41 protein-coding genes and 3 pseudogenes (1 of these 44 running past the window's edge) are annotated in these 57,671 nt (G+C 58.6%); 25 read left to right on the plus strand and 19 right to left on the minus strand.

The window, feature by feature from the left end:
* Positions 1-280 precede the first annotated feature (280 nt).
* From ACSOSP_RS00005 to ACSOSP_RS00030, 6 genes are all read left to right on the plus strand, one after another.
* On the plus strand, positions 281-1,630 hold the full coding sequence (locus ACSOSP_RS00005) for a Vgb family protein (protein ID WP_455308861.1): 1,350 nt from the start codon (positions 281-283) through the stop codon (positions 1,628-1,630).
* Between the two features lie 528 nt (positions 1,631-2,158).
* Positions 2,159-2,677 (plus strand): hypothetical protein, encoded by a 519-nt coding sequence (locus tag ACSOSP_RS00010; protein ID WP_455308862.1) that lies wholly within the window; start codon positions 2,159-2,161, stop codon positions 2,675-2,677.
* A complete protein-coding gene (locus ACSOSP_RS00015; RefSeq protein WP_455308863.1) occupies positions 2,674-3,021 on the plus strand; it encodes a hypothetical protein in 348 nt (115 codons plus the stop codon). Before ACSOSP_RS00010 ends, ACSOSP_RS00015 begins: the two co-directional genes overlap by 4 nt.
* Positions 3,022-3,036: 15 nt before the next feature.
* Entirely contained in the window at positions 3,037-3,444 is a 408-nt protein-coding gene (locus ACSOSP_RS00020; protein ID WP_455308864.1) for a hypothetical protein, read from the plus strand.
* Between the two features lie 664 nt (positions 3,445-4,108).
* A complete protein-coding gene (locus ACSOSP_RS00025; protein WP_455308865.1) occupies positions 4,109-4,342 on the plus strand; it encodes a hypothetical protein in 234 nt (77 codons plus the stop codon).
* A 2,929-nt stretch (positions 4,343-7,271) separates the two neighbouring features.
* Entirely contained in the window at positions 7,272-7,874 is a 603-nt protein-coding gene (locus tag ACSOSP_RS00030; RefSeq protein WP_455308866.1) for a cupin domain-containing protein, read from the plus strand.
* A gap of 1,368 nt (positions 7,875-9,242) precedes the next feature.
* On the opposite strand, the gene ACSOSP_RS00035 is transcribed toward ACSOSP_RS00030, so the two are convergent.
* The 3 genes from ACSOSP_RS00035 to ACSOSP_RS00045 all read right to left on the minus strand — a co-directional run bounded on the left by ACSOSP_RS00035 (position 9,243) and on the right by ACSOSP_RS00045 (position 12,410).
* Entirely contained in the window at positions 9,243-9,692 is a 450-nt protein-coding gene (locus tag ACSOSP_RS00035; RefSeq protein WP_455308867.1) for a hypothetical protein, read from the minus strand.
* A 1,222-nt stretch (positions 9,693-10,914) separates the two neighbouring features.
* Positions 10,915-11,703 carry a hypothetical protein gene (locus ACSOSP_RS00040; RefSeq protein ID WP_455308868.1) on the minus strand — a complete coding sequence of 263 codons (789 nt, stop codon included), beginning with the start codon at positions 11,701-11,703 and terminating at the stop codon, positions 10,915-10,917.
* A gap of 134 nt (positions 11,704-11,837) precedes the next feature.
* On the minus strand, positions 11,838-12,410 hold the full coding sequence (locus tag ACSOSP_RS00045) for a hypothetical protein (protein WP_455308869.1): 573 nt from the start codon (positions 12,408-12,410) through the stop codon (positions 11,838-11,840).
* Between the two features lie 861 nt (positions 12,411-13,271).
* On the opposite strand from ACSOSP_RS00045, the gene ACSOSP_RS00050 reads away from it, so the two are divergent.
* Positions 13,272-14,231 carry an SOS response-associated peptidase family protein gene (locus ACSOSP_RS00050; protein ID WP_455308870.1) on the plus strand — a complete coding sequence of 320 codons (960 nt, stop codon included), beginning with the start codon at positions 13,272-13,274 and terminating at the stop codon, positions 14,229-14,231.
* 679 nt (positions 14,232-14,910) lie between these two features.
* Positions 14,911-15,465: a hypothetical protein gene (locus tag ACSOSP_RS00055; protein ID WP_455308871.1), complete on the plus strand. Its 555-nt coding sequence runs from the start codon at positions 14,911-14,913 to the stop codon at positions 15,463-15,465.
* A gap of 422 nt (positions 15,466-15,887) precedes the next feature.
* Here ACSOSP_RS00055 and ACSOSP_RS00060 read toward each other — a convergent pair.
* A pseudogene (locus ACSOSP_RS00060) lies at positions 15,888-16,624 on the minus strand (IS30 family transposase); the annotation flags it as partial.
* 187 nt (positions 16,625-16,811) lie between these two features.
* Here ACSOSP_RS00060 and ACSOSP_RS00065 point away from each other — a divergent pair.
* Positions 16,812-17,510 carry a hypothetical protein gene (locus ACSOSP_RS00065; protein WP_455308872.1) on the plus strand — a complete coding sequence of 233 codons (699 nt, stop codon included), beginning with the start codon at positions 16,812-16,814 and terminating at the stop codon, positions 17,508-17,510.
* A gap of 105 nt (positions 17,511-17,615) precedes the next feature.
* Here ACSOSP_RS00065 and ACSOSP_RS00070 read toward each other — a convergent pair whose 3' ends face one another.
* The 3 genes from ACSOSP_RS00070 to ACSOSP_RS00080 all read right to left on the minus strand — a co-directional run bounded on the left by ACSOSP_RS00070 (position 17,616) and on the right by ACSOSP_RS00080 (position 21,910).
* Positions 17,616-19,538 (minus strand): PAS domain S-box protein, encoded by a 1,923-nt coding sequence (locus ACSOSP_RS00070; RefSeq protein WP_455308873.1) that lies wholly within the window; start codon positions 19,536-19,538, stop codon positions 17,616-17,618.
* A 443-nt stretch (positions 19,539-19,981) separates the two neighbouring features.
* Positions 19,982-21,181, minus strand: a complete 1,200-nt coding sequence (locus tag ACSOSP_RS00075; protein ID WP_455308874.1) for a GGDEF domain-containing protein — start codon at positions 21,179-21,181, stop codon at positions 19,982-19,984.
* A 444-nt stretch (positions 21,182-21,625) separates the two neighbouring features.
* A complete protein-coding gene (locus ACSOSP_RS00080) occupies positions 21,626-21,910 on the minus strand; it encodes a hypothetical protein (RefSeq protein ID WP_455308875.1) in 285 nt (94 codons plus the stop codon).
* A gap of 169 nt (positions 21,911-22,079) precedes the next feature.
* Between ACSOSP_RS00080 and ACSOSP_RS00085 the strand changes: the two genes are divergently transcribed.
* Together ACSOSP_RS00085 and ACSOSP_RS00090 are read left to right on the plus strand one after the other, a co-directional pair.
* Entirely contained in the window at positions 22,080-22,883 is an 804-nt protein-coding gene (locus ACSOSP_RS00085; protein WP_455308876.1) for a bestrophin-like domain, read from the plus strand.
* Between the two features lie 28 nt (positions 22,884-22,911).
* Complete coding sequence (locus tag ACSOSP_RS00090) at positions 22,912-23,646, plus strand: class I SAM-dependent methyltransferase (protein ID WP_455308877.1); 735 nt, start codon at positions 22,912-22,914, stop codon at positions 23,644-23,646.
* Between the two features lie 43 nt (positions 23,647-23,689).
* Here ACSOSP_RS00090 and ACSOSP_RS00095 read toward each other — a convergent pair whose 3' ends face one another.
* The gene (locus ACSOSP_RS00095; protein ID WP_455311040.1) at positions 23,690-23,872 is read right to left on the minus strand and encodes a rubredoxin; all 183 of its coding nucleotides are present in this window, start codon (positions 23,870-23,872) and stop codon (positions 23,690-23,692) included.
* 372 nt (positions 23,873-24,244) lie between these two features.
* Here ACSOSP_RS00095 and ACSOSP_RS00100 point away from each other — a divergent pair, with 372 nt between their 5' ends.
* The 6 genes from ACSOSP_RS00100 (at position 24,245) to ACSOSP_RS00125 (ending at position 36,327) form a co-directional block, all read left to right on the plus strand.
* Positions 24,245-24,652 carry a DUF4399 domain-containing protein gene (locus ACSOSP_RS00100; protein ID WP_455308878.1) on the plus strand — a complete coding sequence of 136 codons (408 nt, stop codon included), beginning with the start codon at positions 24,245-24,247 and terminating at the stop codon, positions 24,650-24,652.
* Positions 24,653-24,874: 222 nt separating this feature from the next.
* The gene (locus ACSOSP_RS00105; protein WP_455308879.1) at positions 24,875-26,809 is read left to right on the plus strand and encodes an ATP-binding cassette domain-containing protein; all 1,935 of its coding nucleotides are present in this window, start codon (positions 24,875-24,877) and stop codon (positions 26,807-26,809) included.
* 369 nt (positions 26,810-27,178) lie between these two features.
* Positions 27,179-29,194 carry a DNA topoisomerase IV subunit B gene (locus ACSOSP_RS00110; protein ID WP_455308880.1) on the plus strand — a complete coding sequence of 672 codons (2,016 nt, stop codon included), beginning with the start codon at positions 27,179-27,181 and terminating at the stop codon, positions 29,192-29,194.
* Between the two features lie 92 nt (positions 29,195-29,286).
* Positions 29,287-31,599: a DNA topoisomerase IV subunit A gene (gene parC / locus ACSOSP_RS00115; protein ID WP_455308881.1), complete on the plus strand. Its 2,313-nt coding sequence runs from the start codon at positions 29,287-29,289 to the stop codon at positions 31,597-31,599.
* Between the two features lie 242 nt (positions 31,600-31,841).
* Positions 31,842-32,300, plus strand: a complete 459-nt coding sequence (locus ACSOSP_RS00120) for a CopD family protein (protein ID WP_031361286.1) — start codon at positions 31,842-31,844, stop codon at positions 32,298-32,300.
* A 163-nt stretch (positions 32,301-32,463) separates the two neighbouring features.
* Entirely contained in the window at positions 32,464-36,327 is a 3,864-nt protein-coding gene (locus ACSOSP_RS00125; RefSeq protein ID WP_455308882.1) for an autotransporter domain-containing protein, read from the plus strand.
* 84 nt (positions 36,328-36,411) lie between these two features.
* Here the strand turns inward: ACSOSP_RS00125 and ACSOSP_RS00130 are convergent, their stop codons facing one another.
* From ACSOSP_RS00130 to ACSOSP_RS00145, 4 genes and pseudogenes are all read right to left on the minus strand, one after another.
* On the minus strand, positions 36,412-38,832 hold the full coding sequence (locus ACSOSP_RS00130) for a bifunctional diguanylate cyclase/phosphodiesterase (RefSeq protein WP_455308883.1): 2,421 nt from the start codon (positions 38,830-38,832) through the stop codon (positions 36,412-36,414).
* Positions 38,833-39,441: 609 nt separating this feature from the next.
* Positions 39,442-39,906 (minus strand): RidA family protein, encoded by a 465-nt coding sequence (locus tag ACSOSP_RS00135; protein ID WP_031361289.1) that lies wholly within the window; start codon positions 39,904-39,906, stop codon positions 39,442-39,444.
* An 85-nt stretch (positions 39,907-39,991) separates the two neighbouring features.
* Complete coding sequence (locus ACSOSP_RS00140; protein WP_455308884.1) at positions 39,992-41,188, minus strand: aminotransferase-like domain-containing protein; 1,197 nt, start codon at positions 41,186-41,188, stop codon at positions 39,992-39,994.
* Between the two features lie 373 nt (positions 41,189-41,561).
* Positions 41,562-42,224 (minus strand): annotated as a pseudogene (locus ACSOSP_RS00145) (VOC family protein); the annotation flags it as partial.
* 333 nt (positions 42,225-42,557) lie between these two features.
* On the opposite strand from ACSOSP_RS00145, the gene ACSOSP_RS00150 reads away from it, so the two are divergent.
* Both ACSOSP_RS00150 and htpG read left to right on the plus strand, forming a co-directional pair.
* Positions 42,558-44,000 carry an aminotransferase-like domain-containing protein gene (locus ACSOSP_RS00150; RefSeq protein ID WP_455308885.1) on the plus strand — a complete coding sequence of 481 codons (1,443 nt, stop codon included), beginning with the start codon at positions 42,558-42,560 and terminating at the stop codon, positions 43,998-44,000.
* A 167-nt stretch (positions 44,001-44,167) separates the two neighbouring features.
* Positions 44,168-46,075 (plus strand): molecular chaperone HtpG, encoded by a 1,908-nt coding sequence (gene htpG / locus ACSOSP_RS00155; protein WP_455308886.1) that lies wholly within the window; start codon positions 44,168-44,170, stop codon positions 46,073-46,075.
* 93 nt (positions 46,076-46,168) lie between these two features.
* Here htpG and ACSOSP_RS00160 read toward each other — a convergent pair whose 3' ends face one another.
* Entirely contained in the window at positions 46,169-46,426 is a 258-nt protein-coding gene (locus ACSOSP_RS00160; protein WP_455308887.1) for a hypothetical protein, read from the minus strand.
* A 148-nt stretch (positions 46,427-46,574) separates the two neighbouring features.
* On the opposite strand from ACSOSP_RS00160, the pseudogene ACSOSP_RS00165 reads away from it, so the two are divergent.
* From ACSOSP_RS00165 to ACSOSP_RS00190, 6 genes and pseudogenes are all read left to right on the plus strand, one after another.
* Positions 46,575-47,120, plus strand: a pseudogene (locus ACSOSP_RS00165) (chorismate--pyruvate lyase family protein); the annotation flags it as partial.
* A gap of 14 nt (positions 47,121-47,134) precedes the next feature.
* Entirely contained in the window at positions 47,135-47,608 is a 474-nt protein-coding gene (locus tag ACSOSP_RS00170) for a DNA-deoxyinosine glycosylase (RefSeq protein WP_455308888.1), read from the plus strand.
* Positions 47,605-48,525: a spermidine synthase gene (locus ACSOSP_RS00175; RefSeq protein ID WP_455308889.1), complete on the plus strand. Its 921-nt coding sequence runs from the start codon at positions 47,605-47,607 to the stop codon at positions 48,523-48,525. Before ACSOSP_RS00170 ends, ACSOSP_RS00175 begins: the two co-directional genes overlap by 4 nt.
* 279 nt (positions 48,526-48,804) lie before the next feature.
* Entirely contained in the window at positions 48,805-49,059 is a 255-nt protein-coding gene (locus ACSOSP_RS00180; protein ID WP_455308890.1) for a DUF3311 domain-containing protein, read from the plus strand.
* A complete protein-coding gene (mctP, locus tag ACSOSP_RS00185; RefSeq protein ID WP_455311041.1) occupies positions 49,059-50,609 on the plus strand; it encodes a monocarboxylate uptake permease MctP in 1,551 nt (516 codons plus the stop codon). The genes ACSOSP_RS00180 and mctP overlap by 1 nt, the downstream gene beginning before the upstream one ends.
* Before the next feature lie 169 nt (positions 50,610-50,778).
* Complete coding sequence (locus ACSOSP_RS00190) at positions 50,779-51,888, plus strand: FUSC family protein (RefSeq protein ID WP_455308892.1); 1,110 nt, start codon at positions 50,779-50,781, stop codon at positions 51,886-51,888.
* A gap of 9 nt (positions 51,889-51,897) precedes the next feature.
* On the opposite strand, the gene ACSOSP_RS00195 is transcribed toward ACSOSP_RS00190, so the two are convergent.
* From ACSOSP_RS00195 to ACSOSP_RS00220, 6 genes are all read right to left on the minus strand, one after another.
* Positions 51,898-52,314, minus strand: a complete 417-nt coding sequence (locus ACSOSP_RS00195; RefSeq protein ID WP_455308894.1) for a VOC family protein — start codon at positions 52,312-52,314, stop codon at positions 51,898-51,900.
* Between the two features lie 170 nt (positions 52,315-52,484).
* Positions 52,485-53,438 (minus strand): transaldolase, encoded by a 954-nt coding sequence (gene tal, locus ACSOSP_RS00200; protein ID WP_455308895.1) that lies wholly within the window; start codon positions 53,436-53,438, stop codon positions 52,485-52,487.
* Positions 53,439-53,864: 426 nt separating this feature from the next.
* Positions 53,865-55,052: a benzoate/H(+) symporter BenE family transporter gene (locus ACSOSP_RS00205; RefSeq protein ID WP_455308896.1), complete on the minus strand. Its 1,188-nt coding sequence runs from the start codon at positions 55,050-55,052 to the stop codon at positions 53,865-53,867.
* Positions 55,053-55,218: 166 nt separating this feature from the next.
* Positions 55,219-56,394, minus strand: coding sequence for a vWA domain-containing protein (locus ACSOSP_RS00210; protein ID WP_455308898.1), 1,176 nt, complete (start codon positions 56,392-56,394; stop codon positions 55,219-55,221).
* A gap of 28 nt (positions 56,395-56,422) precedes the next feature.
* Positions 56,423-57,037, minus strand: coding sequence for a GNAT family N-acetyltransferase (locus ACSOSP_RS00215; protein WP_455308899.1), 615 nt, complete (start codon positions 57,035-57,037; stop codon positions 56,423-56,425).
* A gap of 13 nt (positions 57,038-57,050) precedes the next feature.
* Positions 57,051-57,671, minus strand: partial view of an AAA family ATPase gene (locus ACSOSP_RS00220; RefSeq protein WP_455308900.1) — the 3' portion only. 222 nt of this gene lie beyond the right edge of the window; the window shows 621 of its 843 coding nt (coding positions 223-843); its start codon lies beyond the right edge, outside the window; its stop codon occupies positions 57,051-57,053.

Here is a 57,671-nt window from a genome sequence, read left to right on the forward strand (position 1 = left end):
CGCCCTCCATGAATCTGGAAACGGACGAGGTCACCGACGCGTGGTTCGCCGTTACCGCGCCCTTCTCCGGGGGAGTCATTTTTCAGACAAGAGGCAACGCTCGTCGTGCGAGCGTACGGTTGCCGATCGCCGTGTTTTATAACCACCTACTCGGTATCCCGGGGGCAATCTCACGTTGTGCGATATTGAAAATGACCTATTTTAGAAGGTAACTCGCTGGCTCTTCATTGGCCATGCTTGGATGCGACGTCTGAGGTGTAAGTCCAGAATAAGGCCTGCCATGCTCTTGCGATTAAAATTGCAGAGGGTTTTGCTTTCGTTTCTTGTCCTGATTGTGCCGGTTGGTGCGATCGCAGGCCCGCCCATTGAGGAGTTCGACGGTCTAACCGGCGGAGAACCGGTTGGTATTACATCGGGTCCAGATGGACACGTATGGTTCACCCAGGCGTTCGGCCAAGACATGATAGGCAGCATCACTACGTCGGGGACCATGGTCACCGAGATTCCCGAGCCCAATTCCCAGCCGTTTGGAATTACGGTTGGACCGGACAAGCGCATCTGGTTCACTTCGGATAGCACCAATACAATTAAAGCAATAGACCCAAACACGGGTCAGACTTCCAGTTATGCGTTAAGCATTGGCGGCGGTCCGCAAGGCATCGCAGCGGGCCCTGATGGAAACCTGTGGTATGCGGCCTCAGGCGCAATCGGTCGCATCACTCCTACTGGAATCGTGACGGAATTTCCGCTTCTAAGAGACGGTTCGGCGGCTCGGTTCATCACAGCAGGACCGGACGGAAACATGTGGTTTACCGAAGTAGCAACTGGTGAAACGGGCATAGACAACGGGATGACCGGTGCTGTTGGTGTAATTACCATGAGCGGTGTTATCCAGGAGTTTCTGTTGCCAACAGTCTTTGCTGATCCACGCGCAATCGCATGGGGTCCGGACGGCAATCTGTGGTTCACAGAACGGGCGGCGAACAAAATCGGTTTCATTGATCCAGCCACCAAGCAAATCACGGAATTTCCCATTACTAGGTCAAATGCAAGCCCCGAGGGCATTACATGGGGCCCGGACGGCAATATTTGGTTCACTGAGCGGAACGCCAACCGGATAGGCCGATTCGATGTTGCTTCCGAAAACATTACAGAGCTTCTGGTCCCGACGAACGGCGCGTCTCCTCTAGCTATTACCCTTGGCCCGGACCGCAACTTGTGGTTTACAGAGCAAAACGCTGGGAAGATCGGCAAAATATCATTCCCGTTACCGCCGCTCCCTAGTGTTGTTACGACAGCGACTATCGGGTTGGATTTGCACATCTTTTGGGGTGTCATCCAAGGTGGAGACGGTCAGACTAGCAGGGGCCCAATCTCGCCACAAGGGCCAGTTAAAGGGTGGGCGACGCTGACCGCGGTTGAGCAAGATATCGTGGTGGGTGTCGCGATAGATGCTATGGCCAGATCGATGCATAACACGACTGCAGGTGAAGCGATTCATCGGATCACAAAGCAATTTGTGGCCAAGTCAGCAACTGGCATCTCCCAACCCTCATCGACCCGTGCGGCAACGTCAAAGCGAGCACGAGTCCAAGCCCAAAAAGTGGAAAGCGAGCCGGCATCGCGGTAGGGTCGACAAAACCATTAACGCGTCGCCGCTGCCGGGATGCCAGTGCCTGCCTATCGGCCAGACTAAGAAATGCTGAAGGGTTGCAGCGGGTCGAACTGAGACGATCAAAGTCACTTTGGCCGGGGTGCTCTAAGTCGGTGAAAGTTCAGGAGGTGCAATGATAGGCGAAAGCCTTGTCTGATAAGACTTCTTCTCGTTGCTATAGCAAATCTGTAGCACGCCAAAATCGCCAAAGCATCAGAGAACTATTACGCGGGCCGGTGTAGCGCACGTTTAAGGCGACCGCAATCGGCCACTCAGAGAGATCAACCTCGAGCCATTTGGGTCGGCTCGCCGTCTATGTACGGTGCGCGCCGGTGGGTGAGGGCCGCGCACGGGCACTGAACCTGCCGCCTTGTTTTTTTGGGGAATGCAGGCATCTTAGTATCAAGTTTGCGCGCCGGATGCCGTTGACGATAGTGAGGCAGGGCTTCTAGAATTGCGACACATTGCAAGCTACTGACGCGCAAACAAAAAGGTACAACCCGAATGGTGACGGCCGCAGATACGAAAGCCGATGACGGCGGCAACGCGTTGGACGATCAGTTTTGGGCATGGGTGGTGTATGAAGCCGCTGTGCCGATTGCTATTCTACTGTTGGCATGGGGCATCGCCGACTTCGCATTTGATCTTCGACACTCTTTTTTGTCAACTTTTGGGTCGGGTGACCTCCTACCGATCGCGGCACTTGTTTTGCTTGGAACGTCAGCAGAGATGGAAAATTTTCTGATGTTTGAAAGCAGCGGGCAACGACAGCAGCGAGGTCTTTCGAAACACAGGTTTGCGCACTACGCATTGGTATTGGTCCTCGCTGTCGTGTATGGGGGCATGAAGGGAAAGGGGCTTGTGCTTTTGGACGAGGCAGATCTCTCGGCCGACAGCAGGCAAAAGCTCGAGGCGTTCGCGGTACTCTCGATTGTGCTCACTGTATTTGCATTAGTGTTAGCGTATTATTCAAAGAACAAGTTGCTTGTTTTGAAAGTTCAGCTTGCCGGAGAGCAAAAATGACCGCGTTGGTCGTGTATTTCATGAGTGCCACGCTCGGTATTGGAGTCGTTTTGATGGTTTACCGCACGTTCCGCCTTCAGGCCCAGATCCGCCGTGAGTTGATGGAGGCTCGTTTGCGAGCAGCAAAACGGCTTCTCGCCGAGTCGAATGACAAGGCTTCGCTGAGGGCCGGCCGCGGAGCAACGGATGCAGGATTCGGCGGCCGCCCGTTGTCGACGGCGGATTACGATGAACTTATTTCGGCTGTTAACTACCCCGTAGGCGATGTGTCCCCAGGGTACAGATCGGCTGCTACGCCCCCCGTCAATCGGACGGTTGGGGTCGAAAACGCGTATTGCCAATGAAAGTACTCAACTGATATGGCATCGGCAGAAGAACTGCAGGTAGCGTTAGCCAACGCACTAGCCGGGCGCGGGGCCGCCAACATCAACTTCCCGGTTCTGCCCCCTCAACCGCTTTCGCTACCAGTCGAGATGAAAATCGACCTGTTGAAGGAACGAGTCAAAGCGGCCCGTGTGAAACATCAGTTCGAGCCAGGACAAATCGTCAAGTGGAAGGATGGACTTCAAAGTCGGACTTTGCCGGCCATTGGTGAGCCAGCGATTGTGATTGAAGTACTGGAGAATCCTGTTTTCGATTCAACATCGGACGCGGGAAACCCTGCATTTCGCGAAGCTCTCGACATACGGGTTGGTTGCTTAGGAACGCAGGGTCAGATACTTATTTTCCATTTTTCAAGCTTCCGATTTGAGCCTTTTTCTGCTTGACAGTCGAGAATCGGACTTACAAGCCAGTCGCTTGACCGACCTTAAGTCCAGTTTCCCGTGCACCTACACGCAATTAACTGTTCCAAGCGTTCATTGTGCGTTCCGAGGCTCGACTCTTGCCCAACGCAGCTGCCGTCTCGTGGCGGACTTTTCGTTGGATTGGGATGTATGCGTTTCGGGCTAGGGGGAGACCACGGGTCACCGAGCTAAACGGCTTTGCAGGCCGTCGTCATCCCTGTAAATTCAATCACTTACCGGGATTAACCTCCCATATTGACCGCTCCACATATCGTAGCCGACGCAGCTCGTTGCCTTCGAAAGGCCGAAGTCGACCCTCAACCGCCGTTCGCTCGATATAGTATTGAAAGGCAGCTAACTGGGTGCTCCAGTCATCCACGCCGAGGGCGCCTTGGTGGTCGGCTCGACCTTTGCCTAGGTTCACTTATCGGTTGGCAACTCCGCCGACGGAAGCCTCCAAGGCATCCCTTTGTCCATCACCGTCTTCATTCCGGTTATGTTCGGTAGCGCACATTTCACGTTCGACAGTATTGAATTCGCCTCGCAATTGCCTAAGGTTCGACTAGTTGGCTGATCGTATTCGGTTTAACTAGGCTGAACAGGTGCGCTGACCCCACCCTTGCTAGGCGAAAATCGAGGAGTGAATATGGAAAGCGAAAACGTCAGTCGCAAAGAGATCGTCGCGGCCGTTGAAAAAGTCAGGCGTGACTCAGGCAGTGAGCATGCGCTGGGTAACGGCTGCTGTGTCATTGAGAAAGGCATAACTCAACAATGCTTTGATGACTTTACCAAGGACATGTGCGATCAGGCAGCCAATGCCTGCGGAGGGATTGGTACCTTCGCACCGGGTCAAACTTGCCGGCAACAACCGAAGAGGTAAAAGATGGCCTCTATCGCCGTAAAGCCGATCGAACCTCCTCAAGGCCTTCCCCACATTAATGGGCACTTGACACTCGTTCCCAAAGGGTTGCTCGACCGAGAAGTTCGCTGCCTGTTATCGCGAGAATTTGGTGGCTATCAAGTCCGTCGCCTGACAAGCAATCTCGATGCCGATTGCTGGTTCCGATGTTGTACGCATCCCGCAGTAACCTCATACGCGGAGGATCAGGCGTGTGGAGTTTGATAAACGGCGGAAACATGCTACACCCTTTTCGGAAAAATGCTGTGAGTTTCAAATGAAAATTGATATTGCGCGTTCGGTGCCGGCACGTAGTTTGTTAGTCCTCGCACTTGCTTCCGTCGGGGCGTTGGCTTTCGCTCGGAATTTGCCAACGGCATGCGTTACAAGGACCAACGCACGGCTCGTAGACCCTAGCCAGCCCCTCCCACCCAATTCGTGGTACATAGATTTTGTTAACAACTGTGGCGAATGTGTTCACATAACAACAGTGACCATGCAAAACGGTCAAGTGGCTGCTATCAATGGCACTTGGCACAACGTGCAGCCTGGCGAAGTACGGACGGGAATTATGGACGTTCCAACTGTCGGGAACTGGGAAGAGGTCGTGACGTCCGTTCAAACCTGCTCACAGGCAGCGCTCGCTCCTCCGGTCAGGTGACATTTCGAGCCCACGGCCCGATAGAGCGCATCGGGTTACCGTATTGATCCGATTGAAGGCAGCAATGCAAGACTCCCTCGCCCAGGACCGGCCATTCAGCAAGAACTTTCGAATCATTGAGGAAATGATTATGAAAATTGCTAGACTAGTAAAACATAGGGCCAGATTTTTTGTTCAAGCATCGTGGGCGGTCGCACTATGCGCTTGGATTTGTCTCGACGCGATGGCACAAGGTCAAAATCCCGTGCTGGTTTGTCATGCAGAACCCGGGGTTCTATCGCTGACTGCAACGATTACCAATAAAGATCCGAACCAATGGTTTCTTTGTCAAGCCGACTGTGATTTTTCGTATCCCCAAAACCCGTCATTCAAATTTCGTCTCAGCTGCATGGGATTTGTTCAATTCGGGCGAAACTTAGCGGGCAAATGGCAGGAAGTATTATTCTGTGCGAGACCACTTATTGCGGGCGAATACCAGGGCCCCAGCTCCATCCAAAGCGCCGGGACATCGTTAAAGTGCGCACCAATACATCCTCCAACCTATTGAGCTGCCTCTCATCGGAGAAATACATCTGAACTGTAGTAGCGGGAACTCCCGGAGCAAAGCAGCCGTTCCATCGACAGGTTTTCTGGTTCCCTGAACGGCGGCTCTTGGCCGACTTGCGCCGGACGAGACGCAGAGCCGAGCGATGATGCAGCTGTGATGGGTAGCGGTGCAGGCGAGGGGGCATCAGTGCGATTGCCCTAGTCTGGTCTGCTACAGAATTGCTATAGCAAGGTGGGGGACGTAGACGGGGCGGGGCTGGAGGATCTCATTCCATCCCCTGAACTATCGAGGGGGCGTTTAGGCTATTACCGCCATAGACATTGGCCGATACCACCGGTCTTGTTGTCTGATTTTGCCGCTAAATATTAGCGTGCACTTTTCTTGCGCCATCTAATATTCCTTACAAGGCTTTTGGGAATCCATTCGCACTTAGCGTCAACTCACCGACATTGACTCTTTTCCGGGTCCTTTCCGTGAGCTCGTAATGCTGAGCGGAGGGCGAGACTCGTGGTCGACCAATGCTCGCAACTACTCGCAATGCAAACCCTAGAATGGGGATAGTCGAATTACGAAGGGTTAAATTATGAAAACTATTCTTGGGATATTTATCATTGCCTCGATAGCATATTTCGGCACGTGCAAACAATCGTTCGCGGCGAGCGGAAATCCGAACGAGACCGACTGGCAGACTATTTCCGGTAATGTGTTGGTATGGCCGTTGTTTATACCGAGGGGCAAGCAGGATCTAGTAAAATTGACCGACGTTAAAGTTTATTTTGATAAACCTGGGACTGTCGATGCCACCGCTCAGATATCAATTGGGGGTAAGTATCCTTATTGCCAGCTACTTAATACACAGGGCCACAGACCGATCCTAATTCTTGTCCTTGAGACGAGCACGCAACCTGGACTGCAAGTCCCTCTTAGAGAACTTGCGGAAGGTGGTGGTGCCGAAACTGGTCTAGCGGGGCTCCCTGTCAAGATAGGGCCGGGAATGCCGATAAGGGGTTATTTGGCGTTTCAGGGTTACTGTGACTAAAAATGGTTGTGCTTCCCGATCGAGCTGCGCGCCAACTTCATCAACGATCTGCTAATGAGCACTGCGACTGGCTGTTGTGGGTCGATGCAGGCCTCAGCGACGAGGGCAGGCTCGGGGCGTCATTCGCAGTCGGCTTATCTCACCCGAGCAACGGACATTCACATGGCTATGCGCGAGTACGGAAGCAGGCTTGTCGAGCGAGAGGCACAGGCGCCGTCTACGCTAAGGCCTACGATCCCAAATATCAGCAGTTTGCGCCGAGCCCTAATATCGAAAGTTCAAGTTGGTTCGCCCCTTACGCAGGCAATCGGGAGCGGTCAACGCGGTCTGTCACGCAGCCCGAACTCAAGGGCATCTCTGCATTCGACGGCGAATGCGGGGACCACCCTGACTTACCCCCTGCAGTTGGCCAATGGTCTCAATTAGGCGCTACATTCACGGCTTCAGGCAGAAATCGCGTGCCTCGCTACCAACGTTATGCCGTTCGATTTCATCCCCGCCGATACCGAGGCCGGCCATGCAGTGGATCCGATAGGCCCGGCCGCGGATCTCACGCAGGCGCGCGCACTCGCCGCGACGAAAAGCTGCGCTTTTGTTTGCCCGTTAGCTTAGTCGTTACGCGTTGCGGCTGCGCACTCAGCCGCTCAACTGGAGGAGAGTAGTCATGGCCACGAGAAAAAAGTCGCAGCAACAGCTTAATCTGAACGAAAGCGAACGAGCGCTCCTATTCATGGTCACGTCCCGAAATAAGAAGTCCTTCGATGCGAGCAGGACTGACATCACGGAGGAGGAACTCAAGGGCCTCAATTTTGTGCGGGAGAACTGGACTCAGGAAGAGATACAACAAAAAGGTTTAGCGAAGGAAGGAGTCGTCACAAGTTTCGACGAAGTTTCGAAGAAAGCAGAATCTGAACTAGCAGTTGACGCGCCATTTGCAGACGGCATACAAAAATGGCAGTTGCCAATAGACTTGCCGGGCTTTCGCGTAGTGATGACTCGATTCCCGCCCGGTACGGTTGTCAAGGCACATGAACACCCGAGCATCCCTGGCTTCAGTGCATGCGGGCAACTGCGTGTAGTTGTAAAAGGCTCAATAACATACGACGGCAAAGCCTATGGACCCGGCGACTGGTTCTACATTCCCAACGGCGTTGCGTACTCGTTTACAACTGATCCGAATGAAGAAACGCAGGAGAACTACTTTTATCAGTACAACGGTATTGCGCGGCAACCTCTGCGATTCTCGAATTTTAGCTTAAACCCCTAGTAACCTCTGTCGTCAAGACGGGGTGCCTAACCTTTCCATCAAGCGGACGCGCCTTCGGCGCGCCGCTCATGTCAAACGCTAGACAATTGGTATGCAAAGACTATCGCTAATGAGCATTCGCTTTTGGCCGGTCGTCGTCTCCGGATCCCTGCACAAACGCCGGCCCGGGTAAGAGCCTTGCTGATACTGTTGGAGATTTTTGCGTGCTACAGTTTTGCCATAGCAGCGAGCAGAAGTGTTGTCTGATAAGGCTCTCGCCTATCATGCCACCTCCTGAACTACCTCACTTCAAGCAGGCGGGCTAAAGTGACTTTGACCGTCCGTACTCGACCCATTGCCGACGGTCGGGTCGTCGCGGTCTCAACGGCCGGTATGAGAGCCGAACGGACGTACCGCGCCTTCATCTATGGGCTCGTCTTTGCTGACATTGAGGCAGGGTCTGGTCAACGTAAGCAGCCAGGCGGATAGCTGACCTTGACGGCGTTGGGTGGCCACCGCGACCGACTGCACGGCCGAACTCACAGTCACTCACAACCCTTGAAGGTCGTTCGAGAGCCGAGGCCTTCAAAGGCAGCTTTTCAGCAGTCCGGTCATCGTTTGTGCGAGGCAATAGCTCGCCAAGCCCGAAGACGCCGTCGAATATAGCATGGCCGGTCAGATCTCGAATGAGTCAGCGGGCCAAATATCTAGCAACCCGATATGAAATTCAGCCGGTCTTAAAGACGCGGTAGTCTTACCACAAATGCTGTAGGAACTGGCTCTGCTGCACGGCAAGAAGGTCATCCAGAAAGCCGCGGTTTGCAAAAACATTTCCTCAGCCTTGCGTGGCAGTGCCGGGGAGAAATCGCGGGTTCGGCTCGACCTTGAGCCCCGTCTTCATCGGCCGGCGGCGGGAGGAAGCTTGCCATGCTCGGGCTATGCGTGTGAGACAGACGCAAAACAGCGGCGAATCGCAAAGCTGATTTGAATCAAATGGTCGGCGGGGCCGGACTGACACTGCCACCAGTTACTGACCACAGAAATTACTGCATGGCCTGCCCGTGCTTGAATAACCTCTATTGATCAGACACATCGCCATGGAGCGGTCTCTATCTGAGTAGTTCTGAAGGTCCTGTGTGAAGTGCCCACAATCATTGAAATCAGTGTTGTATTGGGCAAGGCAGTTACCGCAACTCGTATTCTGCGCCGCTGGGTAGATCTGGTAAACAGGAACCGGGTTGCTTTGATAAACCGGCGCCGGATTGGTTTGATACTGCTGCTGATACGGCACGTAATAATACGCACGGTATGGATAGTACGTGGGATAGGTCGTGCACGAACCCAGCATGCCGACCATTGGGAGAGTGACGAAGAGTGTTAGTAGGCGATTCATCTTGTGGCGAATTTTGCGCCCATATAGGCAACGTCATTCGATGTGTAGCCGTGATCATGCAGGCAATCGACTCGCTGCAGTCGCATTGCAATGGGATTGACTTCGCCTCGCTGCAAGACGCCGTACGTACATTGGACTAGATTCTTTTGCGCATTAGCGTCGAAATCGCTTACGTCTTGCGGCGACCGAATATTGTTTTTATACACGAACTCTCGAAGGTTCAGCGTGGCGCCCTGCGGCGCCATTGGATTTGGCGCGACGGCGGCTTCCGCCTCGTTGATAGGCGTGATTTTCGACACTAGTCCGACCAGTGTTACCAGCGCGTCCAGTGTGGGACTGCCGGGAATTTTTGGTGGCGAACCCATATCTCTATGATCAAAGGAAAACCAAATCCAGACGATCAGGGAGATTATGCCAATGACAGTTGCCGGCTTTTGCTGATCCATTTCGATGTTCCAACCTGCAATAAATTGACGACGAGCCAAGAGTCACGTATCAAGGAATACGAAACAAGTGTAGGTTAACCGACGTACAAAAAAAAGTGCTCCCTGCGGATGGGGGATATTGGCCACACGTACTTTTCATTGCTATTAGCGAGAGAAGTGGATCGCCTTTCTATCACGCTTCGGACTGGCACGCACCGCCGGCGACGTGCGTCCGGCTTGTTGCGCGCTAGGTACCCTTCTTAAGTGGGGCGTTGCACGGCGGTTCAAAACTGTTCGACACGTACCTCGGGTGATAAAGAAACCCTTCATGAACCTTTCGTGCGTTAGCGCACGCTTACACGGATTAAGCATCCCACGGCCGGAAGCGGATTTTGCACGAGGAAGACCCTCTTATTGTCGAATCGATTATCGCGAATAATAGTCGAGTTGAAAAAGGGCACGTAGATCGAAAGACAAAATTCTAAATCGCAGAAAATTATATAAGGACGGCGGGACGAAATTTGACTGTGTCGAAGAGTTTTGCGATTATTCTGGAGCCATAAGCGCTGCCTCTACATCTGCAATCTCTTCGATCGATCACAGTATCGACGTGCGTTACGAAGCAATTTTCGATTTTGTCGCGTGCGCAATATCTAAATATGCCAAGCATCTGATTCCGGCACCTTATCTAGTAAGTGAGAAAGCTTTTTTTGAATTGGGCGAATAAAACTGTCGCCAAAGCACGCCTTAGCGCTCGATGTAACTTTCGACGGCGGCAATCCAAATTGCGGAAGCAGAATGCAGCCATCGAATTCTGATGAGAAGATCATGCGCGAAAAAATTGGAGGTCTACGAATTGTCGCTGCAAAAAAATGCAATCTAAACTATTGCATCTGCGCGTTGCGTTTTTAGTATTCGATTACTCAATTCGTTGGTTCGTAGATGCAGACCCCATCACAGCACGCGGTTTTTTCGAATGTAAGGAAACCGTGAATTACACGCTCATTGCAACGCCGTTGAACGAACCAAAGATAGAGGTGCTTCCATATAACATCCGGCATATTTCGGAGTCGATCAGTCGTTCGAATGACGGATGTACGTGCTGGATGAGCGGCAGATATTGGCCGGGTGCCGCCTCATGCGATGGGCATGCGCGGCTTGAACCTCGCGAAGCTGCGATCGGCAGCGCGCGACCCCAACGCTGCCATTCATCTCGCCGCAATCCCAGCGGCCGCTCTTACGACTAAAGCAGCGTAGGACCGCATACCTTTTGAACCTCGGACAACACATCGCCCAATTTGGTTTGCGTTTGTGCCTCACTATCGAAATCGTTTTTTGGGTCTGGCCGAACAAGCAAATGAAACAATGTAACGCAGCGAGTCAGCCGGCCTATGCGGTCGTCGGCGGAGAGTTCGGGAAATCCCTTGAGTTGCAGCGTACAGACAATTCTCTTCTTTGCGCCGATACCGGGGACGCTCTCCACCGCGCCCTTTTCGAGGCAGGCATCCAGTGTGAGTGCTCCCATTGATATTTCTTCGAGTATCACCACTGTCGCGTCACCGCCGCGATTGCCTGGCATACGCTGCCTGACGTTCGGCAGGTCACCGAAAGCCTTCAACTGCCATCTTTCGTTCGCTTCGTTGTATGCAGCCTGAGCGGCTGTCAATTGATCGGCTGGTCCACCGGCCTCCTTTAGGGCAAGCAGGTGTGTGGCTGCCGAACCATATTGCTGGAATGCAAGAGAAATATCGTCAACCATTCCACGCAATTCGTCCATGCTCCTGACAGTAGCCTCACGCTCACGCTGCCTTTCCTGGTAGGCGGCAGTGAGCCAACTCCCTATGCCGATGGAAAGCGCGGAAGTCAGCAGGAGCAGCACGATGGGATGCCGGAAAATCGGATCGAGAAATTTCCCCCACGTGACCCACCATCCGGCTTGTTGGACCGGTGACGGCTCCGGTGTACCCGCTATGTCGAAGCCGATTTTCTTTAGGTACGTCGGCACTTTTAGCGAATTCTTGTTTTTTGGCATTCGCGGATCCAGGAACGCTCCGACCGGAAATGTTTCCAGTGTAGCGGGCGTGTCGCATCCATGCGAGAGGATGTCCGGATGGCTGTACTGCAGCGTAGCCGACGCTCGAATGTCCGCCTGAGACCAGCCCCGGTCTAGTCTAGTTGACTGTGAAAACAATGGCTAATCAAGTCCGGTATGGTTTCGAACGTGCGCCGCAGCATCGCCGTTACGTCGCCGTTCTGCAGCTTGTAGTCGTCGGTGGCGTGCGCGAGCCGTTGCCCAGCAAAATCACAGGTGCCAATCCACGCACGCCGCACAACCTCGGGGTCCGGACTGTAGTCAACGATTGACGGCTCAAGCCTTCGTAGGAATGTACCGTCTGCACGTTGATAGCATTCGATCCCGATATCGCTCGGCCTACGCTCTTTGTCGGTGATGGTTTCCAGGCGTGACGGTGAGCCTTTGCTTTTCAGCCCCACGAATTCCAAAAGGAACCGCGAATGTATAGTGCCCATGCACCAAATCGGTTGTGTGTAGCTTAGAAGCGTCTCGCGCTGCACCTCCGGGTTAGGGCCTTCGATATGGATCTCTACAGGCGTAAACAGGTCGTGCTTCCCGCCCAAATCCAGTGCCGATAAACCGGCCATCACTCCCCTAACGTGAAAAGGGATGATCGTGTGCCGCATATGCAGCAATCGGTGTTCTTTTGTCAGTTGCTCGGCCATAGTCGGACTGTCGTTGTCAGCGTCAGCCAATGATACTGGCAGACCAACATTACCCAGCATATCGAACCCCTAAAACCAGGCTGATGGGCGGTGGATATTCGCTTGAGCCTCATGGGTGTCTGGCGCGATCCGTCGCAGCCATGAATCGAAGAAACGGGTGCGCTCGGCTACTGCATTCGGTTAGTGGAATCGAAGTCGGCTGCTCGCAGTCGAGGGCGTTGTTCGCTCACTCGACACCGCGCACGCTAATGAGCGTGGACGATTCTGCTTCGCCCGTCGACTGGCCGCTGGCCGACTTGCGCCGGACGAGACGCGGAGCCGAGCGATGATGCAGCTGTGATGGGTCGCGGTTCAGGCTAGGGGGCATCAGTGCGATTGCCCTAGCCTGGTCTGCTACAGAATTGCTATAACAAGGTGCGGGACGTAGACGGGGCGGGGCTCGAGGATCTCATTCCATCCCCTGAACTACGGGGAGATGGATATTTCAGCGGGCGGCCCCAAGCCTTGTGGATATCGGCTTTGGCCTTGCCCCAGGTACGCTTTCGGCTGATTTGCTTCTTCCTAAACGAAGCACCGTGACGCACTGTGAACTTGGGTATTTCTCGAACTCGCCGCTGCACAACGGTTTCGAGGCAAAGACTACGGCGTCGATTTTACCCATCGCCGAAGGCTGACGAGTATAGATCTGACGCAGCGGGCAGAGTATATCAAAGACGTTTAAATCGAAAGTGCGGCTCTGGCGTGGGCACGCGGCATTCGCTCGAAACGCGGGTGTCGCCCGATCGTCCGGTAGATTGCGGAGTGACAACAGGTTGCGGAACGCTCCATCATGCGATGACGATTCCAATGTGAGGTCGCACTATGTGCTATTCGGCGCAGATCGTGGCGGACTACCGCAAGTACGTAAAGATGTTCGGTCCTGACATCGATATCAGGGAGTTCGCGCGGCTCTACTGGGAGCGCGTCGAGGGTAGCGGCGCGAAGATTCCCAAGCGCATGGATGAGGCCTTCACGAATCCGGAAACAGAAGAGGAGCGCGGCATCAAGGAACTGATCGAGCGGTATGACGCAACTCAGATAACGACCCTCGAACAGGAGCTGTTCAAACAACGCACCCGGCTCGCTGACGCAGAACGCATCCTGCAGACCAAAACCACCAAGGCGGCCGTCGAGAGCAAACGGATTGCCACTGCCAAGATTGACGGCACGCTGCGCCGGCTCGACGACCTTCGGCGAACTGAACCGGAGGACCGCGATTCCCGGATCTTCCCCGGCCAATACGCTCCCGTCATGGTGATGGAGAATGGCCGGCGTGTGATTAAACCAATGCGCTATCAATGTCGGCCGGCAGGCAAGCCCGCGATCTACGATGTGAAGTACCCTGGAACCTACAGCGCGCGGCGGGACAATCTGGAGGGCTTCTGGAAGGGGCTTTTCGGTTACACGCACGGCCTGATGCTAGTGACTGCATTCTATGAAAACGTGAGTCGATTTCGACTCGAAAATCGCGTGCCGCTTGAGGGCGAGAAAGATGAAAACGTGGTCCTGGAGTTCAGGCCCAACCCGCCCCAAGAAATGCTGATTGCGTGCCTGTGGTCACACTGGAAGGGGAAGGGCGAGCCTGACTTGCTGTCGTTCGCGGTCATCACAGACGACCCGCCGCAGGAGATAGCACTTGCCGGCCACGACCGATGCATCATCCCGATCAAGCCCGAGCACATCGACGCATGGCTCAATCCGGACCCTGCGGACCTCGCGGCGCAGCACGCTATTCTCGATGACCGCAACCGGCCGTATTACGAGTATCGAATGGCGGCCTGAACTAGATCACAGGCATGTTGCGAATGGATTTATCCAGATGAGCGTTGTCCGCCAGTGGTGTGGAAGCAAGTCGCCGGACCAACAGGCGAATGCATCAAGGTCAACGGGAGCTGCTAATCCATTTGATGTGCCCTGCAATCCGCTTTTTCGTCGAACGCTATGAGCCCCATGAACTAATTTTGGGGCGCCGATCAAGGGTGCCCCACTTCCCCAGTTCACCGTTCGATCGGGTTCGACCATTTTCGGCCGTCCGAATGCCCGAGAGAGCGGTCCCTAATCGAAGTTCAAACGGACGTTGAACCCTGATACATCACAGGTCGCTAATCCTGTCAGGCCTTTCCATCCCCCTCGTACCACTCCGCCGTTCTCCACCTTGCTACGGGTGTTTTGAAAAATTCTTGTGCAGCGGGCAACCTCAAGTTTCTCGCTAACCCTCCGATAAAGCATGAACTGACGATTTATCCGTAATACCTTTTAAATGAAATGACTCATGCGATTCACGTCGAAACTTTTGAATATTAGTGCGCTCGCGGCGCTCGCGGGCTGCGCGGCGGCGCCACACCCCGAGGTTGATGCCGGAAAATTCCGTGCTATTCACACAGTGACGGTAGTCGATCCCGGGAAGGCCGCATACAGTGGCGGGCGCGCTCAGACGCCCCTTCTGTTTGCCGGCGGCAGCGTGATCAGTGCGGCAGTCACGGGTGCGGTAACTGGCCTCGCGAATGCGAGCAGCGCCAAGTACGATCCGCGCACGTTTGATGATCTTGTCACGGCAAAATTAGGCGACACGAAACTGAACCGTCGATTTACTGACGGTATTGAAGCGGCACTGCGTGCCCACGGCTATGTTGTCAGGGAAGTCGACGCTTCCACACCCACGCTACCCACATTTTCGCGTGACGAGCATAACCAGTGGCAGTGGCATGCAGGCGGCCCGGTCTATCGAGATAGCGACGCGGTACTCTTGATTCGTGTGTCGCCGCTGTACAACTCCGGGGGGCCGATGAGCGCTTATTCGCGTCTGGTTGTCGGCGAAATCGTCATGTTCGCTGGCGATACGCACGAAGCGGTTTTTCGACAACCCGTCCATTGGCAGAAGGCTGTCGACCCGTATAGTTACCACACGATTGATGCGATCGAAGCCGATCTTCCACACGCAATCAGCGGGCTCGATGAAAGCGTGATGGCGCAAGTGGACCTCTTTGATAAATCGTTAGACAGTATCCGGCACTGACGTCGTTAGTCGAACTGGAGGTTGCAGACGCTTTGGAGCAGGCAACCCACTCTCCGGGACCGTGATTCCTGATGTCCTCAAGTTCTCTGGAATTCGTGAGTCGATGGTCAGCTCCAGACGTTCGTGAGGCTGCCCCGACGCACGAACCGGACGTTGGGCAGGCGTGTCGACGGTTCGCTCAGTGGCCGATTTCCGCCGGACGAGACGTTGAGTCGAGGGATGTTTTACCTTGGGATGCGCCGCCATTCAGGTTAGGGACATTGGTGCGATTGCCCTAATCCGGTTGGCTACAGAGTTGCCACAGCAACACGGAAGACGTAGGCGGGGCAGGGCTCTCGGATCCCATTCCACCCCCTGAACAGCCCCGCCTCAGGCAGGCAGCCGAAAGTGACTTTGATCGTCCGCACTCGACGGTGGATTGAACCGCTAGACGCAATCGTTTGCGAGAATGCTTCTGCTGGTGTTTCGTAGTCCAAGGTTTCTCTCAGACGCTCTTTCAATCGTCTCGCCACGGCATTGAGTTCGGCCTGTGCATGGTGCCCTTTGGCAAATACTGCCCTCAATAGCCCGTTCGTATTTTCGTTGGATCCGCGTTGCCATGGCTGCTGGGCATCGCAGAAATAAACCTTGATATCGGTGGCCGCGGTGAAACGTTTGCGCCCGGCCATTTCCGTTCCCCGATCCCATGCCAGTGACTTATAGGGTGCCTGCGGTAATTTGTACGGATTCCTGATCGGTGCATTGATGACCGTCTCGCTAGCCTCGCCGGAGACCTTAACCAGCATGACGTAGCGTGTTTGGCGTTCTACGTCTGCCGCAATCTGGCCGCTGCCACTACCGCACAGAAAATCACCTTCCCAGTGGCCCGCTGCCGCGCGGTCTGCAACTGCAAGGGGCGTTCGCTGCTCGATACCGTGTTACGAATCCTGCCATCTTCTGCGTCTGATAGCGCGAACGGCGCATAGCCCAAGTACGCCACCAGTGCTCCGGCAATTTCTTCTTCAGACCACCAAGCGTCTGTATGAAGAGAACGCGATAGACGGTCTCGCGGTAGTCCTCATTGTCCGGGTACGCGCTTGTGCTATCCGGCGATCTGCTGCGGCGAACACAGCAGCAAATTGCCTGCCACGCGGTGCGCCAGCATCCCGTGTTCAATCATGTCATCTGTGCGAATTCGTACGGAAGACTACACAATTTTCCGTCAAGGTTCGTAAGACGCGTATGAACTCGAATTTCGCTGTCAAAACAATACTAAGAGAAAAGAGATGACCGCTTTGAATGACGGGTTTCCGCTCGACGGATTCTTACCGGTGAGCGTCGAGAGCGCGCAAGCGCTGGCCGAATCAATGGACGATTCCGGCGTAGGGATACTGCATGATGTCGTGCCGGAAGCGATTCTCACGCAGATGCGCAGCTTCGTCGCCCAGCAGATTGAGCTGCATGGCGGCCAATATTTCGGCCTTGAAGGCGAGGCATGGATCGCCGATACCTGCCTCAATCCGTTATTTGAGGACGCCAGCTTTCGCGCGCTATTGCGATCTCTTTACGAACGCAAGATGCGCGCATCGCCGCCCAGCGACCGGATTTTCCCTGTCCTGCGCGGACTGACCGGCACGCACGGGCTGCGTCACGCGCTTAACTTTCACTACGACTCGTATGTCGTCACCGTACTGCTGCCGATTTTGATCCCCAACGGCCCGGATGAACCCCGAGGCCATCTGATCATGTTCCCGAATTTACGCGAAGCGAGGCGCTTTGCGATTGTCAACATCCTCGAAAAACTACTGCTGGAGAGACTGCTGAAGCGGATGTGGCGTTCGCCGCGCGTGCGACGATGGTTTTCGGCGAAAATCGTGCCGCTGACGCCGGGCAATCTCTACTTCTTCTGGGGCATGCGTTCATTCCACGCGAACGAGGCCTGCCTGCCATCCAGCGTACGCTGTACCGCACTGCTGCATTTCGGTGATCCGCACGAGGGCAATGTGTTCAAGGGTATCTCCCAGCGATTGCACGTAATGAGACTGCGGCGCATGGCGCGCGACTAGGCCGTTGCAAGAAGCGGCGCGACGCCGGCCTGAATAAGAGCGTCGCTGATGCTGTTGGGGACGCGCACAGCAACTTAAGGCCAGGGCTCTATATAGCGCGCGAGTTCAGCGCGCAGCCCTGAGCGCCTTGGCGAGTTCAGCCAAAAGGTACGGCTTGACGACGAAGGTGAAATCGTCAATGCGTCCGTACTGCGCGCGTAAAGCCGGAAGCGGATAGCCCGACGCCAGTATCACCTTGAGCTCGGGACGGAGTTTGCACGCGAGGCGCGCCAGTTGAATGCCGCTCATGCCCTTCGGCATGACTACGTCGGTGAAGAGGATGTCGATGTCGGAACGGCGCTCCAGGATCGCCATTGCGTCGACGCCGTTGGTCGCTGTCGCCACCTCGTAGCCTATGCTGCGAAAAAGCTGCCCCGCCGCGTCCAGCACGTCCGGCTCATCTTCCACGATCAGAACCGTATCCACGCGATCGTCAGCCGCGACGCCCCTGTCATCCGGCGCGCCTTCAACAACGGGCAAGTACATGCTGACGGTCGTGCCCTTGCCCTCCTCGCTGTCGATCACGACGTCGCCGCCGGACTGCGCAATGAAGCCGTAGACCTGGCTCAGGCCCAGCCCCGTGCCCTTGCCAATTTCCTTGGTTGTAAAGAACGGCTCGAACGCACGTGCCGCCACCGCCGGCGGCATGCCGGAGCCGGTATCGGAGACGGAGACGCGGACGTACGAGCCCGGCGCCAGATTGCCCACCTCCCCAACACCCAGATGGACACCCTCTACGATGACCTCCAGTTTTCCGCCATCGGGCATCGCATCGCGCGCGTTGACAACCAGGTTCAGCAACGCCGCCTCGAAGCGGGCGGCATCGAGCGAAACGGTTCCGGCGTCACGCGCCGGCCGTATTTTCATCTCGATGGCGGAATTTCCCGCGCGACGAAGCACCGGTTCGAAATTGCCGATCACCGCGTTCAGGTCATAATTTTCGACCATGAGCGGTTGCTGACGGGCGAAAGAAAGCAGTTGCTGGGTCATGAGCGCACCGCGATCGACGGCGCGCCGCACGGCGTCCAGTATTTTCTTGTCGGCGTAATTTTGCGTTCGCGTGGCGAGCACATCCACGCTGCTTGAGATGATCGCCAGCAGGTTATTGAAGTCGTGGGCAACGCCCCCGGTGAGCTGGCCGATCGCTTCCATTTTCTGCGATTGGAAAAGCGCCGCATTGGCCCGATCAAGGGCTTCCAATGCCTGCTTTCGTTCCGTTATATCCCGCGTGACCTTGGCGAATCCCAGCAGTTTTCCCGCCTCGTCGCGGATCGCGTCGACCACGACGTGCGCCCAAAATCGCGTTCCGTCTTTCCGGACACGCCAGCTTTCCTGTTCGAACCGCCCTTCGGTTGCAGCTGTTGCCAGCGTCTTGGCAGGCAGGCCCTTCGCCTGGTCTTCTTCGGTATAAAAGACGGCGAAATTCGAACCGACGATTTCCTCTTGCTTGTAGCCCTTGATGCGTTCGCCGCCGGCATTCCAGTTTGTGATCACGCCCGTCGGGGAGATCATGTAGATCGCGTAATCGGTCACACTCTGAACGAGCAGGCGGAACCGGTCCTCGCTTTCGCGCAATGCCTCCTGGGCCGCTTTACGCTCGGTAATGTCGCGCGTGATCTTGGCGAAGCCGATCAGCTCGCCTGAGGAATCCCAGATCGGATCGACCACGACGCTTGCCCAAAACCGCGTGCCGTCCCGTCGCACCCGCCAGCCTTCATCCTCGAATTTTCCCTGTTCGCGGGCGGTTTGTAATGCCCGGGTCGGCTTGCCCGAGCGCCGGTCCTCCTCGGTATAGAACAGGGAAAAGTGCTGGCCGATGATCTCATGCGCGGCATAGCCCTTGAACCGTTCCGCCCCGGGGTTCCAGCTGCTGACAAACCCTTCAGGGTTCAGCATGTAGATGGCGTAATCGGTGATAGCGGTCACGAGCAATTGAAAGCGCTGTTCCTCGCTCAGATCACGGATCTTTCCACACTCTTCAGATTTCATTGTTTTAGGTCCACGTGTCCGAGTGGAAATGTAATCAAAGGGTGCTGCGTCGCAAAATCGGCGCACGCTATCACCTATGAATTGGGGGCAAGGCGGCCGAGAGTTTCATATTAACCTCAAAGAACTCAGGATCTCAGCTACTGCAATAAACCATGCCTCGCAGCTTCCTTTTTGGCGCCCGCTTGCGTCAGGGCTTCTGCAATCGATCGGCAATGCTCTCGCGAACGAAGCGGATTTAAGCCGTCTTGCTCTTGCGTTCGATCAATTCCGGATTTAAAACAGCGCTTTTTTCTGACGTTTAAAACGAAGGGCGCCAGGCACGGCGCTCGAGCGGGGAAGACTCAATGGATCACGACCGTTATGCCGCTCGCACTACCTGCACTGCCACCATCGGGCGCGCCGATAACGAGGGAAGGGCCGACACGCCCCCCCGCGAAAAACGCTCAGGTCGGTTTCGGTGCGTCCTTCGTGGCGTCGGCTGTCTCGTCGCCCGTAGAGACCGCGGAGACGACGCGATTTCGTCCCATGGCCTTCGCCGAGTAGAGCGCTGCGTCGGCTCGCGCCATCAGGTTTGCCAGCATTTCACTAGCTTGATATTCGTCCACGCCGGCACTGAAGGTGCACGTCACTTCGCCGTGAAGTACAGGTAGCGTGGACGCGGCCAGATGCAGGCGCAAACTGTTCACCAGCGTGAGCGCGTCCGCCCTGGTTGTCTCAGGGAACAATATCGCGAACTCTTCTCCGCCAAGCCGCCCAAAAATGTCTCCTCGCCGGATGCCCTGCGACACGATCGATGAAAAGTGAGCGAGCGCGCGATCTCCTGCCGCGTGGCCGTGAGCGTCATTGACTGCCTTGAAGTTATCGATGTCGAGGATTGCAACCGCGAACCGGGATTTTGTGTGGTTGGCGCGCTCCCGTTGCAACTCGGCCTGCGCCATGAACTCGCGCCGCACGAGGGCGCCGGTCAACTCATCGATAGCCGCCAGGCGCTCCATCCTCTCCGCCATGCGGTCATAGGCAAGCATGAGCGCGCCGATCGAGAGACATGGCAGGGTGACTATGCCGAGCGCGAGAAACGCAATGGTCATTGGCGTTGGCTCGAGAAAGCGCGTGTGATGTTCCCAGCCAAGGCCGGCGGCGAGCCCGCGAGCAATATGAACGAGCCCGCCGGCTGCGGCGACAATCGCGACGAACTGGTAGCTGTACCCAGGTCGATGCAGCGGCCTCTTCGTATAGGTGGTCCAGGCCACCATCAGACGAACGTAGGCGAGGAAGCCGGACATCACGACAATCCGCGCATCCGCATTCGGCGAGAAAAAGCTCCAGTGGACAATGCCGACCACCAGCAGCACGAACGCCACGACCTCATGGAGCCGCGAAGGCCGAAGGCCGAAGAATAATCGGCAACCCTGCAGTACGAGGAATGCGGCGCCGGCGAAGAGGGAACTTGCGAATACGACCGCGAGCGGTGTGGGTGAACTGTCACTGAACGCCAATGCGACAAGCGCGGCCACAATCAGGAGGTTTGCACTGATCCAGCGAAACAATCCAGGTATCCTGGAGCGCACCAGCGAGCCGAATACGACTGCGCTGATCGCGCCGGACATGATTCCGACAACGTAGAGAGTGACAGAACTGAACATAGGTTTTCAGTAGGCAAGGTGACCGGAAAGATCCGCGCGAGCCGAATAGGGTTAAGCGCCTGACGCTCTCGTTTTCGCGTTGTGTGAAGGTGCTGAACGACGACGTCGAGGCTGAGATAATACGCTCTGGCACTAAATCTTCATAGAAATGCGCAGCCATCCGGCGTTTGCGCGCGCTGGCGGAGTGGCATTTGCTCGCAACGCTGAAAGCCACCGGGATTAGCCGGCGTGCTCCGCTTGAATTCTCCAGGCCGTGCACTGAGCGCAGAGCCGTTCTGGCTGGCAGCTGTTTTGATAGCTTTGGCGCGGCGTGAAGCAGGGAAGCGGGTTTACGTGAACGCTCGAATCAGGTCTGCTAAGGAAATGCTCGAGCGAGGCGGGGGAAATCCGCGGGATGACGGGCTCGGAAAGTCCGGAACCGTGAAGCAACAACCCAAAATCAACCTAAAGCGCCGACTGGTCGCCGCACACGCGAGTCGCGGCTCCACGATTGCTGCCGCGCGCAAAACCCGAGATCAGGGTCAACGCCGTTCGCAACATATCGTCGGACACTGTGCTGTCTTTTGGCCGCGCGAATGGTTTGATCGTCTTGTCGGTGCACTCATTGCCCATGGCGCGCTCGCTCGGCGGCGCCGCGCTGCGGATGACGTTATCGGCGGCGATGTTTGCGAACACGCTCCCGCTGGCTGCCAAAGCAAACGCAGCAGCCCAGTATTTCGTCCGTTTCATGCCTTCTCTCACCGGTCGATTAACAAGCAGAACTGGCGATTATCGTGGCCACCTCATGACGGGGTCAACTGAGTCATGCCGCACCCCGCCGCACCCCGCCACATTAACCCATTCGTCTGGAATAACCCGCTGCTTCATCCGATAATACAAATGTCCCCCCGCGCCCGCCATGACCGAACTCGAAACCTCTGTCGTCGTGTTCTTGTGCCTGCTCGCGGCCACGGGGCTTGGCGTGATCGTGCGCCCGCTGCTGCCCGAGGAACACAAGGCGCATGAAACCGTGCAATTGCTCAAGCTGGTGGTCGGCATGCTGGTCACGTTTGCGGCGCTCGTGCTGGGTTTGCTGACGGCATCGTCGAAAACAACATTCGATACCACCACGAACGACATCCGTGCCTATGCCGCCGCGCTGATCCAACTCAATGACACCTTGCGCGAGTACGGCCCGGATACCGACGTTCCCCGCCGGATCCTGCGCGCCTACACGGCGGCCGCGATTGCGTCCACCTGGGCGCAGGAACCGCCGCCTCCCGGCGACTATTACGAGAAAACGCTGGCGCCGGGCACCGGCACGGACAATCTGGATAGCCGCGCGCTGGGCGCCATGCTTGAACGGGCCCAACGATACACTCGCGCGTTGCAGCCGACCGATCAGTTCCACCAGAAGCTTGCTGAAGAAGCGCAAGACCGGTTTGAGCGGCTGATCCAGCAACGCTGGAAGATCGTGGAGGAGGCGCGCGGTTCGGCTTCCTCGCCGTTCGACCGGATTCTCGTCTTCTGGCTGCTCGTCATTTTTCTTTGCTTTGGACTGATCGCACCACGTAACGCGCTGGCGCTGGTTACGATCATGCTTGGGGCGTTATCGATAGCATCCACGGTGCTCGTGATCCTCGATCTCGACACACCGTTCACGGGTTCCATCCTCGTGCCCAGCCAGTCCATGCGCGACGCGCTTGCTTATCTCAGCCGCTGAAACGCTTGACTCTATGCTTGATATTCCGATGCCATCCACGCTCTACACTGACCCGCGCCTCGTCGCGCTGTACGACACGCTGAACCCCTTCGCCGCCGATACCGACTTCTACCTGGCGTTGGCTGCAGGCATGCAGCGCGTTATCGATCTCGGTTGCGGAACCGGTTTGCTCGCCTGTGAACTGGCGTCGCGGGGGCATCGGGTGATTGCGGTCGATCCCGCGCCCGAGATGTTGCACGTGGCGCGGCATAGGCCGAACGGTGATCGCGTTCAGTGGATTGAAGGCGACGCTCGCGCGCTCGCCTTGCTGCCTCCTGCCGACCTGCTGGTGATGACGGGCCACGTCGCGCAAGTTTTCCTCGATGACACCGCATTCCTCGATACCCTCAAAGCCGCCCGCTACGCGTTGCGCGAGGGCGGCACCCTGGCGTTCGAGAGCCGCAATCCGGCCGCGCGAGCGTGGGAATCCTGGACGCCCGCGCAATCACGCGGGCTGATCGACGTGAACGGAGTCGGCGAGGTGGAGGTGTGGCAGGACGACGTGAGCGGAAGCCCGGAGTCGGGCATTCGCTTTAACACGTATTATCGATTCGAGGCGACGGGCGAGACGCTGACGTCCGCGAGCGAACTGCGCTTTCGGACTCAGGACGAACTCACCGCGCAGCTCGAGGCCGCGGGGTTCCGCCACCTCATGTGGCAGGGCGACTGGGATGGAGCAGCGGTATCGGCCGCGAGCCGGGAACTCATTGTGGTCGCGCGCTGAATCGACGAATCAACGACTGCGACGACTGAATCCTGCAGCCGGATCAGAACTCGACTGCTACGAAATCGTCTTTACCGACGTCGCACAGCGGACAACGCCACGAGTCCGGGATCTCGGCGAAACGGGTTCCGGCCGCAATGCCTTCTTCCGGCAAGCCGTCTTCTTCGTTGTATATCCAGCCACAAATCAGGCAAACCCAGCTTTTATATTCTAAAACTTCACTCACGACAGACTCTTTCTTCTCGTTCGACAAAACATCGTTAAATATTCGACTCGGCGGCTGAATGCCCGAAAGTTCGCCTTTCGGGGTGCACCGCGCGGGGTCGCCGAAACACTCGGCGACCCGCATAGTACCGGAATGTCGGAACGGGTTCATCGAAGTGAAGCAGCTCCGGGCGGGGCAGAAACACGGATCTGCGTGATTTCTTATGCTCGGTGTATCCTCTCCCCGGCGGTTTTTGAGTCCCTTGCGTGTCGTCTGGAAGATCGCGCTGCGTCGGACCAATCGCAGCGAGCGTTACGCCACGCGTGTCGCACGAAACCGTTTTGGCCTGCCGGGTAGTTGATCCGGCAGCCGCATTCTTCAGGGAGCAAAAAAATGATGTTCAAGAAACTGTTGTCGGGAGCGGTGTTGTCGAGCGTTTTCCTTGTGGCCGTTGCGGCGCACGCGCAGCAAGCCCGGGTGTTTTTCGTCGAACCGAAAGACGGCGCCACCGTCACAAGCCCGGTGCATGTGGTCTTCGGCCTGGAAGGCATGGCGCTCGCGCCGGCCGGCGATCTGGACCCGCAAAAAGGCCACCACCATTTGCTGATCGACGCAGGCCCGATGCAAAAGGGTCTCGTGATCCCAATGAACGATAAATCGCTGCATTTCGGCAAGATGCAGACGGAAGCGGACGTGAAGCTGCCCCCGGGCGATCACACGCTGACGTTGCAATTCGGCGACGGCGCCCACCAGTCGTTTGGACCGGAAATGAGCCAGACGATCAAGATCCACGTGAAATAACGATCTTCGTGCCGGATTTCACCGGTCGCCGCCAGGCGGCTCTGTGCCTGGCGCCAATCTCAAAAACGCGGCGCTGCCGCGTTTTTTTGCGACTTATTTTGCGACTTATCATGCCGCTCGACTTGTCCTGATGGCATAGGGCTTGTAAGCGGCCTCCAGGCGTGCCGGTCAAGACCGGTACAATGGCCCCTTCCAGTATTTGCACTTTTCCGGCTGCCTCCCATGTCGCTTTATTCCATTTCGAACGCGCAACTCGCGTTCGGCCACGTTGCGTTGCTCGATCACGCTGACTTTTCACTCGAAGCGGGCGAACGCGTCGGCCTGATCGGCCGTAACGGCGCCGGCAAGTCGTCGCTGCTGAAGATTATCGCCGGGCTCCACAAGCCGGACGACGGCCTCATCACGCGGCAAAACGAGCTCACCACCGTGTACGTGCCGCAGGAACCCGAGTTCGACCTGGAGGCGTCGGTGTTCGACGTCGTCGCGTCCGGCTTGTCGCATGAGCGGGAACTGCTCGACGAATATGACGTCGTGGCGCACAAACTCGCCGATACCCCCGAAGGTCCCGAGCACGACGCGCTGCTGCATGACATGAACACGCTGCAGTCCTCGCTCGACCTGCACGACGCCTGGAACTGGCAAACCCGCGTGGCGACCACGCTGCAGCAGATTGGGCTGGACGGCGACATTCGTTCGGGCGCGCTCTCGGGTGGCATGAAAAAGCGCGTGGCGCTGGCGCGTGCGCTGGTTGTACAACCTGACGTGCTGCTGCTGGACGAACCGACCAACCACCTCGACTTCGACGGCATTCGCTGGCTGGAAGAGATGCTGGTCACGTTGCGCACCGGTTTGCTGTTCATTACCCACGACCGGGCTTTCCTCGACAAGGTGGCGACTCGCATCGTGGACCTGGATCGCGGACGCTTGCTGTCGTATCCGGGTAACTACACCGCGTACCAGACGCGCAAGGCGCAGCAGCTTGAGATTGAACAGGTCGAAGCGGCCAAGTTCGACAAACTGCTGGCGCAGGAAGAAGTGTGGATTCGCAAGGGCGTGGAGGCGCGGCGTACGCGCAGCGTAGGGCGTATCGCGCGGCTTGTGGAAATGCGCAATGAGCGCGCAGAACGCCGCAACGTGCAGGGCAACGTGAAGCTGGACGTGGGCCAGGGCGAGCGCTCGGGCAAGATCGTCTCGGAACTGACCGATGTGACGAAGAAATACGGCGATCGAACGATCGTCGACAACTTCACCGCGACCGTCATGCGCGGCGACAAGTTCGGGTTCATCGGTCCGAACGGCGCGGGCAAGACCACGCTGCTCAAGATGATCCTGGGCGAACTCGCGCCGGACACAGGCACGGTGCGCACCGGTACGAACACGCAGGTAGCGTATTTCGACCAGATGCGCGCGCAACTCGACCTCGACAAGACCCTCGCCGACACCATCAGCCCCGGCAGTGAATGGGTCGAGGTGAACGGCGTGAAGAAGCACGTCATGAGTTATCTCGGCGACTTCCTGTTCGCACCGGAGCGCGCGCGTTCGCCTGTGCGCTCGCTGTCGGGCGGGGAGCGCAACCGGCTGCTGCTCGCACGCCTGTTCGCGCGGCCGGCTAACGTACTGGTGCTGGACGAGCCGACCAACGACCTGGATATCCAGACGCTCGAATTGCTGGAAGAACTGCTCACCGATTACGACGGCACCGTGCTGCTGGTGAGCCATGACCGCCAGTTCCTGGATAACGTCGTGACGTCGGTGTTTGCGTCCGAAGGCGGCGGCATGTGGCGCGAATATGTGGGCGGATTCACCGACTGGCAGATCCAGCGCGAACGTTCGGAGCGAATTGCTCTGGATGCCGCCCGTGACACGGCCAAGCAGGCGAAGAAGGAAGACGGCCCGAAGGACAGCGGCGCAGGGCGCAATTCGCAACGGTCGAACAAATTGCCCTATAAGGAAGTGCGCGAGCTGGAAGCGTTGCCCGCGCAGATCGCGGCGCTCGAAGCCGAGCAGAAGTCGATTGCATCAAAGCTCGAAGATGGGTCGGTGTACGCGAAAGATCCTAAAGAAGGCACGCGGCTAAGCGCACGGCATGCGGCTATCGACGAGGAATTGCTGGTCGCGCTCGAACGCTGGGAAGAACTGGAAGCAAAGCGCAAGTGAGCCGGGTTTCCAGACCGGCGTCCTTCCCATATCGAAAAATTTGCCGGAAACAGTAAAATACGTCGCGTTTTCGGGCGCACGGCCGCGAGCAGGATTTGCGAAGGATCTTCACGGTTACACCGTGGTGACACCTTGTAGTGAAACGCTGTAGTCAGGCGGGAGGCCGTCGAGGTTCCAGATTCCGAGGTTCCAGATTATTAACGCGCAACCCGGTGCAACCGGCTCAGGTTCGGTTGTCCGGGTTGGCCGAGTTGCCCGAGTTGCCCTGTTATGTTCACGCATTCGCCGGTTGTCCGGCGTGGCCGCTGTCTGAATTCCGCTACCGGATTCGAGCCGCGGCCACCCGGACCGCCGGACCACCGTCCAGACATGTCCACGAAAAAACCCAGCGCCGCCGACGGCGGCAAGAACAGCGGATACAGCGAAGCATCGATCAAGGTGCTCAAGGGTCTCGAGCCGGTCAAGCAACGGCCCGGCATGTACACCCGCACCGAAAATCCGCTGCACATCATTCAGGAAGTCATCGACAACGCCTCCGACGAGGCGCTCGGCGGCTATGGCAAGCAGATCACGGTCACGCTGCACGCCGATCATTCGGTGTCCGTCGAAGACGACGGACGCGGCATCCCGTTCGGCATGCATCCGGAAGAAGGCGTGCCGGTCGTCGAGATCGTGTTCACGCGCCTGCACGCGGGTGGCAAGTTTGATAAGGCTGCCGGCGGTGCGTACACGTTTTCCGGTGGCCTGCATGGCGTAGGCGTCTCGGTGACGAACGCGTTATCCACGCGCCTGGATGTGACCGTGTGGCGCGACGGCAAGGTCGCGGATCTCGGATTTTCCAACGGCGACGTCGTGAAGCCGCTCGAAACCCGCGCCATGAACCGCGGCGAGAAGAAGTCAGGGACTCGTGTCACTGCGTGGGCCAATCCGAAGTACTTCGACTCGCCCAATCTGCCGGTCGGCGAATTGCAGCGGCTCTTGCGCTCAAAGGCGGTCTTGCTGCCAGGTGTGGAAGTCGTGCTCATCAACGAAAAAACCGGCGAGCAGCAAAGCTGGAAATACGAGGATGGGTTACGCGGTTACCTGCTCGAAGGCATGGGCGGCAGCGACTTGCTTATCCCGTTGTTCGAAGGCGAACGGTTCGCCGGCAATGCGAAGTCGAATGAAGAAACCTTCGCCGAAGGCGAGGGCGCAACCTGGGTTGTCGCGTGGAGCGAAGAAGGCCCGTTGTTGCGCGAGTCGTACGTCAACCTGATCCCGACGCCCGCGGGCGGCACGCATGAATCGGGCTTGCGCGACGGACTGTTCCAGGCGGTCAAGAGCTTTGTCGAACTGCACAACCTTCAGCCCAAGGGCGTGAAGCTGCTTGCCGAAGACGTGTTTGCGCGCGTGTCGTTTGTGTTGTCGGCGAAAGTGCTGGATCCGCAGTTTCAAGGGCAGATCAAGGAGCGCTTGAATAGCCGCGACGCGGTGAAACTCGTGTCGTCGTTTACGCGACCCGCGCTCGAATTGTGGTTGAACCAGCACGTGGAGTACGGCAAGAAACTCGCGGAACTGGTGATCCGACAGGCGCAGGCACGTACGCGCGCCGGGCAGAAGATCGAGAAGCGCAAGAGCTCGGGCGTGGCCGTGCTACCCGGCAAGCTGACTGACTGCGAATCGACGGATGTCTCGCGCAACGAACTCTTCCTGGTCGAGGGCGATTCGGCCGGCGGCTCGGCGAAGATGGGCCGCGACAAGGAATTCCAGGCCATCCTGCCGTTGCGCGGCAAGGTGCTGAACACGTGGGAAACCGAACGCGACCGGCTGTTCGCGAACAACGAAGTGCACGACATCGCGGTGGCGATCGGTGTGGACCCGCACGGTCCCGACAGCCTGGACCAGAAGGCCGATCTCTCGAATCTGCGTTACGGCAAGATCTGCATCCTGTCGGACGCGGACGTTGACGGCTCGCACATCCAGGTCCTGCTGCTCACGCTGTTCTTCAAGCACTTTCCGCAACTGATCGAGCAGGGCAATGTGTGCATCGCGCGGCCGCCCTTGTTTCGCGTCGATGCCCCCGCGCGTGGCAAGAAGCCGGCGCAAAAGCTCTATGCACTCGACGAAGGTGAGCTCGAGGCGATCCTGGACAAACTGAGAAAGGACGGCGTCCGCGAAACGCAATGGTCAATCAGCCGTTTCAAGGGCCTCGGCGAGATGAGCGCGGAACAGTTGTGGGACACCACGATGAACCCGGACACGCGCCGCTTGCTGCCGGTTCAAGTCGGCGATCTCGGTTTTGACGACACGGTCACACGCATGACGATGCTGATGGGCAAGGGCGAAGCGGCGTCGCGACGCAGTTGGCTCGAGGAGAAGGGCAACGAAGTAGAAGCCGACATTTGACGCTTTCAAGCTCGGGCGCATACGACGCCCGACCTGTCGCTGATGCTGTATGCACACTCTGAACTTCGTCAACGCATAACACTGGAAATCTGATGGACGATCTCTTCGCGGACCAAGAAGCCGCGCCCGAAGGCGAAAAACTGACGCTCGGCGATTACGCCGAGCGCGCGTATCTCGACTATGCGGTGAGCGTGGTCAAAGGCCGGGCGCTGCCCGACGTGTCCGATGGCCAGAAGCCCGTGCAGCGCCGCATCCTGTTCGCGATGAACGAGATGGGTCTGGCCAACACCGCGAAGCCGGTGAAATCGGCTCGCGTGGTGGGTGATGTGCTGGGTAAATACCATCCGCACGGCGACCAGTCGGCCTACGACGCACTCGTGCGCCTCGCGCAGGCGTTTTCAATGCGCTATCCGTTGATCGACGGGCAAGGCAACTTCGGCTCGCGCGACGGCGACGGCGCGGCGGCCATGCGTTACACGGAAGCGCGTCTTACCCCGATCGCGAAATTGCTGCTCGATGAAATCGACATGGGCACCGTCGATTTCATGCCGAACTACGACGGTTCGTTCCAGGAGCCGAAGCTTCTTCCCGCGCGCCTGCCGTTCGTGCTGCTGAACGGCGCGTCGGGTATTGCCGTAGGGATGGCGACTGAGGTTCCTTCGCACAATCTGCGTGAAGTCGCGGCCGCCGCGGTGGCGATGATCCGCGATCCGAAGATCGATCATGCGCGGCTGGTCGAGCTGATTCCCGGTCCGGATTTTCCGGGTGGCGGGCAGATCATTTCGAGTCAGGCCGAGATTGCGGCGGCTTATGAAACCGGCCGCGGCAGCCTGAAGGTGCGGGCGCGCTGGAAGATCGAGGAGATGGCGCGCGGTCAGTGGCAATTGGTCATCACGGAATTGCCGCCAAGCACGTCGGGCCAGCGGGTGCTCGAGGAAATCGAGGAACTGACGAACCCGAAGATCAAGCTCGGTAAGAAGGCGCTGAGTCCTGATCAATTGCAGACCAAGCAGACGCTGCTCGCGTTGCTCGACACGGTTCGGGACGAATCCGGCCGCGACGCGCCAGTTCGACTGGTGTTCGAGCCGAAGTCGAGCCGTATCGACCAGACGGAGTTCGTGAATTCGCTGCTCGCGCACACGAGCCTGGAGTCGAACGCATCGATCAACCTGGTGATGATCGGCGCGGACGGCCGGCCGCGTCAGAAAAGCATCGGCGAAATCCTGCACGAATGGGTCGGCTTCCGGTTCACGACGGTCACGCGTCGCACGCAGCATCGCTTGGGGAAGGTGAACGACCGGATTCATATTCTTGAAGGGCGGATGATCGTCTTCCTGAATATCGATGAAGTGATCCGTGTCATCCGCGAAGCCGACGATCCGAAGCAGGCGTTGATGGAGCGGTTCAACCTCAGCGAGCGCCAGGCCGACGACATCCTCGAAATCCGCTTGCGGCAACTGGCGCGGCTCGAAGCAATCAAGATCGAGCAGGAGCTGAAGGAATTGCGCAGCGAAAAGGAAAAGCTCGAAGAGTTACTGAACAGCGACGCCGCCATGAAACGCCTGCTGATCAAGGAGATCGAAGCCGATGCCAAGCAATATGGCGACGATCGCCGCACGTTGATCCAGCCGGAAAAGCGGGCGACGTTCGAGGCGCGGGTGGTCGACGAGCCGGTGACGGTGGTGGTGTCTCAAAAGGGCTGGGTGCGGGCGTTGAAGGGGCATGGCCTCGATCCGGCCAGCTTCCAGTTCAAGGCCGGTGACGGCATATACGCCGCGTTCCAGGCGCGTACGCCGGACATGCTGATCGCGTGGGGCAGCAACGGGCGTGTGTACTCGGTGCCCGTCGCCATCCTGCCGGGCGGACGCGGCGACGGTGTTCCGGTCACGTCGCTGATCGAACTCGAGTCGGGCTCGCATCTGCTGCATTATTTTGCCGCTTCGGTCGATCAGCCTTTGCTGCTGGCATCGAGTAACGGCTTTGGCTTCATGGCCAAGCTGGGCGACATGGTGAGCCGGGTGAAGGCGGGCAAGTCGTTCATGACGATCGATGAAGGCGCGGCGCCGCTTACGCCCATGCCGGTGCTGCCCGGCGCGACGCGGATCGTTTGCTTGTCGAGCAACGGGCGCCTGCTGGTATTTGATATCGACGAGATGAAGACCTTGTCGGGCGGCGGCCGGGGTGTCATTTTGATGGCGCTCGATCCGAAAGAGACGTTGCGGCAGGCGTTGGCTATCGATGCACGCGGTTTGGTGCTGATCGGCACGGGACGTGGCGGCAAGGCGCGTGACGAGAAACTCGCGGGCGCAGCCCTGGAAGCACACGTAGGCAAACGGGCGCGCAAGGGCCGTGCGCCCGAGTCGACTATCAAGGTGACAGAGTTGCGGCCGGTGTTCGAAGGCTGACAACCGACGCGCAATGACGCGCAATGACGCGTAATCACGCGCCCCGGGTTGGCTAAGCCGGCCCGGGGTGTTTGTTTATCTCGAAAATACTTGAACTGGCTTCGCCTGACTGGGTCGAACGCCCGAACCTTTTGAAAAAAGGCGGCGGGCGAAGTGGCGCGAAGTGGCGGATAGGTGCTTAGGTGATTGAGTGCTTGGCTCGGTAGTGGGAACCGGTGATTCACCTGCATTTAGGAACGTTAATGAATAAAGCGATTGAAGTGGCGCTGTTCCTGCATTTGTTGGGGGTGGCGGTCTGGATTGGCGGGATGATTTTTGCTCACTTCTGTCTGCGGCCGGCCATAGCGGATTTATCGCCGCAATTGAGGTTGCCGTTATGGGAGTCGGTATTCGCTCGATTTTTCAATTGGGTGGCGGCATCGGTGCTGGTGATACTGCTGACCGGCGGCTTTTTGCTGACGCAATTCGGCGGCGCCCACGCGGCTTTGCCGTTACACGCCATGGCGGGTCTCGGCATTGTGATGATGCTGATATTCGGCCATATCCGGTTTGGCGTATTCCCTAAAATCCGGCGCGCAGTGCAGGCGCAAAACTGGCCGGATGGCGCTAGAGCAGTGGGGACGATCAGGAGGCTGGTCCTGGTCAATATCGTGCTGGGTGTGGTGACCATTGGCGCAGCGGTGTTGTCGCGGGGAATGTAGCGCGTTATTGCACAATCGCTCGCGGAAATGGACGGTGGACTGCACCAACGACTGCACCAACCATTCCCGGCGTTTCATTGCGTGTCTGAAGCGATTGCTGCTCATGGTCAACACCTTCACGACGGTCTAAAGTGCTGAGTCCTATCGTTTTGGGAACTGGGCAATGCGCGCTTTGGACGAGTTGGCAAGGGGACGCTCCGGCTGGGCGATATCCTGGCCGAAAACGGGGCATCCCTGGCGGGACGTTCCGATAACCCTCCTGATCGTGATCAATTGCATTGGGGGCAAAGCGAGCGCCACTGACCTCGACAGTTCCCTGACCGGCTATATCCTGGCTCCGGCGGGCAACCCGTACAACGTGCTCACTGGCGCGAATATCGATACGACCGCACAGGGCAGCATCGGGATTGAAGGGCAGGCCAATAAATCAGCCACGTGGGCGCTCACGAATAATGGAACCGTCATCGGCGGATATTTCTCGGTCGAATTCGACAGTCCCGTTGTACTTGTCAATAACGGATCGCTGATTAGCCGGACCACGACAGCCGTCGCCTTATATAGCGGCGGTAATGTGACTAATACCGTTGGCGCTTTTATTGTGGGCCGGTTTGACGGCGTGTTTGCCAATAGCGCAAGCAGCTCAGTCACCAATGCGGGCGATATTGGCGGCTCGGCAGCGGATATTACACAGACCCAGTCGGGGATTCATTTACCGAACGGCGGAACCGTCACGAATCTCGCCACTGGAAAAATTGCTGCTTACGGTCCGGGCGTTATTTCAAATTCGGCGATTACGATCCAGAACGCCGGACTGATCAGTTCGCTCAACGGTACGGCAATCGACCTGACCGTCGGCGCATCCGGCGTCGGCAGTGTGGTTTCCAACAGTGGCACCATCATCGGGCAAGGGGGCACGGCGATTCTCTTTGGCCCGGACGACAATACCTTGATTCTGGCGGGGACCTCGGTGATTAGCGGCATTGTCGATGCGAGTGCGCATGGCGTATCCACAACCAATACGCTGGTTCTCGGCGGAGCCAGTTCGGGAAGATTCGATATATCGAGTCTTGATGCATCCGGGCAATATCGCGGCTTCGACATCTTGCAAAAGAACGATTCGGGCGCCTGGACCTTGACCGGCACAAATGGCGCCGCGCAGACATGGCTCGTCAGCGGAGGCGGTGTGGAGATGGCGGGGCGTTTAAGCGGGGGTCTCATTGCAACGCCCGGGGCAACGGGGATCGATATCGAGGTAGTGTCCGGCGGCGCGGTTATCGCTTCATCGGGAAATGCGGTGTCGGTCAATGAGTCGAGTCGCGTAGTCAATGGCGGATTGATAAGTAGTAGTGCCGAGGGTGTCGCCGCGGTGGTCGCGAATGGTGCGGGAACGACCGTGGTCAACGCGGGGTCCATTGCAGCGACCGGTGGGAACGCAGCCGGAATCGCGATCAATGCCTCGACGGGCGCGGCGAGCTTGACGAACGAGCAGGGCGGATCGATTACCAGTGCGGGAGGCGTTGCCGTACAGGCCGGCTCGAACGTCTCAATTGTCAACGCGGGGTCTATCGCCGCGGCGGGTGGGAGCGCAGCGGCGATGACGATCGACGCATCGTCGGGCCCTGCAACTCTTCTAAACAAACCAGGCGGATCGATTACAGGTGCGGCCGGCGTCGCAGTGCAGACGGGCTCGAATGTGTCGATCGATAACGCGGGCGTTATTTCAGCACAAGGCCCAAACGGAATGGGTATTGTGATCGACGCTTCAGCCGGCTCAGCGAGCTTGACGAACGAGCGGGGCGGCTCGATTACAAGCGCTGGAGGCGCGGCCGTACAGGCCGGCTCGAACGTCTCGATTATCAACGCGGGGTCAATTGCAGCGACGGGCGGGAACGGAGCGGGTGTGACGATCGACGCGCCAACGGGCCCTGCGACTCTTCTCAACCAGGAAGGCGGATCGATCAAAAGCGCAGCGGGTGTCGCTGTACACGCCGGCCCGAATGTCTCGATCACCAACGGGGGGTCTATCGCAGCCGAAGGTACAAACGGAACGGGCGTCGCGATCGATGCATCAACAGGTTCAGCAAGTCTGACGAACGAGCAGGGCGGCTCGATTACAAGCGCGGGAGGCGCCGCCGTACAGGTCGGCTCGAATGTTTCGATCTACAACGCGGGAACCTTGATCGGAAATGGCGCCGCGCTTCGTTTCACAGGGTCGGGCAATCGCCTGACGCTCGACAGTGGCAGTCAGGTATCAGGCGATCTCGATGGTGGAAGCGGCTCGGCGAATGCGCTCGTCATACAGGGTTCGGGAGCACTGTCCAGTCGCACCTACGGCTTTTCCACGCTGGCGATGCAAGGCATCGACTGGACCGTATCCAGTTCCGTTCAGATAGGTAGCTCAAGCGCGATTGAAAGTGGCACCCTCAAGCTGACAGGCACCTTGACTTGTCCAGTGATAACCGTCGCTCCGGGCGCGACCCTGACTGGAACGGGAACCTTGAATGGCGCGCTCACGTTGCAAGGCGTCATTGCACCGGGCGTGACGAGCACCGCCGCGACAACAGGTCTTCAGCCTTTGGCGATCGGCACGTTGTCGGTCGCCGGCTCATACATCCAGGCCATCGGCAGCCGCTACGAAGCCAATGTCTCGCCGCAAGGAATCGACCTCATCAGCATCGATGGCACTGCAACGCTACAGGGTGGCACCGTACAAGCGCATTTGCGCGCCGGATTATTCACGCCAAGCGACACGTACAAGATACTTAGTACAACTTCTGGTGTAAATGGAACTTTCTCGGGCATCACAACGTTCAGCCCATTCGTTTTGCCGACATTAATTTACGACACGAACAATGCGTACATTCATGTACAACGCGGCTTCCAGCTCGCCGGCGGCACGCCAAACGAGATAGCGGTCGAGGCGGCGCTTGATCATGGCGTAGCGGGCATCGGCACGGGCGCTCTGCCCACTCGCGATTTTCTGTCCGTCACGGGTGACCTGCTGAATCTTGAAGGTGCATCGGCTTACGCGGCAATCGACCAACTGGGCGCGGAAGCCTATACCGCGTTCTCGAACGCTCACTTCGAAGCCGCTCGGCTTGGCATGGACGCAATCGATTCAAGATTGACCGCGGCACGGACCACGGGGGCATGCGCCGCAGGCGAGTCGGCTGCGCCGGCTGCAAGCGGCGAGCGGGCATGTTCGTGGATCGGCGTGCTCGGCAGTACCGGCAAGACAGACGGGTATGACACGTGGCTCGGGCAGCAAACAAGCGTGGCCGGCGTGATATCCGGCGTCGATTACCGCGTCGCGCCGCGGTTCACGCTGGGAGCCGCTTTGGTTGCCGTCCACGGTAATACGTCGACCGACACGCTGCCTGTTCACGGCCAATTCGATAGCTATCAGGCTGCGCTTTACGGCAGCTATGTGCCGGGAGCTTATTGGCTTCAGGCCACGATCGGCTATGCGCGCAATGACGATGAAATGAAACGCTCCCTCTTTTTCACCGATACCCCGCGCACAGCCCTTGGCAACGTCGATGGAAACCAGTACTTCGCATCGCTACGTAACGGCGTGGATTTGCCAATAGCGACATTCGGTGTATTCACGCCGTTCGTGGCGCTTGAAATGCAGAGCGTCGAAAATCCGGCATTCACTGAAACCGGTGCAGATTCGGTGGATCTGGCAGTGTCAGGGAATACGACGAATTCAATGCGTTCGTTACTGGGTGCGCAATGGCGAAAAGGCGTCGACTGGTTCGGCCGCGCCTGGAGCTTGAACGGGCAACTGGCCTGGGCTCATCAATATGGCGAGCAGACACAAGCGATCAATGCACGCTTCGAAGGCGCTGCCGATAGTGACTTTACGGTTCACGGCAGCGGACCGGCGCGAGATATGGCGCAGGTCGGTCTTGGAGCCCGAGTGGAATTGGGCCGGCAAATCCACGCCTTTTTACGCTACGACGGTGAATTCGGCGGTGGCGGTCATACGCATGCGGGAAGCGCGGGCATCGATTACCGATGGTGACGCCGGGAAACCTGATTCAACCGCTCCTTGCTCCGACCTTGAACGCAGCCCGCCCGGCCATTGCGATCTGGTCGACCCCCAGAATCACTCAACCGCATTGGACGGCGCTTCTCCCAACGGCAGGGCCGCCACGTCGGCCATGAGCCCCAGGCCGCAGACCCCAAACCGGTCAAGTAGCGCCTGCACACCGTCTGCCGGAACCGCGCGAGAAAAGAGAAATCCTTGGGCCTCGATCGGTCCAAGCCGGGACAGCCATGCAACCTGCTCCTCGGTTTCGGTCCCTTCAACCACAACCGTCAATCCCAACGACCGGGCGAGATTGACAATGGCTGAGACCATCACGCAAACACTGCGGTCGTGCGGAATCGCCTGAACGAACGAGCGATCGACCTTGAGTGTATCGACGGCAAACCGGTTCAGATAAGACAGCGACGAATATCCGGTACCGAAATCATCCAGTGCGATCCTGACGCCAAGCCGCTTCAACGCAGAGATCTTTTCCGCGACGATATCCGGAAACTCCATCATCACGGTTTCAGTAATCTCGAGTTCGAGTTTCCCCGGCGCGATACCGTTTTCGCGAATGGCGGCCGCCACGGTCTCGAGCAAATCCCCGCGCCAGAACTGCACCGCCGAGATATTCACCGCGAGTGACAACCCGTCGTAGCCTTGACGCTGCCAGACCGCCAATTGACGGCAAGCGGTATGAATCACGAAGTCGCCGATCGGCACGATCAGTCCCGTCGATTCCGCGACCGGAATGAACTCGTTGGCCGGAATCAGACCGTGCTGAGGATGGTTCCACCGGGCAAGCGCTTCGAAACCCGTGATACATCGCCGGGTCAGGTCGATCTTCGGCTGATAAGCGAGGAACAGTTGATCCTGGGCCAGGGCGACCCGTAATTGCTGTTCCCACTTCATCAAATGATCAGCGCGATGCGACAACTGCGGAGAATAAAACTGATAGCAGTTCTTGCCCGCGTCCTTCGCGCTGTACATGGCCAGATCGGCCTTCTTCAGCAAGTCGATTTCGCTTTCGCTCGACACTGAATACAACGCAATGCCAATACTCGCGTGCAACACGAAGGCGCTGCCGCGCACGTCGAACGGTGTCGCGAACATATGCGAAACCGCTTCCGCCAGTTCAACTGCTTGCCGCTCGACGTCAGCGCCCTTGACCACCACGACGAATTCATCGCCGCCGATACGTGACAGCGTGCCGTTGTCGCTGACCGTTTCCGCCAGTCGCGACGCGGTCATTTGCAGCACGATGTCGCCGGCATTATGGCCGAGGGTATCGTTGACGGTCTTGAAGTTGTCGAGATCGATGAAAAGCAGCGCGAGATGGCCGACGTTCTCCGGCTTGGCAACGTCGTGACGCAGCATTTGCAGCGTGGAATAGCGGTTTCGCAGACCGGTCAGCAAATCGTATTCAACGAGATGCGTCATCTCGCGCTCACGTCCGAGCAGCTTGCCGATCAGTCCGGTCGCAACCGCGAAAAAGCCAAGCATGGCGAGCGAGATGAAAGTCGCCATCAAAAGATAAACGCGCCGCGTGTGATTGAAGTCGGTGAATTCCTCTGCCTGTGACAGCCCGACAAGCACACCGAGCGGATAGCCATCTATGTGCCGATACGAAACGATGCGCGTGACGTTGTCGATCGGATCGACATAGATGCCCGATGCGTGCTCGGAGGTCGGGTACACGCCGCTTGCTGTGAACCCGCCGTGCGTGTCGGTGCCGTCGACCTTTTTCATCGGGCGGCCGTCCGGTGAGGTGGCTGCCAGGCCGGGACCGGGGCCGGGACCGGGACCTACGCCGGTGCTGCGCGCGAGCACCGAGCCGTTGTCCGAAATCACGGCAACCACGCCGTCGCGTCCGATCGACGCCACGTTGTAGAAGTCGCTCGTGAAGTAGCTGGGATCTTCGGACACCACCACGACGCCGGCAAACGAGCCATCGGGATGATTCAGGCGGCGTGTGATCTGCAAGGTCCATTGGCGGGAAACGCGGCCAAGCACGGGCTTGCTGATGTAAAGCAGGTCGTCGTTGGAAAGCTGGTGAATCCGGAAATGTTCCCGATCGGAAAGATCGACGGGTTTTGCTATGGCGCCGGCTGTGGACCCGATCAGCATGCCGTGCTCGTCGATCAATGAAACCTGCACGAGCGTGTCGCTTTGCACCACGCCTTTTTCAACCGTGCTTGCGAGGTTGAACTGTCCAGGCGTCTTCTCGAACTCGTATTTGACGAAACGCGTGATCTGGTCGACCTGATGAATGGCTTTGATCGTGTGCTGCTCGAGGGCGGACGAGAGGATGGCCGCCGAAGCCATCGACGCGTGCGTGGCGGCCTCGCGCTCCACCGACAGGCGCGCGAAGATCACCGTCCACAGCAGGACGAGCACGAGCGCGCCCAGCGCTGGAATGGCGAACAATGCGCGGCGCCGTCGCGGAAAATCCGCTTGTTTCATGTCGCGTGGCGCTTTGGGCCGTGATCGATTCATGGGTTTGGTCAGTCCATGGACCCTGTGACGGGTTGCGCCGATAGTGCGTCCGGAACAACACAAATGAGTGTCGGCATTGCAGCAGTGCGTCCAATGCCGGTGAGGCGGGGTGTTATTGCCGTTTTTCCGATGAACCCGGCCATCGTTCGAGTTAGTTTTGCAGCCCCTCTTTGCAGACTGGGACCTGCGTGCGCGTCAAGCACACTTGCATTTCGCTTACGATGGTTTTGATAATACTGCTTTTGGAACTCCGTCCGGCATTGGCCCGGGTTCACCGATAGCCCCTGGTTATCCAGTCTCCCCCGCGTGAGACCGATTTCCATAATGGCGGCTGAGTCAGATAATACCAATGACAACCGGCTTAGATATTACTGAAGGCCACTCATTTAAGGAAGCGCGGCGGCGAGGCGAAGTATCGAGGTATACACGGATAGGCTGAAGCGCTTATCTGGAGGGGCTCCGGCCGGGGTGGCACATGTTTCTGGAAAGTGAATTTAAGCGAACGGAATGCGGTATTTTGAATCCCGATGCCGGGCGGCATCGGGATTAAGAACAAGACTAAAATTCGTTGCAGCGATTTATGCTTCTTAAGCGTTTAAAGCAGCGCTTTCAGCTCACTTCGGCAATCAATTCGATTTCGACGCACGCGCCCAGCGGAATCTGCGCTACGCCGAATGCTGAGCGTGCATGTTTGCCGGCCTCACCGAAAATATCGGCGATCAACTCGGATGCGCCGTTGGTCACCAGATGCTGCTCGGTGAACTCGAACGTGGAGTTGACAAGGCTCATCACCTTCACGATCCGCGTCACCCGGTTCAGGTCGCCGACGTGCGCGTGCAGCGTCGCGATCAGGTCGATGGCAATGGAGCGCGCGGCGGCACGGCCTTCCTCGGTCGTGAGCGTGGCGCCCAGTTTGCCCGCCCACACCTTGCCGTCCTTTTTCGCGATGTGGCCGGACAGATAAACCGTGTTGCCGCTTTGCGCGCTCATCACGTAGGCGGCGGCGGGGGCGCCTGCCGTCGGCAATTCGATGCCGAGTTCCTTCAGCTTGTCGTAGACGTTCAGTTGGGCCATGGGGTATTCCCTAGAAATGGAAAGGATGAAGCGAGAGCGTACCAAGGCGGTCGTCCCGCCGCGGCACGCTTGCCATGCGACGAGATCAGACCAGCGCGCGGATCAGCGCACCGAGCTTGGCGACACCTTCGTCGATTTTCGCTGGCGGCACGGTCACGAACGACAGGCGCAGCGTGTTGTGTTGCGCTTCATTCGCAAAGAACGGGCCGCCGGGCACGAACGCGACGTGCTGCTCGATTGCCTGCTCGAGCAGCTTCATTGTATCGATGTGCTTCGGTAGATTCACCCACACGAACATGCCGCCTTCCGGACGATTCCACTCAACGCCCGCCGGCATGTGCTGTTCGAGCGACGCCAGCATCGCCGCGCATTGGTCGCGATACAGCGCGCGGATCTTCGGGATATGCGTCTCAAGGAAGCCATCTTTGACGACTTCGTGCACGATGCGCTGCGTGAGGCTCGGTGTGTGCAGGTCGGTTGCCTGCTTCGCCTGCACCAGCTTGAAGTGCAACTCTTCGGGCGCAATGATGTAACCCACGCGCATGCCGGGCGACAGGACCTTCGAAAACGACCCCAGATGCACGATGTGGTCGGGCGCCATCGACAGCATGGTTGGCAGCGGTGCGCCTGCGTAGTCGAGGGCGCCGTACGGATCGTCCTCGATCACCGGGAAGCCGGCGCGTTGCGCGAACGCGGCAAGAGCGGTGCGGCGTTCCAGAGACAAGCGACGGCCCGTCGGATTCTGGAAATTGGGCTGCGCGTACAGCAGGCGCGCACCAGCCGTCAGGTTGGCGTCAAGCGAGGACGGGATCAAGCCGTGTTCGTCGGTCGGGACTTGCACGTAGTTCGGCTCATACATGGAAAACGACTGCAGCGCGCCAAGATACGTGGGCGTTTCGACCAGTACGCGGCTTGCGGGGTCGATCAGCACTTTGCCGAGCAGGTCGAGCGCTTGTTGCGAGCCCGTTGTGATCAGCACTTGCGATGGCCGGATCGACGCGCCGTTGACCGAGTAACGTTGCGCGACCCATTCGCGCAGCGGCAGATAGCCTTCGGTGGCGCTGTATTGCAGCGCGGCGGCGGGGCTGTCACGCAGGATGCGGTCGCACGCCACGCGCATTTCCTCGACAGGAAATGTAGCCGGCGACGGCAATCCGCCCGCGAATGAAATGACCTCGGGCCGCTCGGTGACCTTCAGGATTTCGCGAATCGCCGAACTGGTGAGCTTTCTCGCACGTTCGGAAAGTTGCCACGGCTGGGCTTGAAGGTCGGCTTGATTCATGGGGTCCTCAGTTGGTCTCGGTGAGCGGTTTTAATGCGCATGCGGGTTGATAAAAATGCTGCACGGTGCTTCGAATAAGGTCCTGCGTACTGCAATTTAGCGCGACAGATGAACTGCGGCGGATGCTTATTATCGCGTGCCTGGTGGCCGGGGTTGTTCGTCAAACACGGCGCCAATAAAAAGCAAGCCGGTCGTCCTATTGTTCATCCTGCGTCGGCTCGGCCGTGTCCTCTGGCGTGTCCACGTCATGCGTCTCAGTGGCGTCCTCGGTCTTCCTGCTCTTCGCGCGCTTGCGGGCGGGCTTCGCCGGCGTGACCTCTGCCTGTTTGAGCGCTTCGATCGATTCCGCCGATTCACCCAGCGTAACGATGGAACCGTCCGCCAACTCAAATTCCGCGACGAGTACCGGCGCGCCCGCCGTCACCTCGACCTGCATCAGGTGCGACACGCCGAGCCATGCCAGTTGCTCGGAGATCAGGTGCGCACGCGGATGGAACCCCGTCAGCGACTTCAGCGCAATGCCCGTTTCCGGCAACGATTCGCTCGGATGCAGCGGCGTGTCCCACTGAATCAGCGATGGCAGCAGCCCGTCACCGGCGCCTTGCCACGCTGGAAAAGCGCCATCGCCCGGGACGGTGAGGCCCCAGGCGTTCCCGCCGCGTGTCATGGCTACGACAGCCGGGATGCGCTCCGGATATTGAGCCTGCCAGCGCGTCAACGACTTCGGCCGCTTCACCCCTGCGACCCAGTGCACGAGTTGCGGGCCGGCTTCGAGGCGCTTGCGCAGCGCCGGGTCGTCGAGTGCAAAGAGGCGAGGGCGCGGTGTATCGATTGGCTCTGCGTTCGGGTCGATCGCGATCACTTCGAGATACGCGCCGCCCCACAGGTTCAGCAAGCGGTTATGCGTGCGCATCAGCGGATGCGCACCTCCTCCGGTCATCTCCACGCCCAGTTTCGCGGCGATGAAATCCGCGCCTTCCTCCAGCGTGCGGGCGGCGATAACGAGGTGGTCGAGTTGCGGCGGATGAGCGGTCATAGTGCACAAGTAGCTTCAAGGAAAATTGCCCGGACAACGCCGGCTGAGCTCGTCAGCATACCCGTTCCGCCCGGCCGTGCCGCTGCGCCGGGTCTGCGTTAGCCATTAGGCCGGGTATTTGACCTGACAATTGCGTGTGGCTCGAATCAACCGAAAACGCGGGAAAACCCTCTCTGCAGCCGTAGAAACGCATGAAACGCGTACAAAAACCCCCAAGTTTACCTATCGTCCCAGTCTGAAATGTATCGGCAACGACCGTAACAGTAACGGTACAATCGATCCGATACTCTGCGGTACAGTCATCGAACGCATTCAATCCCGATGGAACTCGACATGTCAGTCCCGCTCGACCAGATCCCTGCGCCCCACGGCGCGCCGCAACTGACACTTGTCGACCAGTTGGTCCAGTGGGGCCGTCGCCGGATCGACGAGCGGGTGTTCCGTCCGGGCATGCGCATGCCGTCCATCCGCAAACTGGCAGTGGACAAGGGCGTGTCGCGTTTTACGGTGGTCGAGGCGTACGAACGGCTGGTGGCGCACGGTTACCTCGACTCGCGGCGCGGCTCCGGATTTTTCGTGCGCGACCGGACCAGCTCCAACGATTCCCACGTCCACCCAACACTGGCCACCGAGCGCGCACCGGTGCCCAGCACCATCGACGTGGTTTGGCTGCTGCGCAATATGCTGCACACGTCGAGTCCGGCGAAGGGGCCGGGTATAGGTTATCTGCCGGCTAGCTGGCTGAACGGTGAGTTGCTGACCAGCGCGTTGCGCTCCATGAGCCGGCAAAGCGGCGCGCAAATGCTTGGCTTCGGCACGCCGCAAGGGTTCCTGCCGCTGCGCCAGCAAATCCAGACCAGGCTGGAGGAGTTGGAGATAGGCGCGTCGACGGAGCAAATCGTGATGGTGTCCGGCGTGACGCAGGCCATCGACCTGATCGCGCGGGTTTTCGTCAAACCGGGCGACGCGGTCATTGTGGGGGACCCCGCGTGGTTCCAGATGTTCGGCCGCTTCGTGGCGCAGGGCGCGCGGTTGGTCGGCATGCCTTACACGCCGGACGGGCCCGATCTCGACGCGCTCGAAGTCATGGTCCAGACCTGGCGCCCGAAGATGCTCGTGATCAATTCCGTGCTGCAGAATCCTACCGGCACGTCGCTGACCGCGGCGCAGGCGTTTCGCATCCTGCAACTTGCGGAAACCTACGATTTCATCGTCGTGGAAGACGATATCTACGGCGATCTCTGCCCGACCAATTTCCCCGCAACACGACTCGCGAGCCTCGATCAACTGAAGCGGGTGATCTTCCTCAACAGTTATTCGAAGACGCTCGCGCCGAATTTGCGCGTGGGTTATGTTGCCGCAGCGCCTGAAGTGGCGAATGCTATTGCCGATCAGAAAATGCTGGTGGGCATGACGAGCCCCGAACTCAACGAGCGCGTGCTGTACAAAGTGCTCACCGAGGGGCACTACCGGCGTCACGTCGAACGGTTGCGCGCAAAGCTGGACGGAGTTCGCGAGAAAACCGTCCGCATGTTCGAAAAAGTCGGCTACAAGCCGTATCTGGTGCCATCGGCGGGCATGTTTTTATGGGCCGATACCGGCGTTGACTCCGAGGGGCTCGCCGCCGCGGGACACGAAGCCGGGTTCTTGCTGACGCCCGGCAGCTTGTTTTCGCCGCATCAACTGCCCAGCACGTGGATGCGCTTCAACATCGCCAATTGCGGCGATCCGGGCCTGCCCGCCATGCTCTCCGCGTATTCGGATCGCGTCGGGTAGCGCTGTTCGAGCACGCTCGCATGTAATCAACAGGCGCGATGCAGCCCTTGAAATTATCGCGGGCGACCTCATCTCTCGCAGAATTCGCGCGGTGCATGCTGGCGGCAGGCTGCATCGTGACCGCAGAAAAATTCCGTCAACATTAGACACAACCAGAGGAACCGACCATGGCACAAGAAACCATGAGCTTTCAGGCAGAAGTGAAACAACTTCTGCATCTGATGATCCATTCGCTCTACAGCAACAAGGAAATTTTCCTGCGCGAGCTGATTTCAAACGCGTCGGACGCGGCGGACAAGCTGCGTTTTGAAGCTATCGAAAATAGCGCGCTGTATGAGAGCGATCCGGATCTGCGCATCCGCATCTCGTACGATAAAGCGGCGCGCACCGTGACTATCGACGACAACGGCATTGGCATGAGCCGCGACGAAGCGATCTCGAATCTCGGTACGATTGCGCGCTCGGGCACGAAGGAATTCTTCTCGAAACTCTCCGGCGACCAGCAGAAAGATGCCGCGCTGATCGGCCAGTTCGGCGTGGGCTTTTACTCGGGTTTTATCGTCGCTGACAAGATCACCGTTGAAACGCGCCGCGCCGGTTTGCCGGCAAGCGAAGGCGTGCGCTGGGAAAGCGCGGGCGAAGGTGATTTCGTCGTCGAACAGATCGAGCGCGCGCAACGCGGCTCGAGCATCACGCTGCATCTGCGTCCGGAAGAAGATGAATTTCTTTCCACGCACAAGCTGAAATCGATCATCCAGAAGTACTCGGATCATGTCGCATTGCCCATCCTGATGAAGAAGGAAGAGTGGGATGCAGAGAAGTCCGAAATGGTCACAAAGGATGAAGACGAGACGGTCAATCAGGCGAGTGCGCTCTGGACGCGTCCGAAAAGCGATATCACCGACGAGCAATACAAGCAGTTCTATCAGCACCTTTCCCACGATCACGACGATCCGCTCACGTGGACCCACAACCGCGTGGAAGGCCGTAGCGAATACACGCAGTTGCTGTATGTGCCGAAACACGCGCCGTTCGATATGTGGAACCGCGACCATAAAGGCGGATTGAAGCTGTATGTGAAGCGCGTGTTCATCATGGACGACGCCGAGCAACTCGTGCCGGCGTACTTGCGGTTCGTGAAAGGCGTGGTCGATTCGGCTGATTTGCCGCTGAATGTATCGCGTGAAATCCTGCAGGAAAGCCGCGATGTGAAGGCCATCCGCGAAGGCGTGACGAAGCGTGTTTTGTCGATGCTGGAAGAAGTGGCATCGTCGTCCGCTGAGGCCACGGACGAAGCCGAGAAAGCCAAATACAACACCTTCTGGAAAGAGTTCGGGCAGGTGTTCAAGGAAGGTATCGGCGAGGATTACGGCAACCGCGAACGGATTGCCAAGCTGGTGCGTTTTGCATCGACGCAGTCGGATTCGTCGTCGGAGCAAACTGTGGCGCTTGCCGACTACGTGTCGCGCATGAAGCCCGAGCAAACGAAGATCTACTACGTCACCGCCGATACATGGCAAGCCGCGAAGAACAGTCCGCACCTCGAAGTGTTCCGCAAGAAGGGCGTGGAAGTGCTGCTGCTGACGGATCGTGTCGATGAATGGATGCTGTCGTTCCTCAACGAATTCGATGGCAAGCCGCTGCAAAGCGTGGCGCGCGGCGACCTGGATCTCGGCGCACTGAACGATGAGGAAAAGCAGGCGCAGGAGAAGGTCGGCGAAGAGTTGAAGCCGCTGGTGGAAAGCATGAAGGCTGCGCTGGAAGGCAAGGCGAAGGATGTGCGCCTGACGTTCCGCCTGACGGATTCGCCTTCTTGTCTCGTTGCCGATGACGGCGACATGAGCGGTTATTTGCAGCGTATGCTGAAGCAAGCAGGTCAGGCCGCGCCGCAGATGCAGCCGATCCTGGAAGTGAATCCGGAACATCCGCTGGTCAAGCAGCTCCACGCCGATGACGCGAATTTTGGCGACTGGTGCCATCTGCTCTTCGATCAGGCGATGCTGGCCGAAGGTGGATCGCTGGAAGACCCGGCGAGTTTTGTGAAGCGGACGAACGCGTTGTTGCTGGCGCGATAAGTCAGCATTGAGAAGAAGTGGAAAACGCGCTACCGGGAAACTGGCAGCGCGTTTTTTATTGCGGGTCAAACACAAGCTACGTGGCGTTCCGGTTTACTTTGCCCGGCGCTCTTTATTGGCTTGTGCGACGACCGACGCCGCCAGCGTCTTGGTGTCCTTCGAATATTTGTCGCTGTGAAGAACCTGCCCGGCCTTGTGCTCCATCTCGGCGCCCGTTTGATTTTTCGTATGCGTTTGCGATAACGCCGACGCAGCGAGGCTCTTGGCAATCGCCGACGCCTTCGGATCATGCAACGTATGCGACGCCAGCGTGGCGACAGGCTTCGACGTTTGTTTGGTATTAACCGACATATGTTTCCTCTCATGCTTTGCAGATGGCCCGCAACAAGATTGCCGCGAGCGCCGGCCATTTCCCGACCGGTGCGTCAGTCTCCTGTTAGCGCCCGCCGACATCTATACGAATCCTCCTATATACGTGTCTGGTTTTATAATCTCGCGCATGCCGAAAAACCTATCCGCGACCCAATGGCGCGACCGACCGCTTGCCACTTTCACTGCCGATCAGAAGGACTGGCTCACGCGCGGCGGGTCGCTGACCGCTCATTTGCGTGAACTGGGCGATGTCACCGTCGATGTCACTCGCGAGACGGTCGGGCAGCCATGGCGGGACGAAGCCGCCGCGCTGGACATCACGGCGCGCACGCCGGTGTGGATCCGTGAAGTCGTGTTGAAGGTGAACCGCGTGCCGTTCGTCGCGGCGCACAGCGTGGTGCCGCTCTATGCCAGTTCGGGCGTGTGGCAGGCCATGCGTCGATTGAGGACGCGCCCGCTTGCGGAATTGCTCTATAGCGATAGCAGCGTGTGGCGCTCGCCGCTAACGAGCAAGAGGATCGATGCGCGCGATCCGCTCTATAAACTCGCGGCGAAACAAACGCCTCACGATAAACCGCACGCGTTCGTTGCCCGCCGCTCGGTGTTCCTGCGACACGACGCTCCGTTGATGGTCACCGAATGCTTCTTGCCGGCGCTGTGGTCATTTCTCGCGCGTGGCGAATCATTATGTTGAAAGGCTTTCCACCCATCGCCGATGACAACACGCACACGCTGATACTCGGCAGCTTTCCCGGCGTCGCATCGCTCGATGCCGCGCAGTATTACGCGCATCCCCGTAACCAGTTCTGGCGGCTGGTGGGGACGGTCATCGGCGAACCTTTGCACGACCTTCCCTACGATGACCGTGTGCTCAAGCTACTCACACACGGCATCGGCCTATGGGACGTACTCGCGGCCTGCGAGCGCGAAGGAAGTCTTGACACCGCGATCCGCCACGCCAATCCCAACGATTTCGCCTCATTCCGCCTGCATGCGCCTAGACTGAAAAAGCTATGCTTTAACGGCAAGACTTCCGGGCGTTTCGAGCCCGTGATCCGCGCGGCAGGCTATGAAACCCTGGTCCTGCCGTCGTCGAGTCCGGCGAATGCTATCCTCTCGTTCGATCAAAAATTGCGCATCTGGCGCGACATCCTTAAATGACCCAATTAATCAAACGTGCGTCGGCGGAAGCTCGCGCGTTCGGCGGCAAGCGTCAAGACAAACTCGACAAGCAAGAGAAAAAGCACGGCAAGCGCTCAAAGCGCGAGCGCGACGATGATCTCGAGCACGCACCACGCATCGATGCCCCCCGCAAACCGCGCTTCGCGCCCGTGACGTTCTCGGAAGAGGACGGTGTGCGTTTCCTGCATTTCGGCACCGAATGGGTGCAGGGCGCAATGCGCCTGAAGAAGCCGAATCATATCGAGCTTGAATACGCTCAGCAGATGATGGCGTGGCTGTTGTTCATCGAAACGCCGAAGCGCATCGTGCAACTCGGACTCGGCTCTGCCGCGCTGACGAAGTTCGCCCATGCGTTCCTGAAGCGAGCAAAGGTGGAAGCGGTCGAGCTGAACCCGTCCGTCGTGATAGCGGCGCGCACGATGTTCGAGCTGCCGAACGATGACGCGCGCCTCACCGTGCATGAGCAGGACGCCTACGACTTCGTCAATGACCGTGCGAATCACGGCACCATCGGCGCATTGCAGATCGATGTCTACGACGCCACCGCGCGCGGCCCCGTGCTGGACAGCGTGGCGTTCTATCGGGCATGCCGGGCTTGCCTGACGGCGCCCGCGGGCGTGGTGACGGTCAACCTGTTCGGCGATCATCCGAGCTTCGTGCGCAACATGAAGCGCCTGAATGAAGCCTTCGATGGCCGCGTGATCGCGCTGCCCGAAGTCCACGACGGCAATCGCATCGCCATCGCGTTTGCCGGTCCGCAAATTGACGTGCCTTACGCACAGCTTGAAAAGCGCGCGAAGCTGATCGAGAAAGAAGTGAAGCTGCCGGCTCGCCAATGGGTCAAGGGGCTGGCGATCAGCTCAGGCGGGGACGACGCAACCAGCTTCGCTATTTGATCGCTAAGGCATCAAGCTAAGGCACTCAAGACGAGATCCGGCGACGAACCTGCTGCCAGAACAGACAAAGCGCGGACAAAGCGCAGCAGAAGAAACCAGGACCTTACATCTGGCTATCTTCTGTCATTACGGTTCGGGTTCGCCCTGCTTGACCCGCTTTTCTGCGTCCATATACTCCACGTGTTATTTCGGGGCGATATATAAGACTGAGGTATTGGCCGCGAGACCGGCTCAAAGCCTTGGTCGAGCAACATATTTCAAAAGAAAGAGGAGAGCGTCATGGCTCAAGAGGCGGTGACCGCCAGTGGTCAAGTTCGCAACAAGCAGTGGCTCTGGCTGCTGGTTCTTCCCTGGATCGGCGTGGTCTGGGTGCCGTTCTACAACAAGATCGAGCCCGTGCTCATGGGCTTTCCGTTTTTCTACTGGTATCAGTTGCTCTGGGTGTTGATCAGCGCGGTGATTACGGCCGTGGTCTATGTGAAGACCAAGCCTATCCACGATGTTCCCAAGCTCAAACCCGGGAGCCCGCGATGATGAATTCCACCGCAACCTTCGTCTTTGTCCTGTTTTTTATCGGCGTGACGATTCTTGGCTTCGTGGCCGCTCACTGGCGCAAGGCCGATCTCGGACAACTCGATGAATGGGGCCTCGGCGGCCGTCGCTTCGGCACGATCGTCACTTGGTTCCTGCTCGGCGGCGACCTTTATACGGCGTACACGTTCGTCGCGGTTCCCGCGCTTGTGTTCGGAGCAGGCGCGACCGGTTTCTTCGCGTTGCCGTACACCATCCTGATCTATCCGTTCGCGTTCGTGGTGTTCCCCAAGCTCTGGGCGATCTCGAAGAAGTTCGGCTACGTCACCGCCGCCGACTTCGTGCACGCCCGCTACAACAGCCGCATGCTGGCGTTGGCCATTGCCGTGACGGGGATCATCGCGACGATGCCGTATATCGCGTTGCAGCTTGTCGGTATTGAAGTGGTGATCGGCGCGCTCGGTTTTGATACTACGGGCTTCATCGGCGACCTGCCGCTGATCATCGCGTTCGCGATTCTCGCGGCCTACACCTACACGTCAGGCCTGCGCGCGCCGGCCATGATCGCGGTCGTGAAGGACGTGCTGATCTACATCACGATTATCGCCGCCATGATCATCATCCCGGCGCAGCTCGGCGGTTTCGGCGCGATCTTCGCCCATGTCGATCCGGCGAAGATCCTGCTGAAGGCGCCGGACGCATCGAGCCTGAACGGCTACAGCGCGTATGCCACGCTGGCGGTCGGGTCGGCGCTTGCGCTGTTCCTGTATCCGCACTCGGTGACGGCGGTGTTGTCGTCGAAATCGGGCAACACGATCCGCCGCAACATGGCGCTGCTGCCGGCGTATTCGCTGGTGCTCGGCTTGCTCGCGTTGCTGGGATACATGGCGCTGGCATCGGGCGTGAAGGACATGCCGGAATTCGCTCCGTACTTCAAGGCGTACGGTTCGAACTTCGCCGTTCCGGCATTGTTCCTGCACTTCTTCCCGTCGTGGTTCGTGGGCGTGGCGTTTGCAGCCATCGGCATTGGCGCGCTGGTTCCGGCGGCCATCATGTCGATTGCAGCCGCCAATTTGTACACGCGCAACGTGCATAAAGAGTTCGTGAACACGAACATGACGCCGGAGCAGGAAACCAACGTCGCGAAGCTGGTGTCGCTGCTGGTGAAGGTGGGCGCTGTTGTCTTCATTCTTGCATTGCCGCTGACCTACGCCATCCAGCTGCAACTGCTCGGCGGGATCTGGATCATCCAGACGCTGCCGGCGCTGGTGCTGGGCCTGTACACGCGGGTTCTCGATCACCGTGGCTTGCTGCTCGGCTGGGCAGCGGGCATTGCGACGGGTACGTGGATGGCGATATCGCTGAAACTGGCTGGCTCGATCTTCACGATCCATCTGTTCGGCTACGCGATTCCCGGCTACGCCGCGGTATGGGCGCTGGTCGTGAACCTGGTGGTGTCGATCGTGGTGAGTGTCCTGGTGCGCGTGATCGGTCTGAAGCGTTCGCATGATCATACGAGCCCCGAGGATTATCTCGACGTCGCGGAAACCTGATCGAGTACGGGAAGAACCGGGGAAAACCGGGAAAAACGGACGATCCAACCCCGTCCTGACCCAAAAGCTGGTAAAACGCCCGTAACGGATGTTGCGGGCGTTTTGTCTTTCGGCGCCCGGTTTTCATCAGCTTTCTGTGCGTTTTTGTCTGCCAACTCATCGGAACCGCATGTCCTCGACCGATACGACCAGGCCCCACCGCAGCCAGGCACAGCGCTTACTGCATGTGCTGGGTTCGCCGTATTTTCGTTATCGCTACGCCAAATACCTGCATGCGGCACGTGTGGCGCTGGCGCTGCTGGCGTCGATCGCACTGACCTCGGGTATCCATATTCCGCATGGCGAATGGTCGACGGTGACCTTGCTGGTCGTGATCGGCGGCTTGCAGCATCACGGCAATATCCGCAAGAAAGCCGCGGATCGCGCGCTCGGCACGCTGCTTGGCGCGTCGCTTGGGCTCGCGCTGATCCTGCTGCAATCGGCTACGCATTCGACCATGATCACGTACGTGCTGCTGGCGGTGATTGCCGGCGTCTGCGCGTATCACGCCATCGGCAAGCCGGGGTATATCGCGTTGCTGACGGCCATTACGACGATCATCGTCGCCGGACACGGAGACCTGTCTATCGAAGTCGGCTTGTGGCGCACCCTGACGGTGCTGATCGGGATTGTGATCGCCCTCGGGTTTTCGTTCGTATTGCCGCAATACGCCACCTATTCATGGCGCTACCGGCTTGCCGACAACATGCGCGAGAGCGCGCGGATTTACAGCGCGATCGTGGAAGGGCGGGCAATACCCGCCGACACCCTGACCAAACGCTTCCTCACGATGAACTCGCGGCTGGTGGCGTCGCGATCATTGCTGGCGTCGGTGGCGAAAGAAATCGACGTGCCCGCTGCCGTGCTCGACGACATCCAGCGCCAACACCGATCCATTCTCAGCGCGCTCGAAATGATGGCGACGTCCATACCGGCCGACGGGCTTGGACTCGTCGCGAGCGCTCACGCGAACGAGCGGGCGATCAGGCACACCTTGCTGCTGATTGCCCGCGCGTTGCGGTTTGGGCGGGTAGGTTTGCTGCACGCCGCGACCGGGTCCGCTGCAGCGGCCGCGCGACTGGAACAGAGGGTGAACGTCGCGGCGGACCTCGCACCTGAACTGCAGGGGCCATATTGGTTGGCGCAACGGCTGGCGGAACAGGTCGACAGATTGCGTTTGCGGCTGATCGAGATCGAGCGGCAATGGAACATAGAGGGCGCGCAGCCGTTTCATCGATAGGCGTTGTACTTACCCTTCGAGATCATCCACCACGGACACCATCCACGGGATGCCGAATCGATCGGACACCATGCCGAAGCCGCTCGTCCAGAAGGTCCTTTGCCACGCCATCCTGACGTCGCCGCCGTTGCTGAGTGCCGCGAATATCTTATGGCCGGATTCGACGTCGTCGGCGGCTATCGAAATACTGAAACCCGAGAAAACCTGGGGCGCCGCGTTCACGCCATCGGAGGCCATGATCAGGCTTTGTCCTATCCTGAACGTCGCGTGCATGACCTTGTCCAGCCACTCCGGCGCGGCGTTCACGCCTTCGGGTGAATCCTTGAAATGCAGGACGGACAACGTTTCCGCGCCGAGCGCTGTTTGGTAGAACGCGAGCGCTTCTTCGGTGCGGCCGTTGAAGAACAAATAGGGTTCGAGACGCATTGGCAACTCCTGGTGAGTCGGGCAGCTTCGCCGCCCGTGGCCAAAAGTCTAGCCCACGCCGCAACGCTAAAAACGCACCGCGCAGCCTCGATCCGCAGAAAAAAAGGCGTCGGCGCAATAGCGCCGACGCCCGTTTTCAGACGCGAAATACAGGTGCTGCAAGCGCGAAATTATTTCAGCGCTTCGATCAGTTTTTCGAGCTTGACTGCATCGGCGGCGAACGCGCGGATGCCTTCCGCGAGCTTTTCGGTTGCCATCGCATCATCGTTGACGAGGAAGCGGAAGCTCGATTCATCGATTGCGAGCTTGGTTACCTGATCGTTCGCGACCGCTTCCGGCGACAGCTTGCGTTCAACCGTTTCATTGCTCTCGGCGAGCTGCTTCAGCAGGTCCGGGCTGATGGTCAGCAGGTCGCAGCCGGCCAGTTCGGTGATCTGGCTGATCGTGCGGAAGCTCGCGCCCATCACTTCGGTCTTGTAGCCGAACTTCTTGTAGTACGCGTAGATCTTGCGTACCGATTGCACGCCCGGATCGTTCGCGCCGCCCATCTTGACCGGGTCCCAATCCGCGCCGGCCGACTTCTTGTACCAGTCGTAGATACGGCCGACAAACGGCGAGATCAGTTGCGCACCGGCGTCCGCTGCCGCCGCGGCTTGCGCGGTCGAGAACAGCAGCGTCATGTTGCAGTGGATACCGTCCTTCTGCAGCGTTTCCATCGCGCGGATGCCTTCCCACGTCGACGCCAGCTTGATCAGGATGCGCTTGCGGTCAATACCCGAGTCTTCGTACAGCTTGATGAGCTCGTGGCCCTTCGCGATCGACCCCTTGATGTCGAACGACAGGCGGGCATCGACTTCCGTCGACACGCGGCCCGGGACGATCTTCAGGATTTCCTTGCCGAAAGCGATCAGCAGCTGGTCGATGATCTGCGGCATCGGCTTGCTGGCGTGCTCCTTGACGGTCTTCTCGAGCAGCGGCTTGTAGGCGTCGTTCTGGACGGCCTTGAGGATCAGCGACGGGTTGGTGGTCGCGTCTTGCGGCTTGAACTCGCCGAGTTGCTGGAAGTTGCCGGTGTCTGCGACAACGGTCGTGTATTGCTTGAGCTGGTCGAGAGCGGTTGTCATATCTGGTCTTCGGCGTGTTGTGCCGTTGTCAAAGATGCGGAGTGCCCGCGGGTGAAAGGGTTTTGCGAGGCCGCCGATGCTGGTGCTGCGCCAAAGATGCTGGCGAGCGGCTCGCCCAAGATTGCCATTCCAAGTTTGCCATTCTATTCCTGCCGCGCCATTTGGCGCAGACAACGGCTTGGCTCAGCCGTGTTTCCTGCGTTCGGCCGCTTAACTGCCGCGTTGCATACGATGCCAACTCTTTTCGACGACGGGTGGCTTCGAGAGTTCACCCGCGGCGATTTCTGACCTGCGTTTTCCACGGTGGTGCGTGTGATGCAAAAAGCATATGAATGTCTCAAGCGCAATCCCGATGCCAGGGTCCGGCATCGGCTCACGCCCCATTACACGTTGTTCGCGTGAACATTTCGCGTCGATACGGTCAATCTACGCCCGCCGCGCGTTGAGCACAATCTGCGTGACGACGCCCGCTACGAGCCCCCAGAACGCCGAACCGATCGACAGCAGGGTGAGCCCCGACGCGGTGACCATGAACGTGACAAGGGCGGCTTCACGCTGGCGCGGGTCGTTCATCGCGTTGGTGAGGCCGCTCATGATCGAGCCGAACAAGGCCAGCGCAGCCACCGACACCACCAGCGCTTTTGGCATCGATGCGAACAAGGCCGCGATGGTCGCACCGAACACGCCGGCCAGCAGGTAGAAAATCCCGCACCAGACGGCGGCCATGTAGCGCTTCGAGGGGTCGTGGTTGGCCTCAGGCCCGGTGCAGATGGCGGCGGTGATGGCGGCCAGGTTGACGCCGTGAGAGCCGAACGGCGCGAGCACCAGCGACGCGAGGCCGGTTGTCGCGATCAGCGGCGCGGACGGGGTGTCATAGCCGTCCGCGCGCAGCACGGCGATGCCGGGCACGTTCTGGGAGGCCACCGCGACCACGAACAACGGGATGCCGATGCTGATGACCGCCGCGAGCGAGAAGTGCGGCATGGTGAAAACGGGGCGGGCGAGCGCGACGTGGAACTGGCTGAAGTCGAGCAAACCGAGCAACCCGGCGGCCACGATGCCGGCCACGAGTGTCATCAGGATGGCGTAGCGTGCAGCGAGGCGTTTAACGACCAGATAGGTGAAGAACATCGCCAGGACGAGGGCGGTCTGGAACTGGGCGGCCTTGAATATCTCGATGCCAATCTCGAACAGGATGCCGGCCAGCAGTGCGGCGGCAATGCTGGCGGGGATTTTTCGCATGAGCGTATCAAACCAGCCGGTGAGGCCCACGATGGTCAGCAAAACCGCGCACACGACGAAAGCGCCGATAGCGTCGGGATACGCCACGTTCGGCAGCGATGTCACGAGCAGGGCGGCGCCGGGCGTGGACCAGGCCGCGACGATCGGCGCGCGAAACCTGAGTGAGAGGCCGATCGTGCAAAGCGCCATGCCCATGGAGAGCGCCCAGATCCAGGAGGAAATCTGGGTATCGGAGAGATGGGCGGCACGCCCGGCCTGGAACATGAGGACGAGCGAACTGGTATAGCCCGTCATCATGGCGACGAATCCCGCGACAAGCGCGGAGAGGGAGGAGTCAGCGAGGGGGCGGAAAGTCGTGGCGGGGGGATTCATGCGAAGCCTTGGGGGACAATCGCAAATCGTACTGACTGGACGCGATCAAGGGCAGTGACAGTCCGAAAAATAATTGCCATGCCACTTTGAATCGATGCAAATAAAGCGGGGCTTACGTTGGTATTAAAAGGCGCGCGCGGCAACGGAGGCGCGCAACCCGAGCCGCTTATTTGGAAAGCGCCCGCATCGCGCTTTCGAGCCCGCCGAGCGTCAACCCAAACATTCGACCGCCCAGTATTTGCCGAATAATCGATACCGATTGCCGATATTCCCAAAGCCTTTCCGGCTCAGGATTGAGCCAGGCGAAACGGGGGAACTGATCGGCGAGCCGTCGTAACCAGACCGCACCGGCTTCAGCGTTGTTATATTCAACCGATCCGCCGGGTTGCACGACCTCGTACGGACTCATGGTTGCATCGCCGACAAAAATCAGCTTGGTATCCGGCGAAAATTTGTGCAACACGTCAAACGTGGCAGTGCGCTCGCCATGCCGTCTCCGGTTGTTTTTCCAGAGATAGTCATAAACGCAGTTATGGAAGTAAAAAAACTCCAGATGCTTGAACTCTGATTTCGCTGCGGAAAAGAGTTCTTCAACGCGCTTGATATGGTCGTCCATCGACCCGCCTACATCCAGCAGCATCAGGACTTTCACATTGTTGTGGCGCTCCGGGACCATCTTCAGGTCGAGCCAGCCGGCATTGGCGGCGGTGCTGCGAATGGTGTCGGGGAGATCGAGTTCATCGGCAGCGCCTTCGCGCGCGAAGCGCCGCAGGCGCCGCAACGCCACCTTGATATTGCGCGTCCCGATCTCGACCTGGTCGTCGTAATCCTTGTACGCGCGTTCGTCCCAGACCTTGACGGCCGTTCGGTTCCCCGCGGAATCCCCGCCAATCCGGATACCCTCCGGATTAAACCCGCCATTGCCGAACGGCGAGGTCCCGCCTGAACCAATCCACTTGCTGCCGCCCTCGTGCCGTTCATGCTGCTCATCGAGCAGTTGCTTCAGCCGTTCCATCAACTTGTCGATACCGCCAAGCGCTTCTATCTGGCGTTTTTCCTCGGGCGTGAAATCTCGTTCCAGGCGTTTCTTGAGCCATTCGAGCGGTATATCGAATGCGCCTTCATCGAGGGTTGCGATGCCGTTGAAATAGGCGCCGAACGCCTGATCGAATTTATCGAAGTATTTCTCGTCCTTGATCAGCGTCATGCGCGCGAGAAAGTAGAACTCGTCGATGGAAGGCCCAATGACCTGGGCCTTCAGCGCCTCAAGCAGCGTCAGGTATTCCTTGACCGAAACCGGTAGCTTGGCGCCGCGCAGGGAATAGAAAAAATCGATCAGCATGCCGGGCTCCTTGCCCCAATCTGTCGTGCTACGAGCCGGACGGCAAGTCGAGCCGCGCGTCGAGTTTGGCGCGCAGATTCGCGCGCACGGCCGGCCACTCGGATTCGATAATCGAAAATACCACCGTGTCGCGGTAAATGCCGTCCCGGCCGATCTGGTGATTGCGCAGGATTCCATCTTCCTTCGCCCCCAGCCGCGCAATGGCCGCGCGCGACTGACGGTTCATGAAGTGCGTCCGGAACTCGACGGCGATGGTCTTGAGCGTGTCGAACGCATGCGACAGCAGGAGCAGCTTGGCTTCGGTGTTGATCGCCGTGCGCTGCACGCGTTTCGCGTACCACGTGCTGCCAATCTCCAGCCGCCGATGCGCCGCCTCGACGTTCATATAACGCGTGCTGCCGACCACGTCGCCCGTCCTCACGTCGATGACAGTGAACGCTTGCGCGCCCGCCGAATCGCGCATGGCGAGCGCCGTGTCCATCCATGCGCCTATTGTGTCGGGCGAGGGGACGCTCGTGTACCAGAGCTTCCACAACTCGCCGTCTGCCGCCGCGTTGGCGAGCGCGTCCTGGTGCTCGCGCTCGAGCGGCACGAGTCTCACAAACCTGCCTTCCAGCGTAACCGGATCGATCCAGCGGCTCATACGTGCAGCCTTTTCAACGGTTGTTGCGGTTCATGAACAGCAGGCGCTCGAACAGACTCACGTCTTGTTCGTTCTTGAGCAACGCGCCATGCAACGGCGGAATGACCTGCTTCTGATCTGTTGCGCGCAGCGCTTCCGGGCCAATGTCTTCGGCCAGCAGCAGTTTCAGCCAGTCGAGCAATTCCGATGTCGACGGTTTCTTCTTCAGCCCCGACACATTGCGCAACTCGAAGAAGCTTTGCATGGCGGCGGCGAGCAGATCCTGCTTGATGCCAGGGAAATGCACCTCGACGATCTGTTTCATCGTCGTAGGTTCGGGGAATTTGATGTAGTGGAAAAAGCAGCGGCGCAGGAACGCGTCGGGCAGTTCTTTTTCGTTATTCGACGTGATGATCACGAGCGGCCGGTGTTTCGCCTTCACGAGTTCGTGGGTCTCGTAGACGTAGAACTCCATCCGGTCGAGTTCGCGCAGCAAGTCGTTCGGGAATTCGATGTCCGCTTTATCGATTTCATCGATCAGCAGCACGCCGGGTTCATCGGCGTCGAAAGCCTGCCACAGCACACCCTTCACGATGTAATTGCGGATGTCCTTCACGCGTTCGTCGCCGAGCTGGGAATCGCGCAGGCGCGACAC

The sequence above is a fragment of the Caballeronia sp. KNU42 genome (assembly GCF_053760385.1).

What these genes read in the sequence shown, in the direction of transcription:
- ACSOSP_RS00005 (WP_455308861.1), top strand. Translation starts at nt 281, where the DNA reads ATGCTCTTGCGATTAAAATTGCAGAGGGTTTTGCTTTCGTTTCTTGTC.
- ACSOSP_RS00010 (WP_455308862.1), top strand. Translation starts at nt 2,159, where the DNA reads ATGGTGACGGCCGCAGATACGAAAGCCGATGACGGCGGCAACGCGTTG.
- ACSOSP_RS00015 (WP_455308863.1), top strand. Translation starts at nt 2,674, where the DNA reads ATGACCGCGTTGGTCGTGTATTTCATGAGTGCCACGCTCGGTATTGGA.
- ACSOSP_RS00020 (WP_455308864.1), top strand. Translation starts at nt 3,037, where the DNA reads ATGGCATCGGCAGAAGAACTGCAGGTAGCGTTAGCCAACGCACTAGCC.
- ACSOSP_RS00025 (WP_455308865.1), top strand. Translation starts at nt 4,109, where the DNA reads ATGGAAAGCGAAAACGTCAGTCGCAAAGAGATCGTCGCGGCCGTTGAA.
- ACSOSP_RS00030 (WP_455308866.1), top strand. Translation starts at nt 7,272, where the DNA reads ATGGCCACGAGAAAAAAGTCGCAGCAACAGCTTAATCTGAACGAAAGC.
- ACSOSP_RS00035 (WP_455308867.1), bottom strand. Translation starts at nt 9,692, where the DNA reads ATGGATCAGCAAAAGCCGGCAACTGTCATTGGCATAATCTCCCTGATC.
- ACSOSP_RS00040 (WP_455308868.1), bottom strand. Translation starts at nt 11,703, where the DNA reads ATGCCAAAAAACAAGAATTCGCTAAAAGTGCCGACGTACCTAAAGAAA.
- ACSOSP_RS00045 (WP_455308869.1), bottom strand. Translation starts at nt 12,410, where the DNA reads ATGGCCGAGCAACTGACAAAAGAACACCGATTGCTGCATATGCGGCAC.
- ACSOSP_RS00050 (WP_455308870.1), top strand. Translation starts at nt 13,272, where the DNA reads ATGTGCTATTCGGCGCAGATCGTGGCGGACTACCGCAAGTACGTAAAG.
- ACSOSP_RS00065 (WP_455308872.1), top strand. Translation starts at nt 16,812, where the DNA reads ATGGACGATTCCGGCGTAGGGATACTGCATGATGTCGTGCCGGAAGCG.
- ACSOSP_RS00070 (WP_455308873.1), bottom strand. Translation starts at nt 19,538, where the DNA reads ATGAAATCTGAAGAGTGTGGAAAGATCCGTGATCTGAGCGAGGAACAG.
- ACSOSP_RS00075 (WP_455308874.1), bottom strand. Translation starts at nt 21,181, where the DNA reads ATGTTCAGTTCTGTCACTCTCTACGTTGTCGGAATCATGTCCGGCGCG.
- ACSOSP_RS00080 (WP_455308875.1), bottom strand. Translation starts at nt 21,910, where the DNA reads ATGAAACGGACGAAATACTGGGCTGCTGCGTTTGCTTTGGCAGCCAGC.
- ACSOSP_RS00085 (WP_455308876.1), top strand. Translation starts at nt 22,080, where the DNA reads ATGACCGAACTCGAAACCTCTGTCGTCGTGTTCTTGTGCCTGCTCGCG.
- ACSOSP_RS00090 (WP_455308877.1), top strand. Translation starts at nt 22,912, where the DNA reads ATGCCATCCACGCTCTACACTGACCCGCGCCTCGTCGCGCTGTACGAC.
- ACSOSP_RS00100 (WP_455308878.1), top strand. Translation starts at nt 24,245, where the DNA reads ATGATGTTCAAGAAACTGTTGTCGGGAGCGGTGTTGTCGAGCGTTTTC.
- ACSOSP_RS00105 (WP_455308879.1), top strand. Translation starts at nt 24,875, where the DNA reads ATGTCGCTTTATTCCATTTCGAACGCGCAACTCGCGTTCGGCCACGTT.
- ACSOSP_RS00110 (WP_455308880.1), top strand. Translation starts at nt 27,179, where the DNA reads ATGTCCACGAAAAAACCCAGCGCCGCCGACGGCGGCAAGAACAGCGGA.
- parC (WP_455308881.1), top strand. Translation starts at nt 29,287, where the DNA reads ATGGACGATCTCTTCGCGGACCAAGAAGCCGCGCCCGAAGGCGAAAAA.
- ACSOSP_RS00120 (WP_031361286.1), top strand. Translation starts at nt 31,842, where the DNA reads ATGAATAAAGCGATTGAAGTGGCGCTGTTCCTGCATTTGTTGGGGGTG.
- ACSOSP_RS00125 (WP_455308882.1), top strand. Translation starts at nt 32,464, where the DNA reads ATGCGCGCTTTGGACGAGTTGGCAAGGGGACGCTCCGGCTGGGCGATA.
- ACSOSP_RS00130 (WP_455308883.1), bottom strand. Translation starts at nt 38,832, where the DNA reads ATGAATCGATCACGGCCCAAAGCGCCACGCGACATGAAACAAGCGGAT.
- ACSOSP_RS00135 (WP_031361289.1), bottom strand. Translation starts at nt 39,906, where the DNA reads ATGGCCCAACTGAACGTCTACGACAAGCTGAAGGAACTCGGCATCGAA.
- ACSOSP_RS00140 (WP_455308884.1), bottom strand. Translation starts at nt 41,188, where the DNA reads ATGAATCAAGCCGACCTTCAAGCCCAGCCGTGGCAACTTTCCGAACGT.
- ACSOSP_RS00150 (WP_455308885.1), top strand. Translation starts at nt 42,558, where the DNA reads ATGTCAGTCCCGCTCGACCAGATCCCTGCGCCCCACGGCGCGCCGCAA.
- htpG (WP_455308886.1), top strand. Translation starts at nt 44,168, where the DNA reads ATGGCACAAGAAACCATGAGCTTTCAGGCAGAAGTGAAACAACTTCTG.
- ACSOSP_RS00160 (WP_455308887.1), bottom strand. Translation starts at nt 46,426, where the DNA reads ATGTCGGTTAATACCAAACAAACGTCGAAGCCTGTCGCCACGCTGGCG.
- ACSOSP_RS00170 (WP_455308888.1), top strand. Translation starts at nt 47,135, where the DNA reads ATGTTGAAAGGCTTTCCACCCATCGCCGATGACAACACGCACACGCTG.
- ACSOSP_RS00175 (WP_455308889.1), top strand. Translation starts at nt 47,605, where the DNA reads ATGACCCAATTAATCAAACGTGCGTCGGCGGAAGCTCGCGCGTTCGGC.
- ACSOSP_RS00180 (WP_455308890.1), top strand. Translation starts at nt 48,805, where the DNA reads ATGGCTCAAGAGGCGGTGACCGCCAGTGGTCAAGTTCGCAACAAGCAG.
- mctP (WP_455311041.1), top strand. Translation starts at nt 49,059, where the DNA reads ATGAATTCCACCGCAACCTTCGTCTTTGTCCTGTTTTTTATCGGCGTG.
- ACSOSP_RS00190 (WP_455308892.1), top strand. Translation starts at nt 50,779, where the DNA reads ATGTCCTCGACCGATACGACCAGGCCCCACCGCAGCCAGGCACAGCGC.
- ACSOSP_RS00195 (WP_455308894.1), bottom strand. Translation starts at nt 52,314, where the DNA reads ATGCGTCTCGAACCCTATTTGTTCTTCAACGGCCGCACCGAAGAAGCG.
- tal (WP_455308895.1), bottom strand. Translation starts at nt 53,438, where the DNA reads ATGACAACCGCTCTCGACCAGCTCAAGCAATACACGACCGTTGTCGCA.
- ACSOSP_RS00205 (WP_455308896.1), bottom strand. Translation starts at nt 55,052, where the DNA reads ATGAATCCCCCCGCCACGACTTTCCGCCCCCTCGCTGACTCCTCCCTC.
- ACSOSP_RS00210 (WP_455308898.1), bottom strand. Translation starts at nt 56,394, where the DNA reads ATGCTGATCGATTTTTTCTATTCCCTGCGCGGCGCCAAGCTACCGGTT.
- ACSOSP_RS00215 (WP_455308899.1), bottom strand. Translation starts at nt 57,037, where the DNA reads ATGAGCCGCTGGATCGATCCGGTTACGCTGGAAGGCAGGTTTGTGAGA.